At 47.2% G+C, this 57,671-nt stretch carries 54 protein-coding genes (2 of these 54 only partly in view); 32 read left to right on the top strand and 22 right to left on the bottom strand.

The annotated features are described in order from the left end of the window. From EOPP23_RS13695 to EOPP23_RS13665, 7 genes are all read right to left on the bottom strand, one after another. On the bottom strand, positions 1-1,031 hold the 5' portion of the coding sequence (locus EOPP23_RS13695) for a protein kinase (protein WP_153766552.1). It extends 316 nt beyond the left edge of the window; only the first 1,031 of its 1,347 coding nucleotides appear in the window; its start codon is at positions 1,029-1,031; its stop codon lies beyond the left edge, outside the window. 91 nt (positions 1,032-1,122) lie between these two features. Next, entirely contained in the window at positions 1,123-3,099 is a 1,977-nt protein-coding gene (locus tag EOPP23_RS13690; protein WP_153766551.1) for an acetoacetate--CoA ligase, read from the bottom strand. 20 nt (positions 3,100-3,119) lie between these two features. Next, positions 3,120-4,064, bottom strand: coding sequence for a hydroxymethylglutaryl-CoA lyase (locus tag EOPP23_RS13685; RefSeq protein ID WP_153766550.1), 945 nt, complete (start codon positions 4,062-4,064; stop codon positions 3,120-3,122). Further along, complete coding sequence (locus EOPP23_RS13680; protein WP_153766549.1) at positions 4,054-6,003, bottom strand: biotin carboxylase N-terminal domain-containing protein; 1,950 nt, start codon at positions 6,001-6,003, stop codon at positions 4,054-4,056. Before EOPP23_RS13680 ends, EOPP23_RS13685 begins: the two co-directional genes overlap by 11 nt. Next, on the bottom strand, positions 6,003-6,794 hold the full coding sequence (locus EOPP23_RS13675; protein WP_153766548.1) for an enoyl-CoA hydratase/isomerase family protein: 792 nt from the start codon (positions 6,792-6,794) through the stop codon (positions 6,003-6,005). The genes EOPP23_RS13680 and EOPP23_RS13675 overlap by 1 nt, the downstream gene beginning before the upstream one ends. A gap of 3 nt (positions 6,795-6,797) precedes the next feature. Then, complete coding sequence (locus EOPP23_RS13670) at positions 6,798-8,405, bottom strand: carboxyl transferase domain-containing protein (protein WP_153766547.1); 1,608 nt, start codon at positions 8,403-8,405, stop codon at positions 6,798-6,800. A gap of 83 nt (positions 8,406-8,488) precedes the next feature. After that, a complete protein-coding gene (locus EOPP23_RS13665; protein ID WP_153766546.1) occupies positions 8,489-9,652 on the bottom strand; it encodes an isovaleryl-CoA dehydrogenase in 1,164 nt (387 codons plus the stop codon). Positions 9,653-10,304: 652 nt separating this feature from the next. Here EOPP23_RS13665 and EOPP23_RS13660 point away from each other — a divergent pair. Continuing rightward, entirely contained in the window at positions 10,305-10,943 is a 639-nt protein-coding gene (locus EOPP23_RS13660) for a helix-turn-helix domain-containing protein (RefSeq protein ID WP_153766545.1), read from the top strand. 192 nt (positions 10,944-11,135) lie between these two features. After that, positions 11,136-12,932 (top strand): acyl-CoA dehydrogenase C-terminal domain-containing protein, encoded by a 1,797-nt coding sequence (locus tag EOPP23_RS13655; RefSeq protein ID WP_153766544.1) that lies wholly within the window; start codon positions 11,136-11,138, stop codon positions 12,930-12,932. A gap of 13 nt (positions 12,933-12,945) precedes the next feature. Here the strand turns inward: EOPP23_RS13655 and EOPP23_RS13650 are convergent, their stop codons facing one another. Together EOPP23_RS13650 and EOPP23_RS13645 are read right to left on the bottom strand one after the other, a co-directional pair. Then, complete coding sequence (locus tag EOPP23_RS13650) at positions 12,946-14,394, bottom strand: ATP-binding protein (RefSeq protein ID WP_153766543.1); 1,449 nt, start codon at positions 14,392-14,394, stop codon at positions 12,946-12,948. Next, a complete protein-coding gene (locus tag EOPP23_RS13645) occupies positions 14,394-15,152 on the bottom strand; it encodes a response regulator (RefSeq protein WP_153766542.1) in 759 nt (252 codons plus the stop codon). The genes EOPP23_RS13650 and EOPP23_RS13645 overlap by 1 nt, the downstream gene beginning before the upstream one ends. A gap of 293 nt (positions 15,153-15,445) precedes the next feature. Here EOPP23_RS13645 and mglB point away from each other — a divergent pair, with 293 nt between their 5' ends. The 3 genes from mglB to mglC all read left to right on the top strand — a co-directional run bounded on the left by mglB (position 15,446) and on the right by mglC (position 19,070). Continuing rightward, positions 15,446-16,420, top strand: a complete 975-nt coding sequence (gene mglB / locus EOPP23_RS13640) for a galactose/glucose ABC transporter substrate-binding protein MglB (RefSeq protein ID WP_153766541.1) — start codon at positions 15,446-15,448, stop codon at positions 16,418-16,420. Between the two features lie 95 nt (positions 16,421-16,515). Further along, a complete protein-coding gene (gene mglA, locus EOPP23_RS13635) occupies positions 16,516-18,021 on the top strand; it encodes a galactose/methyl galactoside ABC transporter ATP-binding protein MglA (protein ID WP_153766540.1) in 1,506 nt (501 codons plus the stop codon). Between the two features lie 20 nt (positions 18,022-18,041). Then, positions 18,042-19,070: a galactose/methyl galactoside ABC transporter permease MglC gene (gene mglC / locus EOPP23_RS13630; protein WP_153766539.1), complete on the top strand. Its 1,029-nt coding sequence runs from the start codon at positions 18,042-18,044 to the stop codon at positions 19,068-19,070. A gap of 62 nt (positions 19,071-19,132) precedes the next feature. Here the strand turns inward: mglC and EOPP23_RS13625 are convergent, their stop codons facing one another. Together EOPP23_RS13625 and EOPP23_RS13620 are read right to left on the bottom strand one after the other, a co-directional pair. Then, entirely contained in the window at positions 19,133-19,909 is a 777-nt protein-coding gene (locus tag EOPP23_RS13625) for an SDR family oxidoreductase (RefSeq protein ID WP_153766538.1), read from the bottom strand. 138 nt (positions 19,910-20,047) lie between these two features. Then, positions 20,048-21,364, bottom strand: coding sequence for a hypothetical protein (locus EOPP23_RS13620; RefSeq protein WP_153766537.1), 1,317 nt, complete (start codon positions 21,362-21,364; stop codon positions 20,048-20,050). Positions 21,365-21,546: 182 nt separating this feature from the next. Here EOPP23_RS13620 and EOPP23_RS13615 point away from each other — a divergent pair, with 182 nt between their 5' ends. The 3 genes from EOPP23_RS13615 (at position 21,547) to EOPP23_RS13605 (ending at position 25,273) form a co-directional block, all read left to right on the top strand. Continuing rightward, on the top strand, positions 21,547-23,226 hold the full coding sequence (locus EOPP23_RS13615) for a class I adenylate-forming enzyme family protein (RefSeq protein WP_153766536.1): 1,680 nt from the start codon (positions 21,547-21,549) through the stop codon (positions 23,224-23,226). Positions 23,227-23,327: 101 nt separating this feature from the next. Further along, on the top strand, positions 23,328-24,227 hold the full coding sequence (locus EOPP23_RS13610) for an alpha/beta hydrolase (protein WP_194842604.1): 900 nt from the start codon (positions 23,328-23,330) through the stop codon (positions 24,225-24,227). 35 nt (positions 24,228-24,262) lie between these two features. After that, positions 24,263-25,273 carry an MBL fold metallo-hydrolase gene (locus EOPP23_RS13605; RefSeq protein WP_153766534.1) on the top strand — a complete coding sequence of 337 codons (1,011 nt, stop codon included), beginning with the start codon at positions 24,263-24,265 and terminating at the stop codon, positions 25,271-25,273. 58 nt (positions 25,274-25,331) lie between these two features. On the opposite strand, the gene EOPP23_RS13600 is transcribed toward EOPP23_RS13605, so the two are convergent. Further along, positions 25,332-25,613 (bottom strand): YgjV family protein, encoded by a 282-nt coding sequence (locus EOPP23_RS13600; RefSeq protein ID WP_153766533.1) that lies wholly within the window; start codon positions 25,611-25,613, stop codon positions 25,332-25,334. 370 nt (positions 25,614-25,983) lie between these two features. Between EOPP23_RS13600 and EOPP23_RS13595 the strand changes: the two genes are divergently transcribed. Next, positions 25,984-26,355, top strand: coding sequence for a VOC family protein (locus EOPP23_RS13595; RefSeq protein WP_153766532.1), 372 nt, complete (start codon positions 25,984-25,986; stop codon positions 26,353-26,355). Here the strand turns inward: EOPP23_RS13595 and EOPP23_RS13590 are convergent. Continuing rightward, entirely contained in the window at positions 26,346-27,839 is a 1,494-nt protein-coding gene (locus EOPP23_RS13590) for a glycosyltransferase family 39 protein (protein WP_194842603.1), read from the bottom strand. The two genes, EOPP23_RS13595 and EOPP23_RS13590, sit on opposite strands and share 10 nt — an antisense overlap. A 130-nt stretch (positions 27,840-27,969) precedes the next feature. Here EOPP23_RS13590 and EOPP23_RS13585 point away from each other — a divergent pair, with 130 nt between their 5' ends. The 4 genes from EOPP23_RS13585 (at position 27,970) to EOPP23_RS13570 (ending at position 30,551) form a co-directional block, all read left to right on the top strand. Next, the gene (locus tag EOPP23_RS13585) at positions 27,970-28,425 is read left to right on the top strand and encodes a GNAT family N-acetyltransferase (protein ID WP_194842602.1); all 456 of its coding nucleotides are present in this window, start codon (positions 27,970-27,972) and stop codon (positions 28,423-28,425) included. Between the two features lie 123 nt (positions 28,426-28,548). After that, positions 28,549-29,247: an SDR family oxidoreductase gene (locus tag EOPP23_RS13580; protein WP_153766529.1), complete on the top strand. Its 699-nt coding sequence runs from the start codon at positions 28,549-28,551 to the stop codon at positions 29,245-29,247. A 24-nt stretch (positions 29,248-29,271) separates the two neighbouring features. Next, on the top strand, positions 29,272-30,096 hold the full coding sequence (locus EOPP23_RS13575) for an Mbeg1-like protein (RefSeq protein WP_153766528.1): 825 nt from the start codon (positions 29,272-29,274) through the stop codon (positions 30,094-30,096). A gap of 2 nt (positions 30,097-30,098) precedes the next feature. Beyond that, on the top strand, positions 30,099-30,551 hold the full coding sequence (locus tag EOPP23_RS13570; protein WP_153766527.1) for a bifunctional diaminohydroxyphosphoribosylaminopyrimidine deaminase/5-amino-6-(5-phosphoribosylamino)uracil reductase RibD: 453 nt from the start codon (positions 30,099-30,101) through the stop codon (positions 30,549-30,551). A 3-nt stretch (positions 30,552-30,554) separates the two neighbouring features. Here the strand turns inward: EOPP23_RS13570 and EOPP23_RS13565 are convergent, their stop codons facing one another. Beyond that, complete coding sequence (locus EOPP23_RS13565) at positions 30,555-30,896, bottom strand: hypothetical protein (RefSeq protein ID WP_153766526.1); 342 nt, start codon at positions 30,894-30,896, stop codon at positions 30,555-30,557. A 290-nt stretch (positions 30,897-31,186) separates the two neighbouring features. Here EOPP23_RS13565 and EOPP23_RS13560 point away from each other — a divergent pair, with 290 nt between their 5' ends. Genes EOPP23_RS13560 through EOPP23_RS13550 form a run of 3 tightly spaced genes read left to right on the top strand, consistent with a single transcriptional unit; the run spans position 31,187 to position 32,803 of the window. Next, positions 31,187-31,732, top strand: a complete 546-nt coding sequence (locus tag EOPP23_RS13560) for a GNAT family N-acetyltransferase (RefSeq protein ID WP_153766525.1) — start codon at positions 31,187-31,189, stop codon at positions 31,730-31,732. Continuing rightward, entirely contained in the window at positions 31,729-32,259 is a 531-nt protein-coding gene (locus tag EOPP23_RS21700; protein ID WP_153766524.1) for a methylated-DNA--[protein]-cysteine S-methyltransferase, read from the top strand. The genes EOPP23_RS13560 and EOPP23_RS21700 overlap by 4 nt, the downstream gene beginning before the upstream one ends. Before the next feature lie 19 nt (positions 32,260-32,278). After that, positions 32,279-32,803, top strand: coding sequence for a GNAT family N-acetyltransferase (locus EOPP23_RS13550; protein WP_153766523.1), 525 nt, complete (start codon positions 32,279-32,281; stop codon positions 32,801-32,803). 41 nt (positions 32,804-32,844) lie between these two features. Here EOPP23_RS13550 and EOPP23_RS13545 read toward each other — a convergent pair whose 3' ends face one another. Beyond that, entirely contained in the window at positions 32,845-34,029 is a 1,185-nt protein-coding gene (locus EOPP23_RS13545) for a flavin-dependent monooxygenase (RefSeq protein ID WP_153766522.1), read from the bottom strand. 479 nt (positions 34,030-34,508) lie between these two features. Here EOPP23_RS13545 and EOPP23_RS13540 point away from each other — a divergent pair, with 479 nt between their 5' ends. The 4 genes from EOPP23_RS13540 to EOPP23_RS13525 all read left to right on the top strand — a co-directional run bounded on the left by EOPP23_RS13540 (position 34,509) and on the right by EOPP23_RS13525 (position 39,629). Next, complete coding sequence (locus EOPP23_RS13540; protein WP_153766521.1) at positions 34,509-35,009, top strand: flavin reductase family protein; 501 nt, start codon at positions 34,509-34,511, stop codon at positions 35,007-35,009. Positions 35,010-35,069: 60 nt separating this feature from the next. After that, on the top strand, positions 35,070-36,158 hold the full coding sequence (locus EOPP23_RS13535) for a ferredoxin--NADP reductase (protein ID WP_228550712.1): 1,089 nt from the start codon (positions 35,070-35,072) through the stop codon (positions 36,156-36,158). Positions 36,159-36,365: 207 nt separating this feature from the next. Continuing rightward, a complete protein-coding gene (locus EOPP23_RS13530; RefSeq protein ID WP_153766520.1) occupies positions 36,366-37,958 on the top strand; it encodes a FadD3 family acyl-CoA ligase in 1,593 nt (530 codons plus the stop codon). Positions 37,959-38,045: 87 nt separating this feature from the next. Next, positions 38,046-39,629 carry a GMC family oxidoreductase gene (locus EOPP23_RS13525; protein WP_153766519.1) on the top strand — a complete coding sequence of 528 codons (1,584 nt, stop codon included), beginning with the start codon at positions 38,046-38,048 and terminating at the stop codon, positions 39,627-39,629. A 45-nt stretch (positions 39,630-39,674) separates the two neighbouring features. Here EOPP23_RS13525 and EOPP23_RS13520 read toward each other — a convergent pair whose 3' ends face one another. After that, on the bottom strand, positions 39,675-40,448 hold the full coding sequence (locus tag EOPP23_RS13520; RefSeq protein WP_153766518.1) for a hypothetical protein: 774 nt from the start codon (positions 40,446-40,448) through the stop codon (positions 39,675-39,677). A 381-nt stretch (positions 40,449-40,829) separates the two neighbouring features. Here EOPP23_RS13520 and EOPP23_RS13515 point away from each other — a divergent pair, with 381 nt between their 5' ends. Continuing rightward, positions 40,830-41,141, top strand: coding sequence for a hypothetical protein (locus EOPP23_RS13515; protein WP_153766517.1), 312 nt, complete (start codon positions 40,830-40,832; stop codon positions 41,139-41,141). A 62-nt stretch (positions 41,142-41,203) separates the two neighbouring features. Beyond that, the gene (locus tag EOPP23_RS13510; protein ID WP_153766516.1) at positions 41,204-41,554 is read left to right on the top strand and encodes a DOPA 4,5-dioxygenase family protein; all 351 of its coding nucleotides are present in this window, start codon (positions 41,204-41,206) and stop codon (positions 41,552-41,554) included. Between the two features lie 34 nt (positions 41,555-41,588). Here EOPP23_RS13510 and EOPP23_RS13505 read toward each other — a convergent pair whose 3' ends face one another. The 4 genes from EOPP23_RS13505 to EOPP23_RS13490 form a co-directional block, all read right to left on the bottom strand. Further along, positions 41,589-43,019, bottom strand: a complete 1,431-nt coding sequence (locus tag EOPP23_RS13505; protein ID WP_153766515.1) for a carbon starvation protein A — start codon at positions 43,017-43,019, stop codon at positions 41,589-41,591. 239 nt (positions 43,020-43,258) lie between these two features. After that, complete coding sequence (locus tag EOPP23_RS13500) at positions 43,259-44,962, bottom strand: M48 family metalloprotease (RefSeq protein ID WP_153766514.1); 1,704 nt, start codon at positions 44,960-44,962, stop codon at positions 43,259-43,261. Between the two features lie 41 nt (positions 44,963-45,003). Continuing rightward, positions 45,004-45,372 (bottom strand): hypothetical protein, encoded by a 369-nt coding sequence (locus tag EOPP23_RS13495; protein ID WP_153766513.1) that lies wholly within the window; start codon positions 45,370-45,372, stop codon positions 45,004-45,006. After that, positions 45,369-46,724, bottom strand: coding sequence for a CHASE2 domain-containing protein (locus tag EOPP23_RS13490; RefSeq protein WP_153766512.1), 1,356 nt, complete (start codon positions 46,722-46,724; stop codon positions 45,369-45,371). The genes EOPP23_RS13495 and EOPP23_RS13490 overlap by 4 nt, the downstream gene beginning before the upstream one ends. Before the next feature lie 333 nt (positions 46,725-47,057). Here EOPP23_RS13490 and EOPP23_RS13485 point away from each other — a divergent pair, with 333 nt between their 5' ends. The 3 genes from EOPP23_RS13485 to EOPP23_RS13475 all read left to right on the top strand — a co-directional run bounded on the left by EOPP23_RS13485 (position 47,058) and on the right by EOPP23_RS13475 (position 49,840). Then, positions 47,058-47,954 (top strand): VOC family protein, encoded by an 897-nt coding sequence (locus EOPP23_RS13485; RefSeq protein WP_153766511.1) that lies wholly within the window; start codon positions 47,058-47,060, stop codon positions 47,952-47,954. Between the two features lie 192 nt (positions 47,955-48,146). Further along, positions 48,147-49,022 (top strand): CoA transferase subunit A, encoded by an 876-nt coding sequence (locus tag EOPP23_RS13480; protein WP_153766510.1) that lies wholly within the window; start codon positions 48,147-48,149, stop codon positions 49,020-49,022. 14 nt (positions 49,023-49,036) lie between these two features. Next, a complete protein-coding gene (locus EOPP23_RS13475) occupies positions 49,037-49,840 on the top strand; it encodes a CoA-transferase subunit beta (RefSeq protein WP_153766509.1) in 804 nt (267 codons plus the stop codon). Between the two features lie 58 nt (positions 49,841-49,898). On the opposite strand, the gene EOPP23_RS13470 is transcribed toward EOPP23_RS13475, so the two are convergent. Both EOPP23_RS13470 and EOPP23_RS13465 read right to left on the bottom strand, forming a co-directional pair. Continuing rightward, positions 49,899-50,162: a DUF2798 domain-containing protein gene (locus tag EOPP23_RS13470; protein ID WP_153766508.1), complete on the bottom strand. Its 264-nt coding sequence runs from the start codon at positions 50,160-50,162 to the stop codon at positions 49,899-49,901. Between the two features lie 61 nt (positions 50,163-50,223). After that, positions 50,224-50,844, bottom strand: coding sequence for an alpha/beta family hydrolase (locus EOPP23_RS13465; protein ID WP_153766652.1), 621 nt, complete (start codon positions 50,842-50,844; stop codon positions 50,224-50,226). Between the two features lie 91 nt (positions 50,845-50,935). On the opposite strand from EOPP23_RS13465, the gene EOPP23_RS13460 reads away from it, so the two are divergent. The 7 genes from EOPP23_RS13460 to EOPP23_RS13430 all read left to right on the top strand — a co-directional run. After that, positions 50,936-52,075 (top strand): hypothetical protein, encoded by a 1,140-nt coding sequence (locus EOPP23_RS13460; protein ID WP_153766507.1) that lies wholly within the window; start codon positions 50,936-50,938, stop codon positions 52,073-52,075. 325 nt (positions 52,076-52,400) lie between these two features. Beyond that, the gene (locus tag EOPP23_RS13455; RefSeq protein WP_153766506.1) at positions 52,401-53,288 is read left to right on the top strand and encodes an enoyl-CoA hydratase; all 888 of its coding nucleotides are present in this window, start codon (positions 52,401-52,403) and stop codon (positions 53,286-53,288) included. A 2-nt stretch (positions 53,289-53,290) separates the two neighbouring features. Further along, positions 53,291-54,355 carry a nitronate monooxygenase family protein gene (locus tag EOPP23_RS13450; protein WP_194842601.1) on the top strand — a complete coding sequence of 355 codons (1,065 nt, stop codon included), beginning with the start codon at positions 53,291-53,293 and terminating at the stop codon, positions 54,353-54,355. Positions 54,356-54,524: 169 nt separating this feature from the next. Next, on the top strand, positions 54,525-55,283 hold the full coding sequence (locus EOPP23_RS13445) for an enoyl-CoA hydratase family protein (RefSeq protein WP_153766505.1): 759 nt from the start codon (positions 54,525-54,527) through the stop codon (positions 55,281-55,283). A 14-nt stretch (positions 55,284-55,297) separates the two neighbouring features. Then, entirely contained in the window at positions 55,298-56,464 is a 1,167-nt protein-coding gene (locus EOPP23_RS13440; RefSeq protein ID WP_153766504.1) for an acyl-CoA dehydrogenase, read from the top strand. A gap of 14 nt (positions 56,465-56,478) precedes the next feature. Beyond that, on the top strand, positions 56,479-57,540 hold the full coding sequence (locus EOPP23_RS13435) for an acyl-CoA dehydrogenase family protein (RefSeq protein ID WP_153766503.1): 1,062 nt from the start codon (positions 56,479-56,481) through the stop codon (positions 57,538-57,540). 28 nt (positions 57,541-57,568) lie between these two features. Further along, positions 57,569-57,671, top strand: the beginning of a protein-coding gene (locus EOPP23_RS13430) for an acetyl-CoA C-acetyltransferase (RefSeq protein WP_153766502.1). 1,052 nt of this gene lie beyond the right edge of the window; 103 of the gene's 1,155 nt are visible here — the first part of the coding sequence; it begins with the start codon at positions 57,569-57,571; its stop codon lies beyond the right edge, outside the window.

Below are 57,671 nucleotides of genomic sequence, written 5' to 3'. Positions count from 1 at the left end.
GGGTTGAGCATCTGTAGTGTGACCAGACCGGCTGCCCAGACATCCGTAGCTGGAGTCGGTTCTTCATAGGTGAGAAAAAAGGGCTTTGTTGCTCCTGTTCCAGCCCTTCTTCCCTCCATATCGAGCTTTTCCCCGTGTATTCCCATAGCAGCAAAACCTTCATAGCAGGTTGACTCACCGAAGTCGGCAATCCATAGCTGGCCATCTTTCAGTAACAGGTTTTCTGGCTTGAGATCCTGGTGAACCAGTTGTAACGATGCAAGGCATGAAAGGCCAGAGAACAGATCTTGCGTATGGCTCAGTGTGTCCCGGAGAGGAAGAGGAGGGCCTGGTTTTTTATCTTCTCCAGAGGTTATGGTCAGCTGATCTGATAGAACTCCGTCAGCCCGAGTCAGGAGAATTAGAGGTTCACCATTGGTTGTAACACCGGCTCCCAGAAAGGGAACAATATGCTGATAGCCAGGATGGTCACTGGCCATTTCCTTTAAACCGGTAAGAATACCGGCTTCTCGGGATATAGCCGGAGCCGCAAAATAGAGAGTGTAGGTTTTGCCCTTCCATTGATCCAGACAGCAGTAAGATCGTTTCATAACGATATCTTCATTCTTACTCAGGCTGGCTTTTTGAACAAAACCATTTGAACCGGTTGCAATTCGCCCTTTCAATTCCTCGGACATCATACTGTAGGGAACGGGGTTTTCTGGTTGCTGATCTGGCAGGACACTATTTGTGGTTTTTGAAAAATAGACAGGATCTTGTTGGCTGCGAAACATTATTTGCAGGCCACTATCTATTTCTGCCGGAATTGCTTTTGGCTTATTTTTTGCTTTTTCTGCCGTCAGGTGGTTTATGGTTCGTTCTTTGAAAGAGGTTTCTGATAGTTGAGGGTCAGGCTCAGCCACTTTAGCTTCCAGAAATTTTTCTGCCATAACAGAAGTCACTGATTTTGACTGAAAATCACCCTCTTGCTTGGGTGGAGGTTGATTTGCTGGTGGAATGGCAGGTTGTTCGCCATCAACAGTAATACCCATAAACAGGAGGCCTTTTGAACGGTTCTTTTAACAATCGGACAACCTGTTTATCGGTAAAATCAACGTGATCTTCAAAGTAAGATGAGCCCTATTAAGAGGGACTCAGCTCATTTCTGTTTCGAAAGAAGTCCAGCGCCTCAGGGTTAGCCAAAGCATCAGTATTGGCGACCGGCCGACCATGAACGACTTCCCTGACGGCCAGTTCAACAATCTTGCCACTGATGGTTCTGGGAATATCAGCTACCTGCAGTACTACGGCCGGAACATGTCTTGGCGTAGTATTAGACCGGATAGTGGTTCTTATTTTTTGTATCAGCTTCTCGTTCAGTTCCAGGCTCTCTTTTAACTTAACAAACAATACAACCCTGACATCGCCCTGCCACTCCTGACCAATGGCAATGCTTTCCAGAACACCGTCGACCTTTTCAACCTGGCGATAGATTTCTGCGGTGCCTATTCGAACGCCACCGGGGTTGAGAACCGCATCGGCCCGACCATGAATGACCACACCACCATGCTCGGTCAGCTCACCGTAATCACCATGGGCCCAGATGTTTTCAAAATGAGAGAAATACGCCTTATGATATTTACTGCCATCGGTATCGTTCCAGAAGCCGACTGGCATGGAAGGAAAACTCTGCTGACAAACCAGCTCACCTTTCTGCTCCTGAAGAGGCAGGCCTGAATCATCAACAAATTCCACAGCCATTCCCAGGCCTCGACATTGCAGCTCGCCACGATAGACCGGCAGCGTTGGGCAACCCAGAGCAAAGCAGGAAACGATATCAGTGCCACCGGAGATGGATGACAGACAAACATCTTCTTTAATATCGCGGTACACATAATCAAAGCTTTCATGAAGCAGTGGTGAGCCTGTGGATAAGATGGCTTTAAGGTGTTCAAGGTTGTGGCTATGCTTTGGCTTTACCCCTGCTTTTTCAAGCGCGGCAATATACTTGGCACTGGTACCAAAGATAGTGACTTGCTCCTGCTCCGCCATATCCATAAGAGATTCAGTCTCTGGATAAGTGGGTGAACCGTCGTATAAAACCAGTGTTGAACCAGTTGCCAGTGAAGACACCAGCCAGTTCCACATCATCCAGCCACAGGTGGTGAAGTAGAATATTTTATCTTCAGGCTTCAAGTCACTGTGCAGTGACAGTTCTTTCAGGTGCTGAAGCAGCGTGCCGCCGTGACCATGAACGATGCACTTGGGAACGCCAGTGGTTCCTGAGGAGTACATAATAAACAGCGGATGATTAAAGGCGACAGGTTCGAAATGGATTGAATGATCATTGTCGATTAAAAAGTCTGAATAGTGACAGCTGTTGGTTAGTGCACTGATATCCGGCAGCTGCCCATCGTCTTGTTCTATAAAAGAAATAACAACAGTTTGCTCAAGGCTGGCGATGTTGTTTTGAATGTCAGCAACCTTGCTCCGGCAGTCTATGGTTTTACCGCCGTAGTAATAACCATCCACCGTCACCAGCAGTTTGGGTTCGATTTGACCGAAACGATCCAGCACTCCCTGAAAGCCAAAGTCAGGAGAGCAGGACGACCAGACAGCACCAAGAGCGGTTGCCGCCAGCATCATAATAACGGTTTCAGGGCAGTTGGGGACGAAGGCCGCTATACGGTCGCCTTTGCTGACGCCCAACTTGATTAAGCCAGCCTGTGCCTGTGCAACGCTGTTATGAAGTTGCTGATAGTTGAGAGTACGACGCTGTCCTTTTTCACCACGGAAAATAACAGCGGTGTGATCGTCCTTTCTTCTAAGCAAGTGTTCTGCATAGTTGAGGGTTGAGTCGGGAAACCATTCAGCCCCTGGCATGGTATCTCTGCCAAGAATCGTGTTATTGCCAGAAGCGGTGCCCGGTGGCTGATGGAATTTGATATCAAAGTGTTCGGCAAGTAGTTGCCAGAAAGCTGAACGATCACTGACACTCCATTGATAGAGGGCGGGATAATCTGGCAGTGATAACCCGGAAGTCTGTTCTGCTTTACGACGAAAGGCATCCATATTGGACGACTTAATTCGGCTGGAGGATGGTTTCCAGAGCAATGTCATGATGGTTGACCTGCTTAATGCTAATTATTGTTAGTTGCAGTTTTTAAGAAGCTGTTTCTCAGGCTTAGAGCGGTTCCGGCAGCTGACCGTGACTCTATGCCCAGTTCATGGCATATAAAGTTAGCTGCTATCAGCAGCCTGTCCATGTTCACACCGGTTTCAATGCCCATACCCTGCAGCATATAAACCACATCTTCAGTGGCAACATTACCTGACGCTCCGGGTGCATAGGGGCAGCCACCCAGCCCGGCTACAGAAGAGTCGATAATCGCCAGCCCTTCTTCAAGGGAAGCCAGAATATTGGCCAGAGCCTGTCCGTAGGTATCATGATAATGAGCAGCAAGCTTAGCCATGGGAATACGTTTGCTGGTGGCTTCCAGTACTCTTTTTATTCGAATCGGTGTGCCAGTGCCAATGGTATCGCCCAGCGAAACCTCATGACAGCCCATCTGATAAAGTTCATGGCTGATGCTGGCTACTTGCTCTGGGCTGGTCTGCCCATCATAGGGGCAACAGTCTATACAGGAAACATAACCTCTGACCGGAATATTGTGCTGCTGTGCCAGCTCCATTACTGATTCGAACCGTTTTAAACTTTCAGCAATGCTGCAGTTGATATTACTCTGGCAGAAACCTTCAGAAGCAGAGGTGAAGATAGCCGCTTCAGTAGCTCCCGCTGCCAGTGCCATCTCCATTCCTTTCAGGTTGGGAGTTAATGCACTGTAGACGACATTCTGTTTTCGATTGAGATTGGCAAACACCTGATCGGCATTCGCCATCTGTGGCACACGCTTAGGTGATACAAAACTGCTGGTATCGATATGCGTTAGTCCACTGTCGACTAAAAGGTTAACCAGCTGAGCTCTGACTGCAGGTGATACATGTTTCGTTGTATTCTGTAAGCCGTCTCTGGCACCGACTTCTATTATTCGGACAGTGTCGGGGAATGGGTGATTAAGCGACATCAGCTTCATCCTTATAGCTTAACAGTGAAGCGCCTGCTTCTACCTGATCGCCGGATTGATAGAAAACACTGGCGATCACGCCTTCCTTGGGCGCCTTAATCGTATGCTCCATTTTCATGGCTTCCAGTATCAATAAGGCTTTGCCTTCTCCGACCTCTTCACCGGGCTGAACCATGACATTGGTGACTGTCCCGTTCATAGGGGCTGTCATAGCGCCTATCTGATCCTGAGAGTGTGAAAGTACTGGCAGTGAAACGACAAGACTGAAGTCGTTGAAGAATACTTTTAACTGGCTGTCAGGCATTGCTACAACACGACAGGTAACCTTCTGAGCTTCCAGCTCAACAGTGACTCGTTGCTGCTCAACGCTTGCATCAAGCAGTAGCTGGCCTGATGGCAGTGATACAAGCGTCTTGTTGTCTTTGTTTTCAAGCTTTACAGGCCAGAGCTGTTCCTGAACGGTAAAGCTCATAAGCTTTGGCAGGTATTGATTTGTGTTTAGTGGTTGAGAAAGTCGTTTTTGTTCTGATAGCGACTGGGTTTGCCAGTAGAGCGCCGCAGCAGCGACAGCCAGGTCTGTCTTTTGCTGGTTCAGCTCAGTCACCGGGTGCTCGTCAATAAAGCCTGTGGATAACTGGCCATCAATAAAGTCCGGCTCACTCAGCAAGCTGAGTAAAAAGTCCCGATTATCAGCCAGTCCGGACTGTTGGTAGCCAGCCAGAGCTTCTGAAAGATTGGCAATAGCCTGCTGGCGATCTTCACCCCAGGCAATCAGTTTCGCCAGCATGGGATCATAGTGGCTGGATATATGATCGCCCTGCTGAATGCCGGTATCCACACGGACACGGTCTGATATCTCTGGCCAGCGAAGGTCATGTATACGACCGGAAGAAGGCAGGAAACTGTTATCAGGATCTTCTGCATAAAGCCTGACTTCCACCGCATTGCCGGTGCAGTTCAAATCTTCCTGACTGAGCTGCAGTGGCAAACCTGATGCTACTTCCAGCTGCCATTCAACCAGGTCAATGCCCGTTACCATTTCGGTAACCGGATGCTCGACCTGAAGGCGTGTATTCATTTCCATAAAGTAGAACTGATTACCGTCCAGCAAGAACTCTACAGTGCCAGCACCCTGATAGTTAATCGCTCTGCCGGCATTAACTGCCGCTTCACCCATGGCGAAGCGAATTTCGGAAGAAAGACCAGGAGCCGGAGCTTCCTCGATAACCTTCTGATGACGTCTCTGCAGTGAACAGTCACGGTCAAAAAGGAAAACACCATTGCCCTGCTGGTCAAAGAAAATTTGTACTTCGATATGCCTTGGTCGTGTCACAAAGCGTTCGAGTAGCAGTCTGTCATCACCAAAACTTTTCAGAGACTCCCGTTTGGCGGCAGCAAGGCCTGCTTCCAATTCAGCAAGGTCATGGATAACTCGCATACCTTTACCGCCGCCACCCATAGCTGCCTTGATCATCAGTGGACAGCCAAGTGATTCAGCTTTATTGATCAGGCTTTCGTCGGATTGATCGCTACCGTGATAGCCGGGCAGCATGGGAACACCCGCCTCAGCCATTAATGCCTTGGCTTCGCTTTTTGACCCCATGGCTCGAATAGCAGAGGCCGTAGGACCAATAAATTGAATTTTCTGCTGTTGGCAAGCTTCAGCAAAGTCGGCATTTTCTGACAGGAAGCCATAGCCTGGATGAATAGCAGAAGCGCCAGTCTGTTTGGCTGCAGCTATGACTTTATCGATTTGAAGATAGCTGTCAATGGCAGATGATGGACCCAGGTAAACAGCTTCATCCGCCAGCTGAACGTGCAAAGCCTTGTAGTCTGAATCCGAATAGACGGCAACGGTTTTAATGCCAAGCTTTTGAGCCGTTTCTATCACTCGGCAGGCAATTTCACCCCGGTTGGCAATAAGAATCTTGCTGAACATTACTTCTGCCTCCATGCGGGCTCGCGTTTTTCCAGAAAAGCGGAAAGGCCTTCCTGCCCTTCTTCAGACACGCGTATAGCGGCTATTGTTTTGCAGGTGTGGCCGATAAGAGGTTCACTCAAAGGTTGCTGGTTAATATCTGCCAGCAACAGTTTTGCCTGTCGTGTTGCTTCTGGTGCATTGTTAGCAATTTGCTGAGCCAGTGTCTGTGCTTTTTCTTCCAGCTGCTCTGCAGTCACACATTCGTGGAGCAGTCCTAGTTCAACAGCCTGTTGACCGGAAATAACTTCTGCGGTTAGAAAGTAGCGTCTGGCTTGACGATTTCCCATGGCCTGAACCACATAAGGGCTGATAACCGCTGGAATCAAACCAATCTTGACTTCACTGAGGCAGAAACGACTGGCGTCTGAGCCAATAGCCATATCACAGGCTGAAGCCAAACCGACAGCGCCACCGAAAGCAGCGCCTTGAACAACAGCAATAGTCGGTGCAGGAAATTCGTTAAGCCGTTTCAGCAACAGTGCCAGTCGCTGTGAGTCTTGATAGTTTTCCTGTTCAGAAAGGTTGGCACTGTTCTTCATCCAGTTAAGATCAGCGCCAGCAGAAAAGTGTTTGCCGCTGCCTTTTATTAACAGAGCACGGACTGGTTGTTCTGCCAGATCGCTCAGAGCAGCAATCAACTCTTCAATAAGCTCGGCATTAAAAGCATTGCCCACTTCAGGCCGGTTTAAGATAAGGCTGGCGACGTTTTGTTGCTGCTCAACAATCAGGTGTTGGTAGTTCATATCCATTCCTTACATCCTGAAGACGCCAAAGCGGGTTTCTTCCAGCGGCGCATTCAGCGTCGCAGAAATACTCAGCCCAAGAACGTCACGGGTATCTGCCGGATCAATAATGCCGTCGTCCCAGAGTCGGGCGCTGGCATAGATTGGGCTGCCTTTGTTTTCATAGTCTTCAATAATGGGGGCTTTCAATTCAGCTTCCTGCTCGGCCGATAAGATTTCACCCGTTCTGCCCAGAACATCCCTTCTGACTTGAGTCAGCACGCCTGCAGCCTGCTCTCCACCCATAACGGAGATACGGGCATTGGGCCATGTCCACATAAACCGTGGGTCATAAGCCCGGCCACACATGCCATAGTTACCGGCACCAAAGCTACCACCGATAATCACCGTGAACTTGGGCACTTTTGCACAGGCGACGGCCATCACCAGCTTGGCGCCGTGTTTGGCGATACCGCCTGCTTCATAGCGGGAACCGACCATAAAACCGGTAATATTCTGAAGAAAAATCAGTGGAATCTTGCGCTGGCAGCAGAGCTCAACAAAGTGTGCACCTTTCTGGGAAGACTCTGAGAAGAGCACGCCATTATTAGCGAGAATGCCAACAGGAAACCCGTGAATATGTGCAAAACCACAGACAAGGGTTTCACCAAACTGAGCCTTGAATTCATCAAACTCAGAGCCATCAACAATACGGGCAATGGCTTCACGGGCGTCGTAGTTCTTTTTCAGGTCATCAGGCACGAGTCCGTAAAGCTCTTTCGGGTCGTACAAAGGAGGGCGAGATTCTCTTGTCTTTAACTGTTCCGGTTTGGTTCTGTTCAGGTGGGAAACAGCGGTTCTTACCAGCTCAAGAGCGTGACCGTCGTTCTCGGCCATATGGTCGGTAACACCGGACTCCTGACAGTGAACCCGGGCACCACCAAGATCTTCTGCCGTTACCTCTTCACCGGTCGCCGCTTTAACCAGTGGCGGACCCGCGAGGAAAATAGTGCCCTGATCCTTAACGATAATGGTTTCATCAGCCATGGCGGGGACATAAGCGCCACCTGCCGTACAGGAGCCCATTACCGCTGCAATCTGGGCGATTCCTTTGGCAGACATATTGGCCTGATTAAAGAAGATACGGCCAAAGTGTTCCTTGTCCGGGAATACTTCGTCTTGATAGGGCAGGTTAGCGCCGCCGGAATCGACCAGGTAGATGCAAGGGAGGTTATTCTGTTCGGCAATGGCCTGAGCCCGAAGATGTTTTTTTACGGTCAGGGGGAAGTAGCTTCCGCCTTTGACGGTAGCGTCGTTGGCAACAATCATGCATTCAATACCAGACACATGACCAATGCCTGCAACTACGCCGGCGCAGGAAGCCTGGTCTTCATAAACGTCTTCTGCGGCATAACGGCCTATTTCAAGAAAGGATGAACCGGCATCCAGTAGATGAGCAATACGGTCTCTGGCAAGCAGCTTGCCTTTTCCCTGATGCTTATCTCTGGCTCGGTCACTGCCGCCTTTTTCGATTCTGGCAAAGCGCTCTTTAAGCTCGCTGAGCAGTGTTTCCATACGGCGACGGTTCTGGTGAAACTCCGGACTGTCAGGGGCGATCCTGGACTGCAGAACGGGCATTATTATTACCTCTTCTTTTTAAAGTGGCGGCTCCAAAATCAAGAGCGCCACAACTGCTTGTTTTTCAGGGCGGGAAGATTGTTTTATGCACTTTCGTTGAAAAGCTCACGACCAATCAACATACGACGTACTTCAGATGTACCGGCGCCGATTTCATAAAGCTTGGCATCCCTGAGCAGTCGGCCAGTAGCGTAATCGTTGATGTAACCATTACCACCGAGAATCTGAATAGCATCCAGAGCCATCTGTGTAGCTCGTTCGGCGCAATAGAGAATAACGCCTGCGGCATCTTTGCGAGTGGTCTCTCCGCGGTCGCATGCTGCTGCGACTGCATAGAGATATGCCTTGCTGGCGTTCATCTGGCTGTACATATCGGCAATCTTGCCTTGTATCAGCTGGAACTCTCCGATGGCTTTACCGAACTGCTTACGGTCATGAATATAGGGAACCACTTCATCCATACAGGCCTGCATGATGCCGGTCGGACCACCGGTGAGAACGACCCGTTCATAATCAAGGCCACTCATAAGAACAGCCACCCCGCCGTTTAATTGGCCGAGAATGTTTTCTTCCGGCACTTCACAGTCCTGAAAGACCAGTTCGCAGGTGTTGGAACCGCGCATTCCCAGCTTGTCGAGCTTTTGGGCTCTGGAAAAACCTTTGAAATCTCTTTCAACAATAAAGGCCGTAATGCCACGAGAGCCTTTTTCCGGATCCGTCTTGGCATAGATCACATAGGTGTGGGCATCAGGGCCGTTTGTGATCCACATTTTGTTGCCATTAAGAATATAACGGTCGCCTTTTTTCTCGGCTCTCAGCTTCATACCGACGACATCGGAACCTGCACCGGGCTCACTCATGGCCAGCGCACCGATGTGTTCGCCGCTGACCAGCTTTGGCAGGTATTTCTGCTTCTGAGTTTCCGAACCGTTAATACGAATCTGGTTAACGCAGAGGTTTGAGTGAGCGCCGTAACTAAGGCCAATGGAAGCAGAGGCTCTGCTGATTTCTTCCATGATAATGGTGTGAGAAAGGTAGCCCAGGCCAGAACCGCCGTAGGCTTCATCAACGGTCACACCCAGTAAACCCATCTCACCGAACTTGCGCCAGAGGTGCATGGGGAACTGGTTTTCGGCATCCGTCTGTTGGGCAAGGGGGGCAATTTCCTGAGTGGCAAACTGGCGAACCTGGTCGCGCAGCATGTCATTGGTTTCACCCAGGTTGAAGTTGAATGTCAGATAGCTCATAAGAATTACTTTCAGTGTGATTTTATTATTTTTATCGAGTAACTCAGCCCCGCTTCTTGTCTGATCAGGGGATGACGACAGTCACTTATGATGCTTTGTTGAACAGTGTTTCACTAATTGTTGAAAAAATAAACCAGCCAAAAGTCGCAGATGAGTATCGAGTAAAATACCCGTGTATACGAATCGATAAGCTGTTTGCCTGCCTGCAGCGGCCAAACAGCAATTTAATATTTGATTGCACTTACTTGTATTACTCTAGCTCTACACACACTCTGTCGTGTTGATCGCAGGAAAATGTCACGAAAATCAACTATTGAGCTTGACTGATTCTGTTTCTAGTGGTTTTCTGACGTGAAAATCTGAGTTTTGTTGTTTGGTGTTTCTTCCGAATTGTTCTGTAGATATACAGATTCGGTTCGTTAAAGTTGAAGGTGTATTGCGAAATTGCAAAGATGACGGAGTATTTTTGCAGAAAATAACTACTAAACCATGCACTTCAATGCCAACCTCTGAAAGTTTCAGTCAATAGAATGAAAATTCCTAGACAGTACGGCAAAAACTGACTTTGATTACTTATCATTCAGCTCGGTTCAGCGTATGGTCTGTCTGAATTTCGTTCAGTATCTATAATTCAATATTTTGTGACGGCACTATGAATGCACAAGTACCCCTGACAAGCGCCAAGGAGGCACTGATTCGATCTGCAGAGCGTCTGATTGCAGAGCGTGGTATCGATGCGGTTTCTGACCGTGAGATTGCCCGGGAAGCAGGGCAGAGAAATAACTCGGCAGTTCAATATCACTTTGGCGACCGCGCTGGTCTGATCAGTGCAATTCTTGATTACAGAATGGTGCCACTGAATGAGCAGCGATTCAGCATGATGGCTGAACTGGAAGAGCGTGGTGAATACGATGTCAGTGATCTGGTCAGTATTCTGGTCATGCCCTATATCAACCAGTTGAATGAACTGGCTGGTGAAACCGCTTATTTCAGCCTGATGAGCCAACTGTCACTGCGTGGCAGTGATTTGATGGGCGGGCTCGATAGTGCGCGTAACAGTGCTATTTTGAAACTGATGGATATGATTGCTATCAACCAGCCTGAGATTCAGAGAGATGAGCTCCTTGAGCGTCTCGGCTATATGGCAAAGCTGGTGATTCATATGGCATCAGACTGGGATAAAGCCAGTCGTAAGGACCCGCAACAGTGGTCCTCAGACTATCTGGAACTTCAGGCTAAAGGTCTGATCAGCTTTATGGCTGGCGGCATGCAACAGCCAGGCGTTCGTTAACTACAGTTCCCTGTTATCTCCCCTTGGCCGGTCATGCTGTTAACTCATTTAGAGTATTGCCGGTCAAAGTCTTTTCAATACACTCCTCTATAGAATTCTCCTAATGATTGTGTTCTCGACAGAGCACACTCAAGCTGACCAGTTTCAGTCGTATCAGCTAGCCACTAACAAAAAAAAGAACGGGTTGTTGTTATGCCAGAGTATAAAGCTCCTCTCAGAGATATGGCGTTCGTGCAGGATGAACTGTTTAACAGTGAGCAGCACTACGCAGACCTTAATGGTTGTGAACAGGTAACTCCTGACCTTCTGAAAGCGATTATGGAGGAAGGAGCAAAAATTTCTGAACAAACGCTTCATCCACTGTTTCGTTCCGGTGATGAGGAAGGCTGTAAATTTGAAAACGGTCAGGTCACAACGCCATCCGGCTTTAAAAACGCCTGGAAACAATGGTGTGAAGGTGGCTGGCAGACTCTTGGTATTCCGGAATCAGAAGGAGGTCAGGGCCTGCCTAATTCTGTAGGTGCTTATGTTTCCGAAATGGCGGGTTCAGCCAACTGGGCGTTTTCCATGTACACCGGCCTGGCTCAGGCACCGGTCACCTGTCTGTTAAACGGCGGCACTGAAGAGCAGAAACAACGTTTCCTGCCAAAACTGCTCAGTGGTGAATGGGCGGGAACTATGTGTCTGACCGAGGCTCATTGTGGTTCCGATGTTGGTTTGCTGAAAACCAAAGCCAAAGAGAATGAAGACGGTACTTACACTCTGCAGGGTACAAAAATCTTTATTTCCGGCGGTGAGCAGGATCTGACCAGTAACATTGTTCACGCAATTCTGGCCCGGGTTGAAGGTGCACCAAAAGGGACTCGTGGTATCTCTCTCTTTATCACTCCAAAATACTGGGTGGAAGAAGATGGCTCAATGGCTGAGTTCAACAACATCACCTGTGGCTCTATTGAAAAGAAAATGGGGCTTAAGGGGTCAGCTACCTGTGTTATGAACTACGACGGTGCTCGTGCAATATTGCTGGGTGAAGAAGGTCGTGGTCTCGAGATTATGTTCCACCTGATGAACGCTGCCCGTATGGGAACAGCGTTGCAGGGGCTCTCCATGGCAGAGGCTTCGCTGCAGGGGGCGGTTACCTATGCGCGGGAACGACTGCAAATGCGTTCGCTCACTGGCAAAAAGAACCCTGAAGGTGATGCTGATCCGATTATTGTTCATCCTGATGTTCGTCGTATGCTGATGACTCAGAAAGCCTTTACTGAAGGCTCTCGTGCCTTTGTCTATTGGCTTGCTCAGCTGGTGGATCATGAAAACTTCGGTAGCGATGAACAGAAGAAAGAAGCGGCTGATTTTCTAGGTCTGTTAACACCAATTGCCAAAGCCTTCTGTACCGAAGTGTCTCAGGAAGTGACTAATCTGGGTGTTCAGGTCTTTGGTGGCCATGGCTTTATCTCCGAACACGGTATGGAGCAGATTGTTCGTGATGGTCGTATATCTACCATTTACGAAGGCACGACCGGTATTCAGGCCATCGACCTTGTGGGCCGAAAGGTCTTGGGCTCTAAGGGTAAGCTGCTGGCACGAATGACGGCTCAGATCGATGAATACTGTCAGGCCAATCGTGATAATAAAGAGCTGGAACAGTTTGTTGAACCCATGCTCGAACTCAATCAGCAGTGGCAGCAACTGACGGGGCAAATGGCTGAGGCGGCCATGAAAAATATGGAAGAAGCTGGTGCCGCCTCTGTGGATTACCTGATGTACTCCGGCTATCTGATAACAGGTTATCTCTGGTTGCAGATGGCCAATGTTGCTCAGCGCAAACAGCTGGAAGGTGACAGTGATCCTTTTTATAAATCCAAAATCAGCACTGCCCGGTTCTATTTCAAGAGAATACTGCCAAGAGCGCAGGCTCATAGAGCCGCTGTTCTCGCTGGTGGTGAAAGTATGATGGAGCTGGCGGAAGACGAGTTTGTATTTGTCTGATTTTCCGTAGCGCTTAATAGGAGGTTTCTTCAGGAAATTTGATGATAACCTCCAGCCCACCTTCCGAATGGTTATGCAGCGTTAGAATACCGCTGTGAATATGAGCAAGATGCCTGGCTGTTAACAACCCCAAACCATGACCATCAGGGTTTGACTGGCGACCATGTTCAAGTCTCGAATAAGGCTTGAACATCAACTCCTGTTCGTTTTCTGAAATACCCGGTCCATAATCTCTGAACTTTATAATGATCTGACCGGGTACCCGAAACAGCTGAATATGAGCCTTCTGGCCATAGGTGCAGGCATTATTAATCAGATTTTCAAAGCACCTTTTGAGAGCAAGAGATTTGCCGGTAATTTCAATGTCCGGTTCAAGGTCTACCGTCACTGACTGGCCGATAGAAACAGCCGTATCGGCTGTGTGTGCCAGCAACGTACCCAGATTAATTCGTTGAGCGTTTTCGTGAATATCGGTATCTGATAGCGTTTGCAAAGCACTCTTAACCATCATATCCAGATGATCCAGATCTTCGATAAACTCTGCCTGGTGTTCATTGTCGTCCAGAAACTCCGCTCTTAACCTAAGTCGTGTAATTGGTGTTTTCAGGTCGTGGGAAATACCGGTGAATAGCAGCTTTCTGTCATTCATAAAGTGGCGAATGTTTTGCTGCATATTGTTGAAGGCACTGGCTGTCGATTCATACTCGTAGCAGCCTTTTTCTGATAACTGAACAGGCTTCAGATTTAAACCAAAATGTTTTGCGACTTGTGCCAGGTGAGTGAAAGGCCGGGTCATATAGTGAATCAGCAGGCTGGCCACCGCCAGAATAACCAGCATCCAGAGCAAATAACTCCAGTTGAGGGGCTGAGTGAGAAAATCCGGCGACATAACAGAAGACTCTGGAAGTATGGTAGCCAGATACAGCCACTCATTCTTTGCCAGTTTGACCTGGACAACAAGAATAGGAGAACCGTGTTCGCCTAGATCAAGGTTCTCGCTGTTCCAGCGATGGGAAAGGTCTTTCAGCAGAGTTTCGTTATTAACAGCCTTGAGAGTATTTGGCAGGGAAAATCTGATATCAATGTCATTGCTGGCATTATTATTCTGCTGAAGCAGTTGTCGAAATTCTTCGAGGACAATGTCATGGGTTGTGCCATTACTGAAAGAGTCAATCTGAAGGAACTCTTCGTTCAGCATAACCAGATATCGCGTACCACCCATATATCTAAGCTGGTTGAGAACGATATGGCGATATTGAGTGGGTAGCGCAGCAAAGTATTCAATGGTTGAAGAAACACGCAGTGCCATATTAAGAGAAACTTCCCTGAGCGCTTTTTCCCTTTCCTGACGGGTCTGCTGTTCCCAAAGCTCATTTACTACAAGCTGGGTCGATAGCAACAAGCCAATCATTACCAGAAAGAAACGACTGGCCAGAGACAGTTTTGGGAGCCGCTTCAGCATCAGTAGCTTTCCAGCACTGGTTGATGTGAATGGCTGAACTGCACGGCAGTAGCCATTACATAGCCTTCACCGCGAATGGTTCGAATGATCTCCGGTGATTTAGCGTTCTCCCCAAGACATTGGCGTAAGCGACTAATATGAACATCAACAAACCTGTCCATAGGGGCTGAATCCCTGTTACGGGTATGGTCAGCGATTACATCTCGACTCAGTACCTGACCGGCATGGTCAATAAACAGCACCAGCAGATTGTAATCGGCACCGGAAAGAGCCTGTTGGTTGTCATTAGTTATCAGGCTGCGGGTCAGAGTGTCCAGACAGAAATGATTGAAATGACAGTAACGGGGAGTTTCTGCTGACAAGTTTTTAGATGACTGGCTCCTCCGAAAGATAGCCTTGATGCGAGCCAGTAACTCTCTGGGGTTAAAAGGTTTTGCCAGATAGTCATCAGCGCCCAGCTCAAGCCCAAGTATTCGGTCGGTATCATCGGACACCGCAGTTAGCATGATAACGGGAATGTCAGAGGTTTTTCTCAGCCTGAGACAGACTTCAAAGCCGTCTATCCCCGGCATCATAATATCCAGTACGACGAGAGAGTTGGCCGCCTCAGTGGTAGCCTGTATCTGGAATTTTGATAAAAATACCGTGCCACTCTCGGCGGTTTCCACATCAAAACCATGTTTTTTCAGGTAGCTGGCAATCAGTTCCCGAATACTCTGATCATCATCAACAACGTAGATTTTCTGGGGCTGAGACATAGGCGCAGGTTTATTTTTATTAGTTTAAGCAGGTTTCTAATATACATGGTTAGTCGACAGTGGATAAGTACCAGGCAGATCGTTGTCAGACTTTGTTACATTTCGTTTAACTGTATTACCCATGGCAGGAAAGCTCTCTGATACGATGAATGTGTAAGTGTGCAGGCACACGCAATCGAATGGAAATTAGCCTTTGTCCGCCGGAGGCGGGCAAAGACTTGTTAATTCGCATGTCCTGATAGGTATCAGGAAAACCTCTAATAATAAAAACGTGTGATACAGGCAGAATAATAATGAAGAAAGTCTCCGCTCTGGCCGCCCTTATGGCTGGCCTTTCCTTCGGTACCCTATCTCAGGCACAAACCACTCTTGGTGTGACGGTTTATAAGTACGACGACAATTTCATGTCCGTCGTGCGCAAGGCAATTGAAAAGGAAGCTGAAAAATCCGGTGATGTTCGCCTGCTAATGAACGACTCCCAGAATGACCAGTCAAAGCAGAACGATCAGGTTGATATCATGCTGGCTAAAGGTGTTCATGCACTGGCTATTAACCTGGTTGATCCGGGTGCGGCTCCCGTCATTATTCGAAAGGCGAAGATGGAAGGTGTTCCTATTGTTTTTTATAACAAGGAGCCTTCAAAAGATGCACTGGCCAGTTACAAGGACGCTTATTATGTCGGAGCAGATTCCAAAGAGTCAGGCATTATTCAGGGCGAGATGATTGGCAAGCAGTGGCAGTCCAACCCGAAATGGGATCTGAACAAAGACGGCGTTATTCAATATGTATTGTTGAAGGGCGAGCCAGGTCACCCTGATGCGGAAGCTCGAACCAGTTATGTCACCTCAACTCTCAATGGCAAAGGGTATAAAACAGAAGAACTGCATCTTGATACAGCCATGTGGGACACCTCAATGGCTAAAGACAAGATGGATGCCTGGATTTCCGGCCCGAACGCTGAACGCATTGAAGTGGTTATCGCTAACAATGATGCTATGGCCATGGGTGCTATCGAAGCACTGAAAGCTGCAGATAAAGCTGACCTGCCTGTATTTGGTGTTGATGCCTTGACCGAAGCGCTGGCGCTGGTAAGAAGTGGTGAGTTGCAGGGTACTGTACTCAATGATGGTAACAATCAGGCCAAAGCGGCTTTTGAACTGGCGAAGAATCTTGCTGAAGGTAAGTCTGCCGGACACGGTACGATCTGGAATATTGAAAATAAGGTCGTGCGAGTTCCCTATGTTGCAGTGGATAAAGACTCTCTGTAACTGTCTGGCCAGCTGAATCGCTGGCTTTCTGTTCAGGAAGTACGGACGACCTGTTCGCACTTCCTGATAGCCCTCCGTCTGTACGTTAAAACATTATGGCTACGCAAACAGAATCATTACTGGAAATTACCGGTATCAGTAAATCGTTCCCCGGTGTCAAGGCTCTTGATAATGCCAGTCTCTCGGTGAAAGCGGGCAGTGTTCATGCTTTGATGGGAGAGAACGGTGCTGGTAAATCAACATTATTGAAATGCCTTTTCGGAATTTATGAAAAGGATGAAGGTCAGGTTGTATTTCAGGGTAGAGACGTCGATTTTAAATCCTCGAAAGAAGCATTGGAAAATGGTCTTTCAATGGTTCATCAGGAATTGAATCAAGTATTGCAGTGTTCGGTTATGGATAATGTCTGGCTGGGCCGCTATCCAAAAAAAGGGCTTTTTGTTGATCACCAAAAAATGCACCAGGATACCGCCGCTATTTTTTCCGAGTTGAATATTGATGTAGATCCCAAAGCTCTAGTGGGCAGTCTTTCAGTCTCTCAAAGGCAGATGGTGGAAATCGCTAAGGCTTTCTCTTACAACGCCCGTGTCGTCATTATGGATGAGCCGACATCCTCTCTTACAGAAAAAGAAGTCAGCCATCTGTTCGACATTATTCGAAAGTTGAAGGATAAAGGCTGCGGTATTGTTTATATCTCACACAAAATGGAAGAAGTATTTGAATTGTGTGATGAGGTGACAGTACTTAGAGACGGACAGTGGGTTGGTACTCATCCTGTCAGTGAACTGAATATGGATTCCATCATTAGCATGATGGTGGGCAGGGAATTAGACAGCCGTTTTCCGGAAAAGAATAACCAGGTCGGCGAAACCATTCTTGAAGTTAGAAACCTGACCGCAACGAACCAGCCATCCATTCAGGATGTCAGTTTTGACCTGCGTGAAGGGGAAGTTCTCGGAATAGCCGGTCTTGTGGGTGCCAGAAGAACCGATGTCGTGGAAACACTGTTTGGTATCCGGGAGCGGGAAGCAGGCAGTATTTGTTTGCATGATCGCAATATAAAAAATGCTAATCCACATGAGGCTATTGGTCATGGCTTTTCCCTGATCACGGAAGAACGCAGGGCTACCGGTATCTATCCCACTCTGGATATTACATTCAATTCATTGATCGCAAATATCGAGCAATACCGCACGGGCTGGGGGCTGCTGACCAACAGCCGAATGCAGAAGGACACTCAGTGGGTGATTGACTCCATGCGTGTAAAAACGCCCTCTCATGGCACGCATATCGGTTCCTTGTCGGGAGGCAATCAACAAAAAGTGGTTATAGGTCGCTGGCTGCTGACTGAACCGGAAATCCTGATGATGGACGAGCCAACCCGTGGCATTGATGTGGGTGCCAAATACGAGATTTACCAGCTGATTCTTGATCTGGCCGAGAAGAAAAAAGGCATCATCATTATCTCTTCCGAAATGCCGGAGTTGCTGGGTATTACCGATCGTATTCTGGTGATGAGTAACGGCCGGGTCGCAGGCATTGTGAATACCGCTGAAACCAGCCAGAACGAAATTCTTAATCTTGCATCGCTTTATCTTTAGTTTTTGATCAGGGAATTGTTATGAATCTAACAGGACGGGCTGGTATTTTGGGGGGCAGAAACACTCTGACGTACCTGAAAGAAGGAGGGATTTATGCGGTACTTTTTATCCTGCTGGCAGTCATTATTATTCAGGAGCCATCATTCGTCAGTTGGCGAAATCTCAGTAATATACTAACTCAGTCGTCTGTTAGGATTATTATCGCACTGGGTGTTGCCAGTTTGATTGTGACCCAGGGGACGGATTTGTCGGCTGGTCGACAGGTTGGTCTTGCGGCGGTGATATCTGCAACCCTGCTGCAGTCGGTGGATAATGTAAACAAAGTCTTTCCTGAGCTGGGTGAGATTCCCATCGTAGTGGTTATCCTTGCAGTCTGTGCCATAGGTGCAGTAATTGGTCTGGTGAATGGCATAGTCGTAGCCTATATGAAGGTGACGCCTTTTATAGCCACGCTGGGTTCGATGATTATGGTGTATGGCATTAATTCACTTTACTTTGATTCAGTGGGAGCCTCACCTGTAGCGGGTTTTGATGATCGTTTTTCAGAGTTTGCCCAGGGCTTTATTCGAATAGGCGACTTTCGTCTTTCTTATCTGATGTTCTACGCCTCTATTGCCATTGCAGCAACCTGGGTGCTTTGGAACAAAACGGTATTTGGCAAAAATATTTTTGCCATTGGCGGGAATCCTGAAGCAGCCAGAGTATCCGGTGTTAATGTTCCCATGACGCTGCTGATGGTTTATGCCTTATCTGGTGTTTTTTATGCTTTTGCCGGAATGCTGGAGGCGGGACGAATAGGCAGTGCTACCAACAACCTTGGCTTTATGTATGAGCTGGATGCAATTGCAGCCTGCGTGGTCGGCGGTGTTTCATTTGCTGGTGGTGTAGGGCGTGTATTTGGCGTGGTAACGGGTGTGCTGATTTTTACCATTATCAATTACGGTATGACTTATATTGGCGTGAGCCCTTACTGGCAGTTTATTATCAAGGGCGCCATTATCATTTTTGCAGTAGCACTGGATTCAATGAAATACGCTGAAAAGAAGTGAAAGTTGTGAATAGAGGTAGCAGGCTTGCTACCTCTGTTTTTTTTAATAAAGAGTCTTAAGTTTTACCAGCCTTCCACCTTATGAACCTGCTTCCACAAAGCCCCTGGGAACAGGCGACGAACCCTGTGGCCCCACTTGGCGCTGTCCGTTGGATAGACCCAGAAATCACCTTTCTCGATGCCCTTTTCAATAGAGTCGATGACTTCAGCAGGAGAGATTGGATCGTTGCCCTCTTGAGAAAGCATCTTTGGCCATGCCGTTTCTTTACCCTGATCAAGCAGTGGTGTGGCAACGGTCGGCGGGCAGACACAAACGAATCGAACACCGGAATTCAGGTGTTCGTGATGAAGTGTCTCGGTGTAGCAGGCAACCGCAAACTTGCTGGCAGAATACGCACCGGTCATCAGAGTTGGAATCAGGCCTGCCAGTGAGGCAAAGCTGATAAAGTCTCCCTGACCGCGCTCAAGCATTCCGGGTAGAACAGCATGAGTGATGTTTACAAGTCCGCTGTAGTTTATATCCATCATTAACTTAGTGCGCTCAGGACTGAAATCCAGCAGCTTGCCAAGAGGCATGATTGCAGCACAGTGATAAAGACGATTGACCGGGCCAATCTCTTTTTCTACCTGTTCTACAGCGGATTTAACTTCGTCGAAGTTGGTGATATCTACAACGAACGGAAAGATATTATCAAAGCCGGCAGCGGTATCTTCCATGCCTGCCTTGTTAATATCCAGAATGGCAACTTTCTTTCCGGTTTTGGCCCAGCGACGGGCAGCCAGCTGCCCCATACCACTGCCACCACCGGTGATCAGTACAACATTTCCCTGCATGGCCATAGTATTACTCCTGTTATTTTTATTTTTGAGTAGAGCTTCAGCAGCGTCCGTGCCGAAGTGTGAAGTAATGGCAATTCACGATGTAAACAGGAGATTACATTAAAATTTAATCACTGTGTAGTTTTTAAGTCGACAATCTTATTCGGTGAAATTGCCGTGTGAATCGGGTGGGATAAAGAATGTCTGTCGAATCTCTTGCCATGCTGTTTCTATTTGATCTTCAGAAATAACTATCTGCACAAGCCCGAATTGTTGAGATCCGGCGAGCATAGCTATCAGTGCCATAATGCCATTCATGCGGTTAAGGGCTCCAATATCAGCTAACAGGATGGAGAAGGCGTTACTTGAATCTAGCGTGTAAGTGGACAACCAGGGGTGCTGGATGACAACAGTCGGTTCCTGAAGAGGTGGGTGGGGGATTGAGATACTGATACCGACGATATGTATCTGTGTACTGTCGCCAACCTGGGTGAGGTAATACATTAGCCAGTGGCTATTGGCTTGCTGCATCGCTGTGATGATGTCCTGATTCAGTGGTGGCAGCGTATTTAGGTCAACTTGAACAGAAGGGGTTAGCTGTTCATCGTTTGTGGCTCCACCTTCCTGAGGTGTTTCTTCGGGGGTGACCTCATGAGCAGAAGCTGCAAGCTCTGATAGGTTGAAAGTCTGGGATACTCCAGTATGACCCAACTGACTATTGTTGAATGCAACAGTCAAATGTGGGGATAAGTCCTGTACTGTATTAAAAATCTGAGCTGCTTGAATGAGTTGCTCGCTGATTCCGTGAATCAGCTTCCTGATCACTTCAGTTTTCGCTGAGTAGCCTTCGACAGGTTGGAGGCGCAGTATGTTAGTCAGAGCGGATTGAAAATTCGTCTGCCTTTCGACTTGCTCCCTGTAATTCGGGTCATTGACTATCTGGTCTGCTTTTTGTGCTAATGACTTACCAACGTCAATACTTCTAAAGCGTGCTCCTAGTTGCTGATCACTCATTCTCAGATGTGTTGGGAACTGGTTGAGTTTGAATGTGAAGACCTGATTCGAAGTGAGCTTCGTTAAGAAGTCTCCACCACTGGCTGCACCGGTGATGCCTGTAAGAACAGTTTGGCTGACTGACGCACCTGATTGACGATATGACACTACTTCAAGAGGATTGTCGCTGTCACCCTCCCGAACTCTGCTCTGAGCTTCAGGTTTGCTTTTGACTACATCATCATTTTCTTCAACACCTTCGTCGTTTGTCTCAATGGTTCCGTCATCTCTATTGCCTGTTTGACTTTTATCAGAGCCCGCAAGCTGCTCACTGTCTAACTGGGGTTCTTTTGAAGGTGGTACCTGTTCTCCAGATTTCCCTTTGCTGTCTGGTTCCTGGTGCATGGAGAAAGCAATTGAGGGGGCAAGTGCTATCAGCAGGCCTGTGATGAATGTAATTCGAAGACAAGATGCAGTGTCCATGAATATATTCCAGAGTTCGATTGTGGTGAATATTGCAGGCAAGCATAGTCAAACAATCAGCAATCGACGTGGGGTGTGTTAAGAATATCGTCAGTTTGAACTGGCCGATTTTGCCATTGTTTATTCGGAGGGAAAGCTGATGATAGTGAACAAATCGGCTGGATAATAATAAGGATAAAAAAGTGTCTCAGGCCATTGCTGATATGAAAGCCGTAATAGACTCACTGACTCAGTCAGGCAGTGTGTTTGAGATGGAAGATAAAAACGTTAATGGTTTAATAGTCCGCAGTTATCTTCATGCCCCTGCATCACTCAATGAGGTTTATAAGAAAAGCCTCAAATTTTCTGATTCTCCTTTTCTTGTTTTTGAAGGTAAGGCTCTGACTTTTCAGAATGTTTATGATTCCTCAGAAAAAATAGCAGCAGCACTTCAATCACTCGGTGTAAATAAAGGCGATAGAGTAGCTATTGCTATGAGCAACTGCCCCGAGTGGGTGATTGCCTTTATGGCTATTACCCGTATTGGTGGTATCGCCGTTGCATTGAACAGCTGGGGTGAGGCTGAAGAGTTGGAATACAGTCTCAATGATGCTGGTGCAAAGTATGTATTTGTTGATCAGCGTCGTTTTATTTTGCTCGCAGAGAGCAAAGGCAAAATGGAAGCAGAACCAATTGTCGTTCAAAATGAGTCTGATATATCTGATGTTATTTCCTGGCAGTCTCTGCTGGATTTGAATCTTGCATTATCAGGTGTAGATATTGCGCCTGAAGACTACGCTTATATCCTCTACACATCAGGAACAACCGGTAAGGCAAAGGGCGCAGTCACTACTCACTATGCAGCAGGACAAACGCTTTATAACGGCGTCTACGCCGGAGCAATGGTTCCTTCCCAGCATCCCGAAACGATTGAAAGGCTGATAGCGCGGGGCAAACCTTCAGCGACAATGATGGCTCTGCCACTGTTTCATGGCAGTGGTATTATTTCCATTATCTTTTCTGCCCTCTGGCAGGGAACAAGAGTCGTTATTCTGCCGAAGTGGAACCCTGAGCAAGCATTGAGGCTAATTGAGCAACACAACATTGGTGTTCTCTCAGGTGCCGCCAAGATGATCTGGGATTTGCTGGAACATCCTGACTGGCATAAATACGACACAGATGGGTTATGCAATCTGATGGGCGTAGGTGCTGCTCAGCCGGAAACCTTATTGAAGGACATTCGAGACGCCTGCCCGGATAACTTCTTTGGCACAGGTTACGGAATGACCGAGTGCAATATGTACGCAGCCTTGAATACCGGGCCTGTTTATCTGGAAAATCTGGACAGTGTAGGTCTGCCATACCCTGTGATGGACTTTAAAGTTATCGATGAAGATGGCAATGAGTTACCTCATGGTGAGGCCGGTGAAGTCTGCATTAAAGGCCCTTCACTGATCAGTGGCTACTGGCGCAACCAGAAAGCAACGGATGAGACGATTATTGATGGCTGGCTTCATGGTGGTGATGTGGGGTATATCAATGAAGAAGGCATGCTCTACATCTGTGACCGCAAGAAAGACATCGTCATTCGTGGTGGTGAAAACATCTACTGTGCCGAAGTTGAAACAGTGATTAACGCCCATACGGCCATTGAAGAGTCTGCAGTGTTTGGTCTTCCCCACGAGCGCTGGGGCGAAGAGTTGGCTGTTTCAGTCCGCTTGAAGCGGGGAGAAACATTGGCTGACTCTGACCTGCAACACTACGTTTCCAGCCAGTTAGCTCACTTTAAAGTGCCAGCTCATATCTATTTTGAAGATGAACCACTGCCGCGTAATGCTATGCAGAAAGTGATCAAGCATGAAGTGAAGAAAAAATACATTTAAGGTGTACTCTTAAGGTGCATTCACAATTAGCTAAGTGATCATCAGGTTTCAAGGCTGATTGTGAGCGCAACCCAACACCTCAGTCGATGGAAGTCGGGATTATGGGTACTAATGGTGTGTTTTACTTTGAAGAGATCATTGATTCTGCAGCAAAAGCAGAAAACAGTGTGCCATTTGAGTTCTATAAGGCAAGAGATGGGGCTCAGTTACCCTTCCGCAGGTATGCCGCTGAGTCGGATGTTTATACGATATTAATTCATGGTTCTTCAGCGGACAGTACCTACCTGTACTCGCTTTCAGATTTCCTTAGTAGCAATAACCTTTGTCATGTCTATACGCCTGACCTGAGGGGGCACGGCCCTGAAACTCGTACCCGAGGTGATATTTCCTATGTCGATCAGCTGGAGGATGATATTGCTGACCTGATTCAGTTTATTCGAGCTAAAGCAGGAGCGGATGCTCGCATTATTGTCGGTGGTCACTCCTCCGGTGGCAGTATGGCCGTTCGGTTTGCTGGAGGTCAGTACGGTAACCTGGTTACAGGAGTGGTTCTGCTCGCTCCCTACCTCGGTCATGACAGTCCTGCGGTAAGAAAAAATACCGGGGGATGGGCTCAGGTCAGTATTCCTAAAGTAATCGCTATTTCTCTTCTGAATCAGTTGGGTATTACATTTTTCAACAGAGTTAAGGTACTGAAGTTTAATAAGCAGGAAGAGTATCAGACTGAACACGATACTCTTGAGTATTCGTACAACTTGATGACAGGTATGCAGCCTGCTGATTTCGGTGACAGTCTGAGACGTATTCAGGTGCCAGTGATTTCACTGATCGGTTCAGAAGACGAGGTCTTTTATCCGAGTAAATTTGAGGCCAACATCACACCTTATAAAAAAGATGCTCGAGTGGTGATTGTTGAAAATGCCAGGCACCTGGGCATTGTTACTGATAAAGCAGTAATGGCTGAAATAAGTAACTGGATTCGTTCGATGTGGGTTTTTTGAGCATCATAATACAAAAATAATAATGGAACGATTGCATGTCAGAGTTGATGTATCCCGTGAATAAAGTGCCTGAGCAAGGGCAAACCATTGAGCTTACTGATGGAGTTAAGTGGTTGCGAATGCCGCTGTTTCTTAAGCTGGATCATATCAATCTGTATCTGATTAAAGACGGTGATGGCTGGTTTGTCGTCGATACAGGCCTTAAAAGTAGTAAGGTGCAAAAGCTTTGGGAATCTATTTTCGAAACAGAGCTGGAAGGTCTGCCCATCAAAGGCATTATTGTTACTCATTTGCACCCCGATCATGTCGGACAGGCAGGCTGGTTATCACGTCGCTGGCAAGTGGGCATCTATATGACTCAGGCCGAGTTTATGGGTACCATTATTTATATGGACACGCCTTCAAGCCGTACTGATGAATACCCTGTTTTTTTCCGCAATGCAGGTGTGCCTGAGGATGAGTTGAGCCAGATGCATGTGGGTGGGCTTGATCGTCTGGTTGAGCCTATGCCCCGACGTTATACACGACTGAGCGATAATGATTGCCTGGCTATAGGTGGGCGAGAATGGCGAGTCATTGTCGGTTATGGCCATTCACCCGAGCATGCGTGTCTTTATTGTGAGGAACTGAATGTTCTGATCTCCGGGGATCAGGTACTACCCAAAATCACGCCGAATATTTCCATCAACAGTGCGGAACCTGATGCCAATCTTCTTGAGTCTTATCTAGAAAGTCTGGAGAAGCTGAAGGCGTTGCCTGAAGCTACATTTGTGTTGCCCGCACATAATGAGCCTTTTACCGGTCTTCATAAAAGACTCACTGATATCCAGCTCCATCATGAAAAGAAACTGGACATGATCATTGCTGAGTGCAAAGAACCAAGGCTTGCGGTTGATTTATTGGGGCTTCTGTTTGGCAGAGAGTTGAAAGGTACAGAGAAAATGCTGGGGCTGGGTGAGTGTCTGGCGCATCTGAACTGTCTTATCCATCGAGGTCGTCTTGTTAGGACTCTTGAAGAAGAACAGCACTGGTACAAAACTATCTGAAGACAAAAAAGGCAACCCGCTGGCTGCCTTTTTTCATCATCTTTTTCTGTTGGCGCTATCAGGCAGCAACAGTAGATTTGGAACTATTGTGTTCCAGATACATCTTCACCAGATAGTAAACATTGATGCAGGCAACAAAGGCGTTCATGCTGGCAACTGGTGTTGCGTTAATGGCAATGCCGTAAGCAACAAAGAATGAACAGCCGACAAAGTTAAGGCAGCGTAACCAGACGATGTTTTTCATCATCAGGGAGATAGCCACCATAACGGATGCCATATGGCCAATGACTTCGGTGCCGGTGAAGGAATAGCCGAAGATTTCGATCAGAGCAGTTTCCATGATTACTACCTCAAAGTATGAATTAGGATTGCCTCTGACTTAGCTCTCTGCCCATGTCCACAGCCATTATGGATAACGGAGGATCCATGCCCCCGGCAGCCTGCTTCAAGTGAATATCCCGGAACAGTGTTTGTTTCTGTTTTTGTGGTGATTCACTTGATAAAAGTCAGGTTAAAATAACAATTGGTTCTGGTAAAAAATGGTAACATGCGACACGAAAGCATCAATACGGCTAATCCTTAAACAGTGACAAAAGTTATTGATTAACAGTTTAAAAAAATTCGTTGTTGCTCTTGAGGCTTTCGCGTTCGTGATACCATTCGACCAATAAAAATGTGCAGAACAGATAACTGAACAGGATGTAAGTTGTATGCAGTTTGATCACTTCAATATCAGTGCCCCGGAGCAGGTGATAGAGGTTGTTAAGGGGTTTTATTGTGATCTCTTCGGTATGTCTGTGGGCGAGAGAGCAAGTTTTAAGAGCAGAGGTTATTGGCTGTATAAGCATGAACAGGCCATTATTCACCTGACGATCAGTAATAAGCATTATGAGCAGGACCGTCCCGGTTATCTTGATCATATTGCCTTCCGTATGGAAGGTTCACAGCAGTTTCTGGCCACTCTCGAAGAGCGATCTATTGGGTTTGAGAAAAAGTATCTGGCAGACATGGGTATGACTCAGATTTTTTTCTTTGATCCTGCGGGCAATCAGCTGGAAGTTAATTTTCTCGATCAGTCATAACTGGTGCAGTAGTAAAAATAAAAGTAGTTAACGACCTTGTCTGAACGTGAGGCAAGGTACTGACTAACAGGCTTGCACTGGAAACCTTCCAGGGTTGCATTCGGCTCTACAGCTTTTCTTTTGGCTATGACCAGAATACCGGCTGATTGCACTGACGGTTGCCCATACCATAGCTGGTAAGCACTTTGCTTTTCAGGATTAACAATACTTAGATTGCTGTTATACCACCCCAGCAGCCCGCCGTAATGCCAGTTTCTGACAAAAATCCAGGCCTTTCCCTGCATGCTCTCAGGAGCGTATTCTCTGTATAGCGTCTGCGCGCGAGCAGATGCTTCTGGCCAGCCTGTCAGCTGCGCCAGAGGATTTTTGTTAAACAGCAAATGGTTGCCAGGCCAGATGATCAGCAGGCTTGCAATGATTGTAAGAATAGAAAGTGTACCTGAAAACCAGGTCAGCACTTTTACCCGGTTCATCGACCATTGAGAGAGTAACCAACAGGCGGCCATTGGTGCTGATAAAACCCAGGCTAATAGTGTCCAGTGTGAGGATGATCTCCCGGAAATGGAAAGCACAGTGAAGAGTAAAAAAATGGGCAGGGTAAAAGCCAGGGCTCTGATAACGGCAGATTGTTGTCCTTGCTGCCATAAAGTACGGGGTGCAGTTATTGTTGCAATGAACAGCAGGGGGGAATAAGCACCAACCTGTTGGAGTATTGCGCTGGAAAGCCCTGTAAACGGATCCGGTTTGGCATTGAATTGATAACTGCTCTGAAATGCAAAAGAGGCCCAGTCATGTTCAAGATTCCAGATAACAACGGGAGTAATTAATACTATTGCCACTAAAGCAGAAAGCCACAGGCCTGGTTTGAAAAATAGTTGGAGCCTGAAGTGTAAGCTCAATACCAGCAGAACCGACGGAATTAAAGTAACCGCTGTATATTTACTTAATCCAGCCACCCCCAGACAAGTTCCAAGCAGTAACCAGTCTTTTAATCGGTCGTGCTCCAGTATCTGCAGGTAACTGTAAAATACCAATAAGCCAGTCAAAAGAAAGGGCAGCTCCGGAGACATGGTGAAGGTAAGGCGAAAAATAGCAGTGCCTTGCAGTAAAAGAACAGAAACAATCCCAAGCCAGCCTGTTTTATCGATAAACAATCGGCAGGCTATTCGTGCAATAAGATATTGGCTTGCTGTTACCAACAACAAGGGAGCGATTCGTAAAGCAAAATCAGTTTTTGAAAACAGCAATGCAAGGTATTGCAACCAGCCAACCATGGGTGGGTGATCAACATAACTTAACGCCGGAAAGCGGCCATAAAGCCCGTAGTGAGCTTCATAATGCATCAGTGGTGCATTCATTGCGATGACTGTATTTAACAGAAGAGAGAGGGCAATAATTATATGAAGCAGGTAACCGTTTTCTTTCCAGACATTAAGTACACGGAATGCCATATTGATGGTTGCAGGTTTGTTGTCCAATTTCATGGCTAGCAGTCTAGACGCAACTGAAACTGTTGGAGTACCTGTTGTGGATAAAATATAATCGGCACGTTTTTCCAAGTACACATACAGTAGTGTTTTTGCCGGGTAGATAAAAATAAGTATGCTGACAATCATGAAAGTTCAGTCCAAAGACAGTAAAGCCATAAGACAGTTGTCTGTCATTGAAGAGCAGCTACCCTTTGTAGGCAGAATAGAGGATATTCTTGCTGCCGGTGGTATTGATGATCACTTTCATATCATCTGTGATGAAAATGATGTTGTGGGTTTTTTTAATATAGATCTTGGTTTCCATAAGAAGATGGATAACCTGTCTGAACAGGATCTTGGTTTAAGGTCTTTCTTTATCGATAAGAATTTTCAGGGCCGAGGCTACGGACTTAAAGCTGTTATGCTTTTTAAAGACTACCTTCAGGAGAACTACTGCTCGTTTAGTGCAATGGCTCTTACGGTTAACTGCAAGAATATCCCGGCCATCAGATGCTACGAAAAGGGAGGGTTTGAGGATACTGACAAGTTATACCTTGGTGGGCTTGCCGGGCCTCAGCATGTCATGCGGTTGGAATATTAATGTAAGCCCCTTAATTCCGGAGTGCTGGTCACAGGGGGTAATGATTGAGTCAGAAAGATTCCATTAGTTCTTTCTATATCGTAAAGTTCGCAGGAAACAAGCCTGGTCTGGAATAAGTCTGAAATGCCAACAATAAAAGAGACTGCTGTTATTACTGGAGCCAACCGTGGTCTGGGGTTGGAATTTGTCCGTCAGATGTTGAATAGCGGTTATAAGGTGATCGCCACCTGTCGTCAGCCGGATGATGCTGAAGAGCTGTATCAGTTAGCCGGCAGTGGTTCACTTACTGTGCTGCCGCTGGAAGTAGACGACCCTCATTCCGTCGATTCCTTTATCAAGGCGATGGACGAGCAGCCTGTCGATATTCTTGTTAATAATGCGGGAGTGATGGGAGCACCTGCTCAGGATATCGATAATATGGAAGTAAATCTCTGGCTGAAACTTCTGCGCGTAAATACTATTGCTCCCTTTGAACTGACTACCCGCTTGTTACCAAATTTGCGAATGTCTGACCGACCGCGAGTGATTGCCATGTCCAGTCAGATGGGCGCACTGAACAGTAATGGTGAAGGCTTTTATGCCTACAGAAGCTCAAAGGCAGCTCTTAACAAGGTCATGCAGACACTGGCTATTCAGCTGGCTAAAGAACATATTATTGTCTGCCCCGTGCTTCCGGGCTGGGTTCAGACCGATATGGGCGGAAAGGATGCAGACATTTCTGTGGATGAAAGTGTCAAAGGCATGATGAGGCTGTTAGAAAACCTGTCTCTCGAACAGAGTGGTCAGTTCCTGACTTGGCATGGTACTCAGCACACCTGGTGATGCTGTCAAAAAAGAATAATAACAATGATGGATAGCGGAGTACTGGATACCTCAGCAGGAGGCTTTTGCAGAGCTCATGCGTTGTTGATGGCCAGATTGTCTGATCTGGCCTATGCAAATGAAGATCTCATTTCTGAAGAACTTAAAAACAGCGGTTATAAAACCTGTGATCGCTTTTTCTTTGAAGACACTCAAACGCATACCCAGGGATATATTGCATCCACTGATGATCATCTCGTCATTGCTTTCAGAGGTACCGAAGAGCTGCTGGATGATTGGCTCAGTAATTTAAAAATTGGTTTTTTACCCTGGCAGTCAGGCGATGGCAAAGCTCAGGTTCATGAAGGCTTTTTGGTGGCACTGGACTCTGTCTGGCAGCAACTGATGGAGTTGATTGAGTGTCACAGAACCAGCAATCAATCTGTCTGGATTACCGGACACAGCCTTGGTGGTGCGTTGGCTGTTCTTACTGCAGCGAGGCTCAGTGATGAAAACCCTGAACTGACAATAGCGGCTACTTATACTTTCGCTCAACCTAGAGTCGGCAATAAAGCTTTTGCACAGAAACTAAAGCCTGTGGTCAGTAATGCTATTTATCGCGTTGTGAATGAAGGCGATATGGTAGCTGAGCTACCGCCCCGAAGAATGGGTTACAGGCATATCGGTCATCTGGAAAGGATTACTGATGCCGGTGAAATTCTGGAAGATTATCAACCTTGCTGGTTTGCGCGTTTATGGCACAGACTGAAAGAGTATGCACCACTGGTCAGGCTGCTTGAATCTGCCATGAACGATATGGAAGAGCACCGTCTGGACAGCTATATCGCTGTACTGGATAGAGATAGCTGATTATGGATCAGAGACAGAAAGAAGCCTTAATGAAACAGGCGATGCTTGAGGGAAGAAAGGCGCGCACTGTCTGCTATCCAAACCCTCCGGTAGGTTGTCTGCTGGTGAAGGATGGGGAAATTATTGCCAGAGGACATACCAATAAACCGGGAGAGCATCACGCTGAAGCGATGGCTCTGAGTCAGCTGGATTCAGTTAAAAATGCCTCGGAAGGTGTTTTGGCATTTGTGACCCTTGAACCTTGTTCTTTTCACGGCAGAACGCCTTCCTGTGCCAAGGCTATTGTTTTTGCAGGTATAGAAAAGGTTTATGTGGGAATGATTGACCCTCATCCAAAAAATCGTGGTGCAGGAATTAGTGTTCTTGAAGCGGCAGGTGTTGAAGTCGAGGTGGGAATTATGAAGGAGTCAGTCGAGGCTGACCTGACCCCTTATTTATCTATAGAGCAATGCTGACAGTCAGCCAAGCTGATCGATCATGACGGCATTGGTATAAACAAGACAGTCGTCGCTGACTCGGTTGGCGACCAGGTGAAATTGTCCACGCTGGTCGTTGTTGCGTAAGTAGACTCTGATTTTACAATCCTTGAGTTCTCCGCAGTCGTTGGATGTGGCCAGTTCCATGGTTGTCATATCAATGGGGACAAACGTTTCTGACTGAGTGGATTCTTGCAGCTCTTCTTCCGCCTTTTCCAGCAATAGCCGGCAATCTTCATCCACCCTGAAATGGATTTGCTCGATTGGGCAGGCCTGCCCTGAACCTTCGGCCTTGCACCAGCCTTCAAGTGTGAGAGTATTCATTGACTACCTCCTTGTACTACCTGTCTGGATAAGTATAGAGGGTGAGTTAACATATTGTTCTCTATGAATATTTTAAGGCTGCTAGGCCGTGATTTTAGTTTGAGGGCTGCCTGGTTGCCCGAAAGGCTTCCGGCAGGCCGGAAAAGAAATATAGTCAGTTTTTACAAATGTGAAAGCTAATGGGATCTAGAGAGCTTGCGAACAAGTCTTGAATCTCTACAGAAACTGTCCACAGGTCCCTTAGCTGATCTTTCAAAGTAAATAGGTTGCCAGGTCGTAAGAGTGAAACTATGAAACTAATGACGGAAAGAGTTCAGCTGGAAATTCTGGGGTCAGAAGATGCAGACCTGATGCTGGATTATTTTCTTGATAATAGAAGCCACCTGTCGCAGTGGGAGCCAATCAGGGAGAGTGATTTTTACACCCTCAAACACTGGCAATGGCAGAACTCTGAAAACCTTGAGCAGGTGAGCAAAGGGACGGGTTATCGTTTTGCCATTCTTGATCATGATCGAAGTGAAGTCATGGGTGTATGCAACTTTACCGGACTATCAAGAGGGGCTTTTCAGGCCTGCTTTCTGGGTTACTCCATGGCCGAGAGATTCCAGAATATGGGGTATATGACCGAAGCGCTTGAAGCAGGAATAGAGTTTATGTTCGCTGAGCTGAAGTTACACAGAATTATGGCTAACTACATTCCTGACAATGTTCGCAGTGCTGCTGTATTGAAAAAGCTGGGCTTTGAAGAAGAAGGGCGCGCTCGTTCCTATCTTAAAATTAATGGTCACTGGCAGGACCACATACTGACGTCAAAAATAAACCCGGAGCAGCCATGAATACCATTGAAATTCAGTACCATAAAACAACTCATACAAAGTTTATTCTGGGCAGTTATGAGGGTGAACTCTGCCTGCTGGATTTCCGCTATCGAAAAATGCGGGAAACCGTAGACAGTCGACTGCGTCGTGGTGTTTCGGCGACATTCATAGAGCAGGATAATGAGTTGCTGCAGGAAACCAGAAAACAACTGGATGAATATCTGGGAGGTGGTCGTAAAGAATTTGACCTGCCACTGAAACTGATTGGTTCGGACTTTCAGCAAAGTGTCTGGAATGCTTTGCTGGAAATTCCTTACGGAGAAACGTCCTCTTACCTTGAGCTGGCAAGAACCATTAATAATGAGAAAGCAGTTCGTGCTGTGGCCAATGCCAACGGTGCTAATGCCATAGGCATCATCATTCCCTGTCATCGCATAATTGGCAGTAATGGTGAGCTGGTGGGTTATGGAGGTGGCTTGCCTCTGAAAAAGAAATTGCTGGATCTCGAAAAGAGTAAGCATGCCAATCTGGCTTTCGACTTTTAAGTGATAGAACCCTGAGCTGATGATAAGAAAAGCAACAAAAGAAGATGCAGCGAATATTGCCGCACTGTCCATTCAGGTCTGGCTGCATACCTACGCAACAGATGGTGTCAGAGATAAAATATCGAACTATGTGTTGAAAGCATTCAGCGTAGAAGCGATTGAAGACAATATAGCTTCAGAAAATGAGCACTACTTTCTATTTACAGATGGTGAGCACCTTTTGGGTTATACGCTGCTGAATAGTAGTGTTGATTTGTCATCGTCTGATGTTGATTTAGTTGAAATGAGTCGCCTATATGTTCAGGAGCATCATCATGGCAAAGGGATTGGCAGTCAGCTGATTAATAAGGCGATGGAGTGGTGTTCTGAAAATAATAAAGCTGGGCTCTGGCTAACGGTATACCATAAGAATCTGCGAGCCATTCGTTTTTATCAGCATCACGGCTTTGTGCACGATAGCGACACCTGGTTTGAGCTGGATGATGAGCGCCACGTAAACCACATCTATGAAAGGCATGTGGAAAAAGAAGAGATGAAAAAATAATTTGATACAGGGCTTATTGAAAGCCCTGTATCAATAACCTCTTATAAAAAGAAGTCAGCAGTTTCACGACCAAAGGTCACACCACCAAAGTTATTAGCATACTTGGCAGGCTGGTTAGCAACGTGAGTACGGCCAGTCTGGATATCACGGAAGGCGCGGTTGATCTGGTGATCGGTTCGAATACCGGCAGAACCGCAGCTCAGGTATAACTGAGTAATCGCATCAGCGCATCGGTCAGCGACCATGGCTGAGTCATAACGCCACTGCACGCGATCTTCAATATTCAGCTCTTCACCGTTATTAACCGCTTCTTCCATCTTGGCGAAGTTGCTGTACATAACCGTCTTCAGTTCAGAAACGACACGCAGAGCGTCAGCTGCAGCTTTCTGAGCTATTGGGTCTTGAGCAACATTCTGGCCAGTCGTCAGAGCAACACGGCTCTTGTTGAACGCAATAAAGTCGTTCAGTGCGCCACGCAGAGCACCGATGCAGGAAGATGATACAGCGCGTACAAAAATCTGACCGAAAGGCAGGCGGAACAGTGGGTCAGTGTTAGTTTCATTGCCCGGACTGTTCTGAGCGAAGCCATCCAGTGAGCGATGAGTACGGTACTCAGGAACAAAGGCATCTTTCACAGTAATGTCGTGAGAACCGGTGCCTTGCAGACCCATTACATTCCAGTTATCAACAATCTCGTAGTCCGCGCGTGGAACCAGGAAGGTTCTGTAATCAGGTGCTTCGCCTGGATTCTCAGGTGGTACCATTGCGCCGAGGAAAGCCCATTCGCAATGCTTGGAGCCGGAAGAGAAGCCCCAGTGTCCGCTCAGTTTGAATCCACCCTCAACACGTTCAACCTTACCAACCGGCATGTAGGAAGAAGAGATCAGTACACTGGTGTCTTTCTCCCAGACATCCTGTGCAGCGCGGTCATCAAACAGAGCCAGCTGCCAGTTGTGAATGGCCACAACGCCCAGAACCCATGCCGAAGACATGCAGCCTTCAGCCAGCTTGGTTTGAACTTCAAAGAAATCTTTTGGTGTCAGCTCGTAACCTTCCCACTTCTGCGGTTGCAGAATACGGAAGAAACCAGCTTCCTGAAAGTCATCAATAGTTGCCTGTGGCAGGTAACCCAGCTTTTCAGCTTCCGGTGCTCTTTCACGCAGTGCAGGAACCAGTTCTTGGGCACGCTCAAACAGTTGTTGTCTGATCTGGTCTTTATCGATCATATTATTCTCTCCAGTGCATACCTCAGGCCATCTTGTTCTTTTTACTGCCGGCGCTGCAGGCAAAAGTTGTCGGGCTTTCTTTTACATAGAGAGCCCGCTGCTGAAATTGAAACAAGGCATAGGTTTTCTCTCATCCTTCAAATGGACCATTGGATTTTTGCTGATCCCAAAAACATTGATACATATAACTCTATTGATCCGGATCAGTTTTTTTGAAGGGTGAGCAGTCAATTGAAATTGCTTACTAGAAAGGGGACTTTAAAGCATAATAATAGCTATTGAGTCAGTCGACTGCTTTAGTCTTGATGGACGATGTTTGTTGACGAGAGCAAGGGAACAATTCTGATCATCAATTTCGGTTATTTTTCTCTCAGCAGTCTCAAGCTCGACTGTTGACAATAATTAGCCAAGAACGAAAGAGATATTGATCGTCGTATTGTTGGGTTGATCAGTATGCAAATAATAAAAAGGAACAGGCTATGAGTAATTCTGAACAGCTGCGTAATGACATGCTTCAATCGATGCGCCGTCTGGCCAGTTCCGTATCAGTGGTTACTGCTGTCGGTGATAATGAAAAGCATGCAATGGCGGCCACTTCTGTTACCTCTCTGTCCATGGACCCACCTTCATTGCTGGTATGTGTGAACAAATCTACAGGCATGCATCAGGCGCTGGATAACGGTGGTGACTTCGTCATTAACGTCTTGGGAAATGATCAGCAGGAAGTTTCTGCAGCCTGTGGTGGCAAGCTGAAAGGTGAAGAACGTTTTACCGTGGGTAACTGGACAGAAACAACTGCTGGTTTGCCTTACCTGAAAGACGCTCAGTCTGTGGTAGTGCTTGAACAGGACGGTCGTTATGAGTACGGCACGCATACGATATTTATTGGCAAAGTGAAAGAAATTAAAAACAGTGATGACGTAAATCCGCTGTTGTACGTTGATGGACGTTACGCCTCCGTTGAAGCTGCTGAAGCCTGAAATAAAGAATAAAAACGTGCACACATGAAGCCCTCACCAGTAGTAGATATGAGAAGTGCTATGGCCGAAGAAATATTGATAGAAGAAGCAACAGCCGAAGATAAAATGACAGGCTCACGCTACCATAATCTGGAAGTGGCCGACGTTATTACTGAAACCCACGACAGTAAGTCAGTAGTGTTCTCGGTACCTGGCGACTATCAGGATGATTTTGATTACCTGCCGGGGCAGTTTCTGACTCTGAAAGTCCCTTTTGATGGGCAGGAATTGATTCGCTGTTACTCGCTGGCCAGCTCGCCGGATGTGGATGATGTGCATAAGGTAACGATCAAACGTGTTGACGGTGGTCGTATTTCTAACTGGATTAACGACGAAGTTAAACCAGGTGATCGCATTGAAGTTATGCCGCCAGCAGGTCTCTTCTATCTGAATGAAGGCACTAACGATATTGTTCTGTTTGGTGGTGGTTCTGGTATTACACCGGTTATCTCAATTCTTAAATCGGCGCTGACCACAACAGATCGCAAAGTTAAGCTGGTTTACGCCAACCGTGATGAGCAGTCCGTTATCTTCCGTAAAGAACTGAAGAAGATGGAGCACAAATACATCGATCGCCTTTCGGTGATTTATGTTTACGACAGTATTCACGGCTTTGTCAGCAGGCAGATGGTGAAGGGTGCTACCGCAGGCAGTGACGGTGCAGAGTTCTATATCTGCGGCCCTGGTCCCTTTATGGATACGGTTGAGTCCTCTCTGCTGGAGCAGGGTGAAGACCGTTCCAGAATCCATGTCGAGCGTTTCTCTTCACCGGTTGATCCTGATCAGGAAGCAGCTCTGGAAGCAGAAGCAGCTGCTGCCGCTGAAAGCTCTACGGTTACTGGCTTTAAGGTTGAACTGGATGGTGAGAACTATCAGGTGGCTCATGAATCTGGCGATACCGTGCTGCAATCCATGTTGAAGGCTGGAATTGCAGCACCGTTTTCCTGTGAAAAAGGAATGTGTGGCGCCTGTATGTGTTCTGTAGAAGGCGGTGAAACCAGTCTTGGCATCAACCAGATTCTTGAGCAGGAAGAAGTGGATGAAGGTTGGACACTGGCCTGTCAGTGTCATCCGGTCAGTGGCGATCTGACCGTAAAGTTTCCTGACTGATAACCTGAGTTGTTGGACGCACAAAATCATAGGCTATGTTCTCGCCAAAGGCGGGAAAATAGCCGTCCGGAATTTGATTTTGTATGTCTATACATATTTAAGCAGTCAGGCAGCCAGAAGCATCAGTGATGACTGCGAGTTAACAAAAAACATAGTTAACAAAAACGACAGTCATCACAGGCAAAGAATAATAACAGGAACCGTGCAATGGCCGATGTCACCCAGTGTCAGACAATTCCCCAGTTAATCGATTTTGTGGCTGATCAATATCAGGATCGATCTGCTATAGAAGACGAAGGTCATATAATAAGCTACTCGCAACTGAATGAGCTGCGTAGACAGGCCGCAGCTGCCTTGCTGGTAATGAATGTTCAGCAGGGTGACAGGGTTGCAGTCTGGGCACCGAATATCTGGGAATGGGTGGTTGCAGCCACTGCGTTGCAAACTGTTGGTGCTGCTCTGGTTCCCCTTAATACTCGTATGAAAGGCTCGGAAGCAGGCTATGTGCTAAAGGCTTCCGGTGCAAGAGTACTGTTTTCCATCGGTGATTTTCTGGGTGCTGATTATCCGGCCATGTTGATCAGCGAAGATCTTCCTGAATTGGAGCAGATTGTATTGTTCCGTCAGGAAACGTCTGCTCATCCGGTTGCCATTAGTTGGTCTGCTTTCCTGCAGAAGGCGGAAGGTATTGATCAGCAGCAGGTAGAACAACGACAGTCGATGGTTACTTCAGAAACCATGTCTGACCTGTTGTTTACCTCTGGCACTACCGGCAAGCCAAAAGGTGTTATTACCCAGCATGCACAGAATCTGAAGGTAGTGGCTGACTGGGGTGAAGTGGTAGGAATTGAGGAAAGTGATCGTTACCTCATTGTTAACCCTTTCTTTCATTCCTTTGGTTACAAGGCAGGTTGGTTGGCGGCTCTAATGCGTGGTTGCACCATTTTGCCATTGCAGGTGTTTGACGTGCCGACCATTCTGCAGAAGGTATCCGACGAAAAAATTACTGTACTGCCAGGGCCGCCTACTCTTTATCAATCCATTCTTTCCCATCCTCAGCGTGACTCTTTTGACATCAGTTCCCTGCGTGTGGCGGTTACCGGTGCAGCGGCTATTCCGGTCAGTATGATTCGGGAAATGGATGAGGTGCTGGGTTTCGATACCATCATTACAGCTTATGGTCTGACCGAAGTCTGTGGCTTTGGCACCATCTGTCGTCAAGGTGATTCACCGGAGTTGATTGCCAATACGTCCGGTCGTGCCATGCCTGATGTTGAAGTTCGTTGTATTGATGAGTTTGGTCATGAAGTTCGCAGAGGTACACCGGGTGAGGTGGTCATCCGCGGTCATAATGTCATGCAGGGTTATTTTAATAACGAGGCTGCCACTCAGGAAACTGTTGATAAGGACGGTTGGTTACATACCGGTGACATCGGCATTATGGACTCTCTCGGTTATCTGCGAATCACCGATCGTATGAAAGACATGATTATTTCCGGTGGCTTTAATGTTTATCCGGCAGAAATCGAAAATCATATGAACAGCCATAAAGCTATTGCTCAGGTTTCAGTTGTCGGCGTGCCTGATGAGCGTTTGGGTGAAGTCGGTATGGCCTGGGTCATTACCAAACAGGATGATCAGTTGAATCAGGATGAATTGATTCAGTGGTGTCGTGCAGAAATGGCGAATTATAAAGTGCCTCGCTATGTGCAGTTTGTTGACAGCCTGCCACTGAATGCGTCCGGAAAAGTCATGAAGTTTGAATTAAGGGATCGTGCGACTGAACTGCTGAAGAATTGATTTCAGTTTTAACAGTTGCCGTATAGAACAAGAATAAGAAGCCATGAGCGTGTGAATAATTCACGCAAAAATAACAGGGTGTGTTGTATGTACGATTATATAGTTGTTGGTGCCGGTTCTGCGGGTTGTGTTGTAGCAAACCGTCTTTCTGCTGATCCTCGCAACAAGGTGTTGCTGTTGGAGTCCGGTCCCAAAAATGACATGACCGTCGACATGCCCGGTGGCTGTGCCGAGGCTCTGAAAAGCCAGAAGCTGAACTGGCATATGAATTCTACCCGCCAGGAAAATCTGGCTAATCGAAGGCTGTCAGTACCTCGTGGTAAGACTCTGGGTGGATCCAGTGCTGTAAATGGCATGATCTATGTGCGTGGCCATGCTTCCGATTACGATGGTTGGGCTGCTGAAGGTAACGAAGGCTGGAGCTATGAAGACGTTCTGCCTTACTTCAAGAAGAGTGAAACCAATCAGCGTGGTTCCAGCAAATATCATGGTGATGACGGTGAAATGTACGTCAGCAATGGCGGTACCGGCCACATTGGTTTTGATGCCTTTATTGAAGCCGGTAAAGAAATAGGGATTAAAGAGAGCGATGACTTCAATGGTGAAGATCAGGAAGGTATTGGTCTGTATCAGACTACTATTCGTAAAGGGGTTCGTTCCAGCTCTGCAGAAGCCTTTATTCGCCCGGCTCTTAAACGTGAAAATTTGACCGTACTGACGGGTGCTGATGTTACCCGCGTTATTGTTATGGGTAAGCGAGTAACTGGCGTTGAATACCGCATCAAGGGTAAGTATGAAAAGGCGACCATTACCCGTGAAGTAATTATCAGTGCCGGTGCCATCAAGAGTCCTCATATTCTTCAGTTGTCCGGTATTGGTCGTGAAAGTGATCTGAGCGCAGCTGGTGTTAAAACCATTCATGAGTTGCCAGGTGTCGGCTATAACCTGCAGGAACACCTTGACCTGCACGTCAACTATGAAGTGGACCCAACCTGCAGCATGAATGGCATGGACCGTTTCCCTGCTAATGCCAAGGTAGGTATGGAGTGGATGTTCAAAAAAGAAGGTCTGGGTGCTTTCAGTGGTATGGAAGGCGGTGCTTTTGTTAAGAGTCGTCCGGAGCTTGATCGCCCTGATATTCAGTTCCACTTTTCACCCAGTTATATGGCCTCCCTAACCGAGACTCTGCCATTGACGCCGGGTATTTCCATTCAGGGCTGCAATCTGCGCCCTGAAAGCCGCGGTCATGTTATTTTGAAAAATACTGACCCATTTGTTGCTCCGGAAATTGATTTCAATGTGCTGGATAACGAACACGACTGGGACAAGTTAAAAGAAGCGCTGCGAATCACTCTGGATATGGCGAATACCCGTGCCTGGTCGCGTTATATTCGTCGTCCGATTACCCCGAGCCTGGAAAAGACCGATGAAGCCTCTGTTCGTGATCTGATTGCCCGAATTTCCGAGACTGTTTACCACCCTGTTGGCAGTTGTAAAATGGGGCAGGATGAAATGGCTGTTGTTGATGAGAAGCTAAAGGTGAAAGGTATTGAAGGCCTGCGTGTAGCGGATGCTTCTATCATGCCGAAGCTGATTGGTGGTAACACCAGCGCGCCTTCTATCATGATCGGTGAGAAGTGCGCAGCCATGATTCTGGCTGAAGCCAGTTAATTTGACGCTCTGAAGACTGTCAAAATCACTGGGTTTTGACAGTCTTCAGTCGAGTTCATCAATGGCATGAATAGGCGTTTGATCTGGAGGTAGTTGGTAAATAAGTACGGCCAGCGCGATAAGAATAGGGTACCTTGCATAAGTTGAAAATGACCATGCCAGTAACGCGCCAATAACAAACCCCGCCTCTTTTGGAAGTATTATTCTTACCCCAACCGGAATGAAATCATTATTCTGTCTTTGATTGTTCTGCCTATGATTGTTCTGAACTTCATTCATTACTCTTTGCATATTCTGATCAAGAATTCTGTCTAAAACAGGGATGAATAAATATCCAGTCATGCCTCCTGCCATGGACCAGATAAAATTAATTTTTTCTTGAGATTGTTGTTCCAATAGATATATCTGTTCTAAGGAGTGCTCATAATAATCATCAGCATATATCAATCCGATTACTGCTCCTGCCAGGGTTGTGCCTGTCTTTATTATTATTAAAATAGAATGAGTTCTTAATGGAAACTGATTTTCACGTAAATACTGATTAGTTAAGTCATGATAATAAATAGCTGCATTAGGGAGGACGAGTTCTGACAGCTGTTGGCTGACAAAGTCATAACTCACAGCGCCAAATTTGGCGCCTGAAAATACTCCTGCAGTATCGTAAACCCATCTATACAGTTGGCTGCCCATTGATGTTGTGTTACTTGCAGAGTAGACACTGCCTTCAGGGTCGCTTACTTCAGAAGCACTAATGTTTATGGTGACGTTTATGAAAACTAGTGCAAGAAGCAAAAAGAGGCGAAGACTTTTTAAAAGCACTCTGATGAACTCTGAATTGTTAATTTGAAGCAATTATAGATTCAAATGCCTTAACTATTTATTAATTACCATTTAATACTCTGCAATCAAAATTTTCGTCCTAAGGCTATAGTTCTGAATATTCCGCCTTATCTGCTATAGAGCTACTCAGCTAATCCTTACTTATGAGCTACCTGGTAATATCGACAGTCGTTTTTAGGCAAGGCAGTGCGGGTTCATGCTCCAAAAGCACGGGTGACTGGAAATCAGCACAGAGTTATAGCTACTGATTTTCTCTCCTGGCTCATCACGGGTACCGGAGAATAGAAACACCAGAAATAGCTGCAGGCTGCTATATTGAAAAAGCCTTTTTGACCCTTCTTGTTACGAGGTCTTCTCGTTATGTCTGATGATATTGCCTTTAGAATTCAGCTTGGATTGATTCTACCCAAACTTAAGGAAAAGCTTGCCCCCAGCCTGACTGAAATAGTGACAGAGCTGGTGCATATCGTGAACGCCGGTAGCCTTGAGGAGGACTCTGAAACGGATCTGGGACCGGTAAAGGAAATCATGATGAAGGATCTGGAAATTTTTCTGGATAAGGAAATTTTGCCAGTGGTTGAAGCTTCGTTAAAAAAGGATGAACCTGTCGTAGAGGAAGCTGAACCGGAAGTCGAAGAGGCAGAAGGATCAACCGAAGAATCCTCTGAGTGATGCTGCTGGCTCTTGCTGGAATGTTTTGCTAAAAGACAGTTTTAAAATATAAAGGCTGTCTTATGAGTGGCATAAAGCGACCGGTGAATGCTCATGACTTTTATCATGCGCATGTCTATTTTGATGCGGAAACTGTGGACTATGCTTCACAGTTTTTCAGCTCTGCCGGAGAAAAATTTGGATTAAAGGTTGGGCGGGTTCATCAAAAGCTGGTTGGTCCACATACTCGTTGGAGCTGTCAGATACTGTTCGCTGCGAAAGATTTCGATGCGCTGATTCCATGGCTGGAAGAAAACAGAAAAGGGTTATCAGTGCTTGTGCATGGTGATACCGGCAACGATCTTAGGGATCACACTGAATACGCTTACTGGTTGGGGAAGCCGGTTGAAATTAATCTATCGGTTCTGAAATGACAGAGAGGGAAAGCTCTCTGTCATGATTGCGTAATCAGGCTGCAGAGCTTTGCAGTGATTTCTGATTTTTCTCCTTCATCAGGAACATGATCAGAGCAGCAACAGCTGCTGCGATACCGGCAGGGTATGAAATAACGGATGGCAGAGACAAACCTTCAGGCGCCATCAGAATATAGGTTGTGCAAACAGCTGTCATAAAGGTCGCTGGAATGGATACAAACCAGTGACTCTTGGCCTGGCTGACCATATAAGCGGCAGCAGCCCAAAGTACAACAGTCGCCAGTGTCTGGTTGGAAAATGCAAAGTAGCGCCAGATAATCTTGAAGTCGATAAAGGTCAGGGCAATACCCACTGCAAACACTGGGATGGCCAGTTTCAGGCGGTTGATTGTGCTGGACTGGTCAATGCCAATGGCGTCAGCAAGAATCAAGCGAACGCCGCGGAAAGCGGTGTCACCGGAAGTGATAGGGCAGGCAATAACACCAAGAATAGCCAGTAAACCACCTATTGTTCCCATCAGGCCTACAGAAATTTCTTTAACCACCAGGCCAGCGCCACCCTGATTCAGGACATCGTTCAGACCTTCAATACCGTTAGGGAAGAAGGACATGGCAGCAGCAGCCCAAACCAGAGCAACAACACCTTCGGAAATCATTGCTCCGAAGAAAATAGGGCGACCAAGAGCCTCGTTCGGAGTGCAGCGTGCCATCATGGGTGACTGAGTGGCATGGAAACCGCTGATAGCACCACAGGCAATAGTGGTGAACAGCATAGGAAAGATCGGCAGACCTCTTGGGTGAACAATATCTGCGCCAATTTCCGGAATGGGTAAACCGTTGATAATCATCATGCCACCAACGCCGAAAGCCATGATCAGAAGAGCGGCACCAAACAGTGGGTAAATCTTTGAGATCAGCTTATCAACGGGAAGAATGGTAGCAATGAAGTAGTAGCCGATGATAATGCTTAACCAGAAACCGGATTTCGCCAGAAGGCCTTCACCACCCAGGTTTGCCAGAAGACCGGCAGGGCCCATCATAAAGACGACACCGACAAGAATCAGCAGAATAATGGAAAAGCCGCGCATGAATTTACGAGCAGGTTCGCCCAGATAATGACCAACTACTTCCGGAATGGATTTACCTTCATGGCGAATAGACAGCATGCCTGAGAAGTAGTCGTGTACCGCACCGGCAAAGATGCAACCGAAAACAATCCACAGAAAAGCGGCCGGGCCATATAAAGCACCCATTACTGCACCAAATATTGGGCCCAGGCCGGCAATGTTAAGGAATTGAATCAGGAAAATCTTGTACCAGGGCAAAGGTACAAAGTCGACGCCGTCTTCCAGTTCAACGGCAGGTGTTTTACGTTGCGGGTCTATGCCAAACCAGCGTTCGACCATTTTGCCGTAAATGAAATAGCCAGCGACCAGTGCCAGCAGAGAGAGTAGGAAACTTATCATGGGATACCTCTGACATCACCAATGATGAATAGAAAAATCCCGCGCAGTGTAATCCTCGATGCTTTACATAAAATTGACAGAAGACAATAAGATTGTCTTTTAATTAACCTGTAAAGCTTTTCAGCTTTAAATTAAGTAGTAGTACTTGCTCTCTAAAGGCTTTGAGAGCAGGAAGAGGTAGGGTTATCGGTATAGGAAATTGCAGCAGCCAAATAATCTAAAGGCTGCTGCATTGGGTGTTACAGGAAGGCTTTACCCATAGTTTTAAAGAGTGAGCCAGGCGTTACACTCTTAGGCTTCTCTATCTTGAGGCTGCCGATATACTGAGCGCACATCTCTTTGACCGAGGCATTGCGGGTGGCATCGCATTGCGCAAAAGCATCCTGAGCCGCTTTCAGATTACCTGAACGAAGTGCCAGATTGATCTGCGCTGGGTAGAAGGACTCATTACCAAATCGCTTCTGGCCCTTTTCAATGTATTTCCTGGCGTTTTTAGTCTGATTGCTTTCCAGATATTCATTGATGATATTGGAGTAGGCGATCAGAGGCGCTTTGTTCCAGTCGGCAATTAGTTCAAGGTTTCTCAATGCGGTAGCATCCTTACCCTGGTATTTGCGAATGGTGTACATAAGCAGTCTGGAGCGACTTGAATTGGCAGCGGGTGTTCTCAGTACTGTTTTTCCGAGTTTGTAGGCATCGTCAATTCGTTCTTCAGATACTGCTTTCATAGCTTCTTCCATGGTTTGATAAGCATTCAGTACCTGACGTGTATGCGACTGAGATTTGGCTTTTTCAAATCGACTGCTGGTTAGCTTAACTTTCTTGGTCTTGCGATACTCTCGGTTGGAGTAGGCCTGAATATTCTTTTCTCTGTCTTCAGGATCGGCATGGCTTTTCGACAAAGCCTTCCTGGCAAGCTCCATAGCACCTTTCTTCAGGCTCGATTTACCTTGCTCCAAAGCACCATTTAATCCCTGGGAAAGGAATGCATTAGCCAGTTCCTGAGCCTGTTTCTTTGCCAGCTCGGTGACAAAGTTATCCGCTTTATCCTGACTGGCTGCAATTCTCTGCATAGACTGCTGTGCGGCATTACGGGAGTAACCAGCCTTAACGATAAGGTCGAGAGCAAGTAGATCAGCCTCTTCTTCAAGGGTGCGACTCCAGCTGGAGCCCAGTACATCACTTGAGAAATCCTGAATCAATTGCTGGTTGACCGTGTTCTTGGCAATGGATTTTTTCAGAAGGTCTTTGTTGGTCAGTGACAGAGTCTTCTTGTTGCCTGAGTCGGTCATTTCCATACTTTGGGCCAGAGCCAGACTGGAAGCTACGTTAAATCCGGCCTCGAGCCACAGCGACTGAGCATTCAGAGTTTCTTCACGCAGTGAATGGTGAAGCAGGTTATGAGCCATTTCGTGGGCAAGAATAAACGCCAGTTCGTCTTCGCTCCCTGCGCTTTCAATAACACCGAGATTAATATTCAGTACGCCATCACCTTTGGTTGAAGCACCATAAAGCTGTTGGCTGTTCAGCTGGGTTTTGAATGTGTAGTCAGGCTTTTCGTTAGGCCAGTGAGCAAGGAGCTTTTTAGTAATGCCGTCCATATACCTTTCAAAGGCTGGCACTTCAACTCGCATGGATTTCTGGGTTTGTTGTAACAGCTCTTCTTCAGACAGTTGCCATACTTTTTGACTGTCGTCTTTCTTGTCCGCTGTCAGAAATGAAATGGCAGCATTATCGGTAGATGCCTGGTTTTCTTCTTTTTGTGCCTGCAATTCAACTTTGGAGGACTGAGCCTGATCAGAGGCTATAAACTGTCCTTCAAATTTTTCATACTCTGGGCGCATATCAACAGCTTTGGTTACACCTTCGCTGATTGTCTGCATGGTTTTACAACCGGACAGCAATAGAGCGCCCGTAATGGCAATCGCCAGTTTCTTTTTCATTCTTGCTTCTCTTGATATTGTTCTTGTCTGTTTGGAGCGGGTTACTTATTACAGAGGTCTCCCAGACCCATGACACCACCGGTTGTAGAGTCGGCGGATTGCGTAGTGCTGGCAGTCGCGCAGCTCCAGGCAACAGTAGGTTTACGGTTAAGGCTGAGTTCGAGAGTATCCAGCCACAGCTCTTTACCGTTAGCTGTAATTCTTACCATGCCCAGATCAGGGTCGAAGGCGGTAGCCGTCACAGGTGCTGGCAAGGTGCTGGTACTTGCATCTCTGAGCCAGTTGCCTTCACGGTCATAGACACCAATATTCTCAACGGCATAACCTTTTACGATGACTGACTCATCGGCGTATGCTATGCCGGTGAAGAGTATTGTGGCAGCTAGGGCGAGGGCTTTTATGCAGGTCATGGGTTTTCCTGTATTTCCTGGTTATCGGTAATGACTTCAGATTCAACCTCACCAGACACTGATATGGCATAAGTCATAAGCAGCAGTATTCCAATCACATTGACCGGTGAATAATTTAGTAGCAGGCTCATTGCCATCGCGGTTATCAGGATGACGGTGAAAATTCCTGAAAACAAAATCAGCTTGTGAGGCAGGGAGGCTAACCAGTGTGTTTTGGCAATGAAGGCGATAAACCAAAGAAGCAGAGCAACCAGCGACAGTTCAATCAGGTCTGCCCAGCTGAAGACAGATAATGAAGTGATGGCTTCAGGTTCTTTTAAATAATCTTGCTCAAGGGTAATCAGGTTATCAACGGCCATTGCGTGCATAAACATACCGGGAATCTGGCCGTGAACCGGACTTTGAACAAAGTCGGGTATCCCTGTAAAAGAACCGCCGAAAATAACAATCTTATCTTTGAGTAGTTCTTCCGTAGTGTCCATGCGTAAACGTAACTGATGGGCAAAAAGGTATCGGGAATAAGGGCAGGACTGTCTAGTCGCTTTATCAAGGCTATCGCTGTTATATAAACCCATAAAAGTATTGGTGAATAGCAGCCTTGCAGACTCGGCTATATTTCCGAAGGAGCCGGCATCGTAAGTTCGGCATTCTGTGGTGTCAGTGACATGATCCATAATCGGGTCAGTTCTTGTTCCCCAGTACAGTGTCATAGGAGCGGGATCAGAAAGCCACTGAGTGTCAGAGCAGGAAGCCTTGTTGCAATAGACTTTGTATAAATCCTGCGCCGGAGTATTAGATACTGAATCAGAACTGGAAAGCTCCAGAGGGTATTGGCTGCTATAGCCAGACCAGTGAATTTGTGAGCGTAGTATGTCGCCCTGCAGTTCCGGAAGCAGTGGGCTTTGGCCATCGCGAATCACATCGGCAATAAAAACAGGGCTATTGCCTGCCGGGTCATTATATTTTTCCAGCAACCTTTTGAGACTGTTCAGCCCTTTTGGATCTCTGTCCTGGCTGTATATAAAATCGACAAAAATGGCTTTTGGCTGATAGGAAATAATCTGCCTGAGAAAGCGTGCATGAGCACCATAGCTGAGCGGCCATGACTGATTCAGCTCTCGTAAAACCTGGTCGTTTATCTGAACGACAACAACTTCGCTCTGACCTTTATTGTCATAGAAAGGTGCTGCAAAGCGGGCAATCATTGATTGAGTGTAATGATCAGTGTAATCGCTGAGACCGAATGGATTCAGAACAGCTATTAATACCGAGAGAAACAGGTTTTGGCAGATAAAGACAAAAACCGGGTATCTGTCTTTTAAAGGCTGGATAAGTTGTGCTGCTTTAACCACAGAGATGAAATGTCCTTATTATTTCTGGCTCAATGAAACAGAAACAAAATGCAGCAGATCTGCTTCAATCCAATTTAGGCAGAGTTTGATGTTTTTTTAGCCGCACGTTTTTATATGTTTCTTTTTTACGTCAGGATACTTAATTCATTCTGATAATCAATAGCTTAAGTTATTTCTGATGTGTTTTGTAGGTTCGATTAAGACTATTTCCCTTAGTCCCCTCAGACGATGATCAATATTGCCTCTACCTTTTTAATCGGTGACAGTTCGGAGAAGGTTTTTGGCACTGCCAGCCTTCTCAGCTGAATCATAAGAATAAGAGGCTGGGCGACCATGGATATTCGTGGACTGGGTTATACGATCGTAGAAACAACCGATCTTGCCAAATGGCAGGAGTACGGCACTCAGGTATTGGGATTAATGGAGCATGAAGCTTCAGACGACAATACTCTCTACCTGAAGATGGATGAACGTAACTTCCGCATTGCTGTCGTAAAATCCGATCGTGATGGCTATGGTGTATCCGGTTGGGAAGTGGCTGGCCCGGAAGCCTTTGCACAAGCGGTCTCTGAACTCGAAGCGGCTGATGTTGAAACAGTGGTTGGCAGTGAAGAGGAAGCCGCTGCCAGAATGGTGCAGGCGCTGGTTAAGTTCAATGATCCTGATGGTAATCGTCACGAAATTTACTGGGGCCCGGTTCAGGACTTCAAACAGTTTATTTCCCCTGTAGGCGTTACGAAGTTTGTAACCACTGATCTTGGTCTGGGTCATACCGTTCTGCCAACCCCTTCCTTCGAAACCAGTCGTGAGTTTTATACCGATGTACTGGGTTTTGGCATGTCAGATCTGATGAAGGTTAGGTTTACCGATGACCCTGCCGAGCCTGAGAAGCGTCTGCACTTCCTCCATGTAAACAACGGTCGCCACCATTCTCTGGCTATTTTTGAATGCCCGATTCCATCCGGTTGTGTCCATATGATGCTGGAAGTAGAAGAGATGGATGATGTAGGTCGTGCCATGGACCGTATGGAAGCCCATGGTGTTCAGTTGTCTGCAACTCTGGGTAAGCACACCAACGACGAAATGGTTTCTTTCTATATGAAGACTCCAGGCGGTTTTGATATGGAATACGGCTGTGGTGGTCTTGTCGTTGACTGGGATCGTCATACTACGTTCGAGAGCAGCTCAGTAAGTCTCTGGGGACATGATTTTTCTGCTGGTCGTCAGTGATGTTTGCGATTTAGTTTCCGGTTTTCAGGTTAACTTTTCCGCTCAACGATGCTTTCCTGCATCGATTCGCTAGCAGGCCATCCCTGGCCTTTGAAAAGCAAACCTGAAACCCTCCCTATCAAGTTGATTTGAAGCCACTGCCTCCTTCTTTTTAGGTTTGGGGTTGGGCTAAAAAAATAAAAAGGTGTAAGTATGGATAAACGCATGACCACGGCGGACATCGTCGGTGAGCTGCGCGATGGTATGACCATCGGTATTGGTGGCTGGGGGCCTCGTCGTAAGCCGATGGCGCTGATTCGTGAGATTCTTCGTTCCAATGTTAAAGATCTGACCGTTGTCGCTTATGGCGGTGCTGATGTCGGCATGCTGTGTGCGGCGGGTAAAGTGAAGAAGGTTGTCTTTGCTTTTGTTTCTCTGGACTTTATTCCGCTGGAACCTTATTTCCGTCAGGCTCGTCAGAAAGGCGAGATTGAGACCATGGAAATTGATGAAGGTATGATGCTGCTGGGTCTGCGTGCTGCAGCCTGGGGTTGTCCTTATATTCCTACACAGATTGGTCTAGGAACTGACGTGGTAAAGGTTAATCCTGAGCTGAAAGTCATCGAAAGCCCTTACGATGAAAAAGAGTGGGTGGCTATGCCTGCACTGAAGCTGGATGTATCTCTGCTTCATGTAGACCGTGCAGATGCGCGTGGTGTTTGTCAGATCAAGGGTAATGATCATTACATGGATGACTGGTTTGCCCGTGCTGCTAACAAGACCTTTGTTACCTGTGATGAACTGGTGGAGAGCGATTACTTCAATAACCCTGAAGAATCACGCTATGTGCTTTGGGAGCGCTCCATGACCACGGGTGTCAGCCTGGTTCCTGGTGGCGCTCATCCATCGTCCTGTACTCCTCTGTATGGCTTTGATGTTAAGCACTTCAAGGAATACAACGCATCTGCGAAAGAGGGTGGTTTTGAGGCGTATTTTGACAAGTACATCAAAAATACGACTGAAGAAGAGTATCAGGAAAAAGTCGGCGGTCTGGCAGCTATCAAGCAACAGCCGTTGCCGGTTTATTAACAGGAGTTATGACTATGAGTACACCGGCTAAAGACTATACCCTCGCAGAACTGCTGATTTGTGCAGGTTCAGAAGCCTTTAAAAATGACGGCGAAGTGCTGGCGACAGGTATTGGCCTGATTCCGAGACTGGCTGCCAGTCTGGCAATGAAAACCAGCAATACTGACCTGATGATGACAGACTCTGAAGCTTTCCTGCTGTCAGAACCGAATCCGGTTGGTAATCGTGGTGAAGACCATGTCCAGAAGAATGAAACCTGGATGGGCTTCTCACGCATTTTTGATAATGTCTGGAGTGGCAAGCGTCACGCCATGGTAGGACCAACCCAGATCGATAAATTCGGTCAGGCGAACATATCTGCCCTGGGTGGCAGCTATGAGCAGCCAAAGGTTCAGATGCTGGGCGTTCGTGGTTTTCCGGGCAATTCCATCAGTCATGGCAACAGCTTTTTCGTACCCAGCCATAACAAGAGGGTATTTGTAGAAGGTGAGTGCGACATGGTGGCGTCCATTGGCTACAACCCTGAGCGTTTGCCTAAGGGCTACAAGCTGGACGACGTTGATATACGCCTGGTGATTACAGATCTTGGTGTGATGGACTGGAATGGCCCCGATCATCAGTTGCAGCTTCTCAGTCTGCATCCGGGTATTACGGTTGAGCAGGTTCTGGAAAATACTGGCTTTGACGTTTATGTGCCGGATACGGTTGCAGTAACAGCAGCACCTACTGAAGAGCAATTATCAGTTATCCGTCAGCTGGATCCGCATAATCTGCGTTCAAAACAGCTTAAGGATAACCCTCCAGGGAATCGTTCTTAATAGCTGGTTAATAACGCAATGAAAGGCTCAGTCTTTTTCTGTGCCTTTCTCATCCGTTTTATTCTTCTGCAACAATTCTTCCCGTCAGCTTCGCTACCAGCGGCAGAACAATCAGTAATACCGGAAAAGCAATCAACCATGAAAGCAGCCATGCCATTGGCCAGTGCTCGATAATATTGGAATTGAAACCAAGGCTTTTAATGGTGCTGATCAGTGACACGACACAGGTCATAAACAGAGAGATCAGAAAAGGTGGCACCAAACGTTTGTATCTGGCGGGTATTTTTGGAATAACGCCAAAAATCCTGTTGCTTGAACCCATTGTCTCAACTCCATTTATGAATTATTTCTGAACCTGATCATACTCTTTGCTGTTGCGAGATTTAAATTTTTGCTCGGATAAAGTGAGCGATTTTATCCGCTGCTGACTCAAGGTGTTGCTGATGAGTGAAGCCTGATACTTTTCTTGGTTTCAGGTCATGATTGCCATCAGTCAGCCATTCTATGCTGATCTGTTCAGACAGCTGGTAGCTAGTAACATTGTCGGTATTGCCCATGGTATCTCTCTCTCCCTGAATAATCAGTGTTGGCGTTGCTAGATGCTCAAGGTGCTCCGTTCGAGGTTTGTCCTGCTTATTGGCAGCATAGAAAGGATAACCCAGACAGATGATGCCGGATGATTCGGCCCCCTCTGCGGTCAGAAGAGTAGCCATTCGCCCGCCCATAGACTTACCGCCAATGAAAACAGGTAAGTTAGTTTGGCTTTTTACCTTATCGAGAACCTCCTGCCAGTAAGCCAGTAACTTTGGCTGACGGTCGGGTGGCCTCTTTTTACCTGTTTCCCTGCGTTCCTGCATGTAGGGAAATTCAAAGCGAACTACTGAAATATCTCGTTCAGTGAGGAGACTTACCATGATCTCCATGAATTCACTGTCCATGGGGGCGCCAGCACCATGGGCGAAGACAAAATAGCCAAGGGGATTTCTTACTTTATTCCATCTCATTGTTTCCAAAGGAAATTTCCTTGTCGACGGTTACAGTGGTGATACTACCTAACCAGAAAGCTGGAGAGCAATAAAAGAAAAAGAGGTTAAAGTGAACTTTTTAAGACTGAAGCCTATCCAACCAATTAATAATTCGATAAATCAGGATGGTTTTATGAGTAACAAAAATTTACCCGTATTACTGATAGTAGGGCAATTGCTTACCTTTTCATTGGCGCAAGCGGAAGAGAATGATAATGGTTTAGGGGTTGATGTTTTCTACACCAAGCATTCGCAAAAGGAGAATGTTACCGGAGGTGTTGGAAATGACTTTATATACCTGGACACAGTCAATTCTTACAACTCGGACATGGATGGTCTCTATGCAGTGTCGTTGCCAGCTCTATCAGCACCATTGATTGGTGAAATGAGCAGGACAGTGACATCAGTTCCAATTATTAGACCTAACACAATCGTGTCTGACATGAGAAAGTCACAGAGAGCTGGAAATGGCTTTGTATTAAATTCGGTCAGTGATCTTATTACGTTGTTTGGGGGAGAAAAAGATAGAAACAAGGTGTTCTTTTCAAGCTTCTTCACATCCAGTGTGACGCCTGTTTTGTACAATACGGGAAAGGATGGAATTGATGCCGTTCTTAATGCTTTTGCAAGCGACTACCCTTCATTTCAGGTTCAGAATCTGGTCGAGTTAATGCAGCATTATAAAACATCGGATGAACTGGATCAGGCAGTAACTTTTGGTGGGGGTCTTTACTCTTCACTGCTGGTTAGCTCAGCTTCGAAATTTAATATTGAGCTGTCTGCATTTTTGACACCGGAAGATGGGTCAGAAATGACAACAGGAGAAGGTTTTTCGGATAAAGCCTATGAGAAATTGAGGCAGCAGGTAGAAGCTAAAGATCGAAGTAATATTGAAAACAACATATTAGTTGTTCGTGAAATTTTGGAAAGGGTAATTTTTGACGAGCGCTATGAGCCAACGTATCTGGTTGCATTCAGTGGTAAAAGCAAACACCAGTTTTTTACGCTCAGTAAATCGGAAGGTAAGCTGGTCATCAGTTATCTTATTGGACACAAAGCACCGACACCATTGCTGATGATGGATGTGAAGCTTGATACTCTTGATCGTGATGAGCTGTCATTTGCTATCGCTTATATGATGAATAATCTGGAGTCCCCTAAAGAAGGGCACCGGGTTCCAGTTTTTGAAGGTGTCTGGGTTGTTCAATAACCTCTGGTTCTATTGAAAGAAGAATCTTCAGGCTGTTTTTATCAGCTGAGCCCTGATCATTATCTACGATGATCGGGGTTAACCCCCTCTTTTTACCCTTCCTCAGGCATTATTTTGCTTAGTCTCCACGGACGATGATAGCTCTCCCCCCAGCCGGTTTAATCAATCACAGTCAATGATAGGTAAAGAGTCAGTTACACACTGGTTTTGAAACCTGTTTTCAAATGCCTGTTTCAAAAGGCGTGGCTGTATTTCAGTCTGTGATAGTAGTTGAAAGCAGACTGTCGGCCGGCATGAAATGAGGTCGTTTCGGGAGAGCCAGACGATGACAGACAAAAATAACAACAACGAAGACATCGTATTATACGAAGTCACTGATCAGGTTGCGGTCATCACCATGAACCGGCCTGAATACAATAATGCCCAGAACTCGGCCATGACTTACGCTCTGGACGCCGCTTTCAGAAAAGCCGTTGATGACGATGACGTAAAAGTCATTATGCTGGCGGGTAATGGCAAGCACTTCTCTGCCGGTCATGACATCGGTACTCCGGGTCGCGATGTTGACCAGACCTTTGACCGCGCTCATCTCTGGTATGACCACACCAACAAACCTGGTGGCGAGTTCCTTTATGCCCGTGAGCAGGAAGTCTATCTGGGGATGTGCCGTCGCTGGCGTGATATTCCCAAACCGACCATCGCCATGGTTCAGGGCGCCTGTGTTGCCGGTGGCCTGATGCTGGCCTGGGTCTGCGATATGATTATTGCTACTGAAGACTCTTTTTATTCTGACCCTGTCGTTCGTATGGGGATTCCCGGTGTTGAATATTTTGCCCACGTTCATGAGCTGAATCCAAGAATTGCCAAGGAGTTTCTGTTCCTTGGTGAGCGCATGCCTGCAGAACGTGCTTATCAAATGGGCATGCTCAACAAGATAGTACCAAGGGAATTCCTGAAAGAAGAGTCTATGGCGGTTGCTAAACGTATCGCCAAGATGCCCCGTCTCGGTCTGCAGTTAACCAAGCAGGTGATCAATAACGCTGAAGATCTGATGGGCAAACGCTCTACCATGGATATGGCGTTTGGTCTGCATCACTTTGCCCATACTCATAACGAAATGGTATCCGGCGATCGCCTGGCAGGTTTTGATGGCAAAGCCATGGCAGAGTCGCAAAAGCAACAACAGAAAGAGAAAGCGGAGGCAGGAGCTTGAGCATGTCTTCGATGAATACACGCCTTACTAAGCTGTTGGGCTGTAAGTATCCGATCATTCAAACCGCCATGGGCTGGGTTGCTGACCCTCAGTTGGTAGCAGCAACCTGTAATGCCGGTGGTTTTGGTTTTCTGGCGGGGGCCACCATTCCTCCCGAGGAGATGGAAAAAGCCATTATTGAGACCAAGCAGCTGACCGACCAGCCATTCGGCGTCAACTTCCATATGTATCAGGCCAATGCCGCAGATATTGTCGATATGGTGGTTCGTCATGGTGTCAGAGCGGTCAGCTACAGTCGTTCACCGGGTAAGGAAATGATTGCCAAGCTTAAGGCGGCAGGTGTTGTCTGTATTCCTACGGTGGGTGCTCTCAAACATGCGATAAAAGCTGTAGAGATGGGCGCTGATGCAGTTACTGTTCAGGGTGGCGAGGGTGGTGGTCATACCGGTTCTGTTCCTACGTCCATTCTGTTACCACAGGTTGTCGATGCGGTTGATGTGCCGGTGATTGCGGCGGGCGGTTTTAAGGACGGCCGTGGTCTGGTCGCCGCTCTTTCCTATGGTGCTGAAGGCATTGCCATGGGCACACGATTCCTGATGACCAGTGACAGTCCGGTTCCGCCGAAAACGCTTGATCGTTACGTCAACGCTAATAACCCTTCCAGCATTATTATCAGTAAAGCCATTGATGGTATGCCGCAGCGAATGATTACTAATGAATTGCTGGGGAATCTGGAAAAGGCCGGTGGTGTTAAGCGACTGGTGATGGCTTTGACCAGTGGTCTGGCTTATCGCAAGTACACAGGAACCAGTGTTCTTCAGCTGTTGAAGTCGGCGGTGAAGATGCGTGGTGAGGGTGAGCTGAGTGCTGCTCAAACCATTATGTCAGCTAATGCACCAATGGTGATTCAGAAGGCCATGGTGGATGGTAAACCAGCTGAGGGTGTTCTGCCTGCAGGGCAGGTAGCAGGCGTGATTAACAGTCTTTTGAGTTGTGAAGAGTTGATTGCCGAGATTGTTAAGGAAGCTGATCAGCAATTGCAGAAATTGCGTGGGCTGGCTTCCTGATTCTTTAGTTCGTCGTATATCGATGGTGTGAAGGTGTTCTTTCCCGCTCCACTGGCCTTTCCTGGCCAGAGTCGCTAGTCGGCCATCCATGGCCTTTGGAAAGTACACCTTCACACCATCTGCCAAAGTTCCAGTTTCAAGAAGAATTATAAAATTAGAAGGTACAAATATGACAAAACCATTCAAAACATTTGTTGAGGGAGGGATTGCTGAACTGATCTTTGATCATCCTCCTGTCAATGCTTTCAGTAGTCAGGGCTGGGCGGATATTGCTGCCGAGATTGAAGCTCTGGGTGATAACGATGATGTTCGAGTGATTATTATCGCTGCAGAAGGTCGTGGTTTCTGTGCTGGCGTGGATATCAAGGAGCTGGCTCAGGACGACAATCTGATCGTTAAGGTGAACAAGGGTAACTACGACACCTTTAAGGCGATTCACCTGAACCCCAAGCCAGTAATTGTTGCGCTTCATGGTTTTGTTTTGGGTGGCGGTATCGGCATTTCTGGTGCGGCAGACATTATTGTTGCTTCCGAGTGCGCAACCTTTGGTGTGCCGGAGGTGGATCGTGGTGCCATGGGTGGCGGTGCTCACCTGCAGCGTATGTTCCCGGTGCAGAAGGTGCGTCATATGTATTTCACCGGCGAGATGATTGATGCTCAGGAAGCTTATCGTCTGGGTGCGGTTGAGCGTGTGGTTCCTAAAGATGAACTGCGTCAGACCGCTCGTGAAATCGCCGCGAAGATTGCCGAGAAGAGTCCTCGTATGATTCGTATCGCCAAGGAAGCACTGAACGGCATTGAAGATGGTGATCTGGAGCAGAAGTATCGCTCCGAGCAGGGCTTTACGCTAGAGGCTTACACGTCTCCTGACTCTCAGGAAGCCCGTGATTCCTTTGTCGAAAAACGTGATGCGTCGTTCAAAGGCTGAGTGAGGAGCAGAACATGGATCTGAATTATACCGACAGCCAGAAAGCATTCCGCCAGGAAGTGCGTGAGTGGCTGGCTGCCAATGTGCCATCGGAGCCCTTGAAGTCTTTCGATACTGAAGAAGGCTTTCATCAGCACCGTGAGTGGGAAGCAAAGCTGAATGACGGTCGCTGGGGCATGGTGACCTGGCCTGAAGAGCTGGGTGGCCGTGGTTGCGATCTGATTGAATGGCTGATTTTTGAAGAAGAATATTACCGTGCCAATGCACCATTGCGGGTAAACCAGAACGGTATCTTCCTGCTCGGCCCAACTCTGATGGAGTACGGCACAGAAGAGCAGAAAGCTCGATTCTTGCCAATGATGGCGACCGGTGAAGAAGTCTGGGCGCAGGGCTGGTCCGAGCCAGGCGCTGGCTCCGATATGGCGGCTATTCGTTCCAAAGCGGAGCTGGTGGGCGATCATTATGTCATTAATGGTCAGAAGACCTGGTCGACACGTGCCGTATGGGCTGACTGGACCTTTGGTATCTTCCGTACCGATCCTGAGTCCAGCCGTCACAAAGGTCTGACCTTTATTCTGGTACCACTGGATTCTGAAGGCGTCACTGTACGCCCAATCGAACAGCTGGACGGTTTGCCAGGCTTTGCTGAAATCTTCTTTGATAACGTTAAAGTGCCAGTTGAGAACGTTCTCGGTGGTGAAGGACAGGGCTGGAAAGTGGCCATGTCTACCGCCGGTTTCGAACGTGGCTTGATGCTGCGTTCGCCAGCACGTTTCCAGGAAACCGCACGTCGTTTGGTTGAACTGTACAAAGCAAATAAAGAAACCGCAGACGTTGATCCAATTATTGGTGATGCAGTCATGCAAGCTTATCTGGATGCTGAAGCCTATACCCTGAGCACTTATATGACTGCTTCCCGCTTACTAAAGGGCGGCAAGATTGGTCCTGAGTCGTCGACCAACAAGATTTTCTGGTCCGAGCTGGATCAGAAGATGCATGAAACGGCTATGAGCATTCTCAGTGCTCGTGCAGAACTATTACCTTGTGCACCAAATGCTGATGATGTCGGCAAATGGCTGGATGGTTTCCTGTTTGCACAGGCCGGACCAATCTATGCCGGTACCAACGAAATTCAACGTAACATTATCGCCGAGCGTATGCTGGGCATGCCACGGGCATAAGTGAGGAGGCAGTTATGGATTTTACATTTACTGAAGATCAGCTGACTTTTCACGACAGTGTTAAGTCATTTCTGACCAACGAAGTGACACCGGAAAAGATTCGTGAACTCTGGAATTCCGATTCCGGTCGTTCCAGCGAGCTCTGGCAGCAACTGGCTGAGATGGGCCTGACCGCTATGACCGTTCCTGAAGAGTTCGGTGGTCTGGGCATGAATGAACTGGACTTCCTACTGCTGGCTGAAGAGTGTGGCTATGCCGCTCTTCCTGAGCCTCTGGTAGAAAACGTTCTGGTTGCTGTGCCACTGCTGAGCAGCCTGGGCGATCAGCAAAAGCATCTAAAAGAAGAGTGGCTGTCCAAGGTTGCTGTAGGCAGCGCCAGACTGGCGGTTGCTCATCCATCAAACCCACTGGTAGCCGATGCTCATATTGCAGATTTGCTACTGCTGGCCAATGGCGATGAAGTTCATGCAGTTAAAGCTGATCAGGTTGAACTGGTAGCGAATGAGTCTGTTGACCCAAGTCGTAAGCTGTTCAGTGTTAGCTGGACACCGTCTACAGAAACTCTGGTTGCAGATGCTGCTGAAGGTAAGAAACTCTGGGCAGATACTCTGAACCGTGGTGCGCTGGCTGTTGCTGCACAGCAGCAGGGTCTGGCTCGTCGTATCGTTGATCTCTCTGTGGATTACACCTTTGAGCGCAAACAGTTCGGTAAGCCCATCGGTTCTTTCCAGGCAGTTAAACATCATATGTCCAATGTCGCTGTGAAGATCGAGTTTGCTAAAGCTCCCCTTTATCGTGCAGCCTATGACATTGCCAATAATCAGCCTACAGCTGCCCGCAGTGCATCACACGCCAAGCTGGCGACCACTGAAGCTGCCCTGCTGGGTGCCAAGAATGGTATTCAGGTTCACGGCGCCATGGGTTACACCTGGGAAGTGGATCTGCATATCTTTATGAAGCGTGCCTGGGCACTGGATGCTAGCTATGGCAACCGTGGTTTCCATAAGCAGCGAGTGAAAGCCGCTATTCTGGCTGATGATGCTCTGCTGGGTGCAGGCAACACGTTTGCCGCTTGATATGCGACCGGATTGAGGAATAAGAAGAATGCCAGAAGCTTATATTGTTGATGCGGTTCGTACGCCGACCGGTCGTCGTAAAGGTGGTCTGTCCCACGTCCATGGTGCTGACCTTGGTGCTCACGTACTGA

The sequence above is a fragment of the Endozoicomonas sp. OPT23 genome (genome assembly GCF_009653635.1).
Classification (GTDB): Bacteria; Pseudomonadota; Gammaproteobacteria; order Pseudomonadales; family Endozoicomonadaceae; genus Endozoicomonas_A.
The sequence above is the reverse complement of the archived record's forward strand: the minus strand, read 5'-3'. Positions and strand labels throughout refer to the sequence as shown.

Bases quoted from the DNA above. Each gene is read 5' to 3' on its own strand.
- EOPP23_RS13690 (WP_153766551.1), bottom strand. From the start codon at position 3,099: ATGACATTGCTCTGGAAACCATCCTCCAGCCGAATTAAGTCGTCCAAT.
- EOPP23_RS13685 (WP_153766550.1), bottom strand. From the start codon at position 4,064: ATGTCGCTTAATCACCCATTCCCCGACACTGTCCGAATAATAGAAGTC.
- EOPP23_RS13680 (WP_153766549.1), bottom strand. From the start codon at position 6,003: ATGTTCAGCAAGATTCTTATTGCCAACCGGGGTGAAATTGCCTGCCGA.
- EOPP23_RS13675 (WP_153766548.1), bottom strand. From the start codon at position 6,794: ATGGATATGAACTACCAACACCTGATTGTTGAGCAGCAACAAAACGTC.
- EOPP23_RS13670 (WP_153766547.1), bottom strand. From the start codon at position 8,405: ATGCCCGTTCTGCAGTCCAGGATCGCCCCTGACAGTCCGGAGTTTCAC.
- EOPP23_RS13665 (WP_153766546.1), bottom strand. From the start codon at position 9,652: ATGAGCTATCTGACATTCAACTTCAACCTGGGTGAAACCAATGACATG.
- EOPP23_RS13660 (WP_153766545.1), top strand. From the start codon at position 10,305: ATGAATGCACAAGTACCCCTGACAAGCGCCAAGGAGGCACTGATTCGA.
- EOPP23_RS13655 (WP_153766544.1), top strand. From the start codon at position 11,136: ATGCCAGAGTATAAAGCTCCTCTCAGAGATATGGCGTTCGTGCAGGAT.
- EOPP23_RS13650 (WP_153766543.1), bottom strand. From the start codon at position 14,394: ATGCTGAAGCGGCTCCCAAAACTGTCTCTGGCCAGTCGTTTCTTTCTG.
- EOPP23_RS13645 (WP_153766542.1), bottom strand. From the start codon at position 15,152: ATGTCTCAGCCCCAGAAAATCTACGTTGTTGATGATGATCAGAGTATT.
- mglB (WP_153766541.1), top strand. From the start codon at position 15,446: ATGAAGAAAGTCTCCGCTCTGGCCGCCCTTATGGCTGGCCTTTCCTTC.
- mglA (WP_153766540.1), top strand. From the start codon at position 16,516: ATGGCTACGCAAACAGAATCATTACTGGAAATTACCGGTATCAGTAAA.
- mglC (WP_153766539.1), top strand. From the start codon at position 18,042: ATGAATCTAACAGGACGGGCTGGTATTTTGGGGGGCAGAAACACTCTG.
- EOPP23_RS13625 (WP_153766538.1), bottom strand. From the start codon at position 19,909: ATGGCCATGCAGGGAAATGTTGTACTGATCACCGGTGGTGGCAGTGGT.
- EOPP23_RS13620 (WP_153766537.1), bottom strand. From the start codon at position 21,364: ATGGACACTGCATCTTGTCTTCGAATTACATTCATCACAGGCCTGCTG.
- EOPP23_RS13610 (WP_194842604.1), top strand. From the start codon at position 23,328: ATGGGTACTAATGGTGTGTTTTACTTTGAAGAGATCATTGATTCTGCA.
- EOPP23_RS13605 (WP_153766534.1), top strand. From the start codon at position 24,263: ATGTCAGAGTTGATGTATCCCGTGAATAAAGTGCCTGAGCAAGGGCAA.
- EOPP23_RS13600 (WP_153766533.1), bottom strand. From the start codon at position 25,613: ATGGAAACTGCTCTGATCGAAATCTTCGGCTATTCCTTCACCGGCACC.
- EOPP23_RS13595 (WP_153766532.1), top strand. From the start codon at position 25,984: ATGCAGTTTGATCACTTCAATATCAGTGCCCCGGAGCAGGTGATAGAG.
- EOPP23_RS13590 (WP_194842603.1), bottom strand. From the start codon at position 27,839: ATGAAATTGGACAACAAACCTGCAACCATCAATATGGCATTCCGTGTA.
- EOPP23_RS13585 (WP_194842602.1), top strand. From the start codon at position 27,970: ATGAAAGTTCAGTCCAAAGACAGTAAAGCCATAAGACAGTTGTCTGTC.
- EOPP23_RS13580 (WP_153766529.1), top strand. From the start codon at position 28,549: ATGCCAACAATAAAAGAGACTGCTGTTATTACTGGAGCCAACCGTGGT.
- EOPP23_RS13575 (WP_153766528.1), top strand. From the start codon at position 29,272: ATGATGGATAGCGGAGTACTGGATACCTCAGCAGGAGGCTTTTGCAGA.
- EOPP23_RS13570 (WP_153766527.1), top strand. From the start codon at position 30,099: ATGGATCAGAGACAGAAAGAAGCCTTAATGAAACAGGCGATGCTTGAG.
- EOPP23_RS13565 (WP_153766526.1), bottom strand. From the start codon at position 30,896: ATGAATACTCTCACACTTGAAGGCTGGTGCAAGGCCGAAGGTTCAGGG.
- EOPP23_RS13560 (WP_153766525.1), top strand. From the start codon at position 31,187: ATGAAACTAATGACGGAAAGAGTTCAGCTGGAAATTCTGGGGTCAGAA.
- EOPP23_RS21700 (WP_153766524.1), top strand. From the start codon at position 31,729: ATGAATACCATTGAAATTCAGTACCATAAAACAACTCATACAAAGTTT.
- EOPP23_RS13550 (WP_153766523.1), top strand. From the start codon at position 32,279: ATGATAAGAAAAGCAACAAAAGAAGATGCAGCGAATATTGCCGCACTG.
- EOPP23_RS13545 (WP_153766522.1), bottom strand. From the start codon at position 34,029: ATGATCGATAAAGACCAGATCAGACAACAACTGTTTGAGCGTGCCCAA.
- EOPP23_RS13540 (WP_153766521.1), top strand. From the start codon at position 34,509: ATGAGTAATTCTGAACAGCTGCGTAATGACATGCTTCAATCGATGCGC.
- EOPP23_RS13535 (WP_228550712.1), top strand. From the start codon at position 35,070: ATGGCCGAAGAAATATTGATAGAAGAAGCAACAGCCGAAGATAAAATG.
- EOPP23_RS13530 (WP_153766520.1), top strand. From the start codon at position 36,366: ATGGCCGATGTCACCCAGTGTCAGACAATTCCCCAGTTAATCGATTTT.
- EOPP23_RS13525 (WP_153766519.1), top strand. From the start codon at position 38,046: ATGTACGATTATATAGTTGTTGGTGCCGGTTCTGCGGGTTGTGTTGTA.
- EOPP23_RS13515 (WP_153766517.1), top strand. From the start codon at position 40,830: ATGTCTGATGATATTGCCTTTAGAATTCAGCTTGGATTGATTCTACCC.
- EOPP23_RS13510 (WP_153766516.1), top strand. From the start codon at position 41,204: ATGAGTGGCATAAAGCGACCGGTGAATGCTCATGACTTTTATCATGCG.
- EOPP23_RS13505 (WP_153766515.1), bottom strand. From the start codon at position 43,019: ATGATAAGTTTCCTACTCTCTCTGCTGGCACTGGTCGCTGGCTATTTC.
- EOPP23_RS13500 (WP_153766514.1), bottom strand. From the start codon at position 44,962: ATGAAAAAGAAACTGGCGATTGCCATTACGGGCGCTCTATTGCTGTCC.
- EOPP23_RS13495 (WP_153766513.1), bottom strand. From the start codon at position 45,372: ATGACCTGCATAAAAGCCCTCGCCCTAGCTGCCACAATACTCTTCACC.
- EOPP23_RS13485 (WP_153766511.1), top strand. From the start codon at position 47,058: ATGGATATTCGTGGACTGGGTTATACGATCGTAGAAACAACCGATCTT.
- EOPP23_RS13480 (WP_153766510.1), top strand. From the start codon at position 48,147: ATGGATAAACGCATGACCACGGCGGACATCGTCGGTGAGCTGCGCGAT.
- EOPP23_RS13475 (WP_153766509.1), top strand. From the start codon at position 49,037: ATGAGTACACCGGCTAAAGACTATACCCTCGCAGAACTGCTGATTTGT.
- EOPP23_RS13470 (WP_153766508.1), bottom strand. From the start codon at position 50,162: ATGGGTTCAAGCAACAGGATTTTTGGCGTTATTCCAAAAATACCCGCC.
- EOPP23_RS13465 (WP_153766652.1), bottom strand. From the start codon at position 50,844: ATGAGATGGAATAAAGTAAGAAATCCCCTTGGCTATTTTGTCTTCGCC.
- EOPP23_RS13455 (WP_153766506.1), top strand. From the start codon at position 52,401: ATGACAGACAAAAATAACAACAACGAAGACATCGTATTATACGAAGTC.
- EOPP23_RS13450 (WP_194842601.1), top strand. From the start codon at position 53,291: ATGTCTTCGATGAATACACGCCTTACTAAGCTGTTGGGCTGTAAGTAT.
- EOPP23_RS13445 (WP_153766505.1), top strand. From the start codon at position 54,525: ATGACAAAACCATTCAAAACATTTGTTGAGGGAGGGATTGCTGAACTG.
- EOPP23_RS13440 (WP_153766504.1), top strand. From the start codon at position 55,298: ATGGATCTGAATTATACCGACAGCCAGAAAGCATTCCGCCAGGAAGTG.
- EOPP23_RS13435 (WP_153766503.1), top strand. From the start codon at position 56,479: ATGGATTTTACATTTACTGAAGATCAGCTGACTTTTCACGACAGTGTT.